Annotated in this window: 53 protein-coding genes and 1 pseudogene (2 of these 54 cut by a window edge); 29 read left to right on the top strand and 25 right to left on the bottom strand. The window is 61.6% G+C overall.

The features are described from left to right. A protein-coding gene (locus AC07VV_RS23405) for a hypothetical protein (RefSeq protein WP_495037600.1) crosses the window boundary here: on the top strand, positions 1–276 show its 3' portion. 2,319 nt of this gene lie to the left of the window's left edge; 276 of the gene's 2,595 nt are visible here — the last part of the coding sequence; its start codon lies off the left edge, out of view; the stop codon is at positions 274–276. A gap of 42 nt (positions 277–318) precedes the next feature. Here the strand turns inward: AC07VV_RS23405 and AC07VV_RS23400 are convergent, their stop codons facing one another. From AC07VV_RS23400 to AC07VV_RS23385, 4 genes are all read right to left on the bottom strand, one after another. Further along, positions 319–603, bottom strand: a complete 285-nt coding sequence (locus AC07VV_RS23400; RefSeq protein WP_495037599.1) for a YceK/YidQ family lipoprotein — start codon at positions 601–603, stop codon at positions 319–321. Further along, positions 596–1,228: a flavin prenyltransferase UbiX gene (gene ubiX / locus AC07VV_RS23395; RefSeq protein WP_495037598.1), complete on the bottom strand. Its 633-nt coding sequence runs from the start codon at positions 1,226–1,228 to the stop codon at positions 596–598. The genes AC07VV_RS23400 and ubiX overlap by 8 nt, the downstream gene beginning before the upstream one ends. Continuing rightward, positions 1,225–2,574: a UDP-N-acetylmuramate:L-alanyl-gamma-D-glutamyl-meso-diaminopimelate ligase gene (mpl, locus tag AC07VV_RS23390; RefSeq protein WP_007958628.1), complete on the bottom strand. Its 1,350-nt coding sequence runs from the start codon at positions 2,572–2,574 to the stop codon at positions 1,225–1,227. The genes ubiX and mpl overlap by 4 nt, the downstream gene beginning before the upstream one ends. 194 nt (positions 2,575–2,768) lie before the next feature. Next, complete coding sequence (locus AC07VV_RS23385; RefSeq protein ID WP_495037597.1) at positions 2,769–4,685, bottom strand: sigma-54-dependent Fis family transcriptional regulator; 1,917 nt, start codon at positions 4,683–4,685, stop codon at positions 2,769–2,771. Positions 4,686–4,984: 299 nt separating this feature from the next. Here AC07VV_RS23385 and exaC point away from each other — a divergent pair, with 299 nt between their 5' ends. The 11 genes and pseudogenes from exaC to AC07VV_RS23330 all read left to right on the top strand — a co-directional run bounded on the left by exaC (position 4,985) and on the right by AC07VV_RS23330 (position 16,435). Continuing rightward, entirely contained in the window at positions 4,985–6,505 is a 1,521-nt protein-coding gene (exaC, locus tag AC07VV_RS23380; protein WP_495037596.1) for an acetaldehyde dehydrogenase ExaC, read from the top strand. 204 nt (positions 6,506–6,709) lie between these two features. Continuing rightward, positions 6,710–8,080 carry an ethanolamine permease gene (eat, locus tag AC07VV_RS23375; protein WP_495037595.1) on the top strand — a complete coding sequence of 457 codons (1,371 nt, stop codon included), beginning with the start codon at positions 6,710–6,712 and terminating at the stop codon, positions 8,078–8,080. A gap of 93 nt (positions 8,081–8,173) precedes the next feature. After that, positions 8,174–9,568, top strand: coding sequence for an ethanolamine ammonia-lyase subunit EutB (locus tag AC07VV_RS23370; protein ID WP_495037594.1), 1,395 nt, complete (start codon positions 8,174–8,176; stop codon positions 9,566–9,568). Beyond that, complete coding sequence (eutC, locus tag AC07VV_RS23365; RefSeq protein WP_495037593.1) at positions 9,565–10,398, top strand: ethanolamine ammonia-lyase subunit EutC; 834 nt, start codon at positions 9,565–9,567, stop codon at positions 10,396–10,398. Before AC07VV_RS23370 ends, eutC begins: the two co-directional genes overlap by 4 nt. Positions 10,399–10,513: 115 nt before the next feature. After that, the gene (locus tag AC07VV_RS23360; RefSeq protein WP_096820770.1) at positions 10,514–10,975 is read left to right on the top strand and encodes a GNAT family N-acetyltransferase; all 462 of its coding nucleotides are present in this window, start codon (positions 10,514–10,516) and stop codon (positions 10,973–10,975) included. A 238-nt stretch (positions 10,976–11,213) separates the two neighbouring features. Continuing rightward, positions 11,214–11,864, top strand: coding sequence for a DedA family protein (locus AC07VV_RS23355; protein WP_495037592.1), 651 nt, complete (start codon positions 11,214–11,216; stop codon positions 11,862–11,864). A gap of 4 nt (positions 11,865–11,868) precedes the next feature. Continuing rightward, complete coding sequence (locus tag AC07VV_RS23350; protein ID WP_495037591.1) at positions 11,869–12,681, top strand: M90 family metallopeptidase; 813 nt, start codon at positions 11,869–11,871, stop codon at positions 12,679–12,681. A gap of 112 nt (positions 12,682–12,793) precedes the next feature. Further along, entirely contained in the window at positions 12,794–13,321 is a 528-nt protein-coding gene (ppa, locus tag AC07VV_RS23345) for an inorganic diphosphatase (RefSeq protein WP_007990564.1), read from the top strand. 221 nt (positions 13,322–13,542) lie between these two features. Continuing rightward, positions 13,543–14,280, top strand: a complete 738-nt coding sequence (locus AC07VV_RS23340; RefSeq protein WP_495037590.1) for a S24 family peptidase — start codon at positions 13,543–13,545, stop codon at positions 14,278–14,280. Positions 14,281–14,808: 528 nt separating this feature from the next. Then, positions 14,809–15,870, top strand: a pseudogene (locus tag AC07VV_RS23335) (PDDEXK nuclease domain-containing protein). Positions 15,871–15,979: 109 nt separating this feature from the next. Continuing rightward, positions 15,980–16,435, top strand: a complete 456-nt coding sequence (locus AC07VV_RS23330; RefSeq protein WP_495037589.1) for a hypothetical protein — start codon at positions 15,980–15,982, stop codon at positions 16,433–16,435. Positions 16,436–16,444: 9 nt separating this feature from the next. Here AC07VV_RS23330 and AC07VV_RS23325 read toward each other — a convergent pair whose 3' ends face one another. Genes AC07VV_RS23325 through AC07VV_RS23300 form a run of 6 tightly spaced genes read right to left on the bottom strand, consistent with a single transcriptional unit; the run spans position 16,445 to position 26,618 of the window. Continuing rightward, entirely contained in the window at positions 16,445–17,257 is an 813-nt protein-coding gene (locus AC07VV_RS23325; RefSeq protein WP_495037588.1) for a YfaP family protein, read from the bottom strand. Between the two features lie 3 nt (positions 17,258–17,260). Beyond that, complete coding sequence (locus tag AC07VV_RS23320; RefSeq protein WP_495037587.1) at positions 17,261–18,880, bottom strand: DUF2300 domain-containing protein; 1,620 nt, start codon at positions 18,878–18,880, stop codon at positions 17,261–17,263. A 1-nt stretch (position 18,881) separates the two neighbouring features. Beyond that, entirely contained in the window at positions 18,882–23,447 is a 4,566-nt protein-coding gene (locus tag AC07VV_RS23315) for an alpha-2-macroglobulin family protein (RefSeq protein ID WP_495037586.1), read from the bottom strand. After that, on the bottom strand, positions 23,444–24,109 hold the full coding sequence (locus AC07VV_RS23310; RefSeq protein WP_170931650.1) for a DUF1175 domain-containing protein: 666 nt from the start codon (positions 24,107–24,109) through the stop codon (positions 23,444–23,446). The genes AC07VV_RS23315 and AC07VV_RS23310 overlap by 4 nt, the downstream gene beginning before the upstream one ends. Beyond that, on the bottom strand, positions 24,079–25,791 hold the full coding sequence (locus AC07VV_RS23305) for a DUF2138 domain-containing protein (protein ID WP_495037585.1): 1,713 nt from the start codon (positions 25,789–25,791) through the stop codon (positions 24,079–24,081). Before AC07VV_RS23305 ends, AC07VV_RS23310 begins: the two co-directional genes overlap by 31 nt. A 35-nt stretch (positions 25,792–25,826) precedes the next feature. Continuing rightward, positions 25,827–26,618 carry a YfaP family protein gene (locus tag AC07VV_RS23300; protein ID WP_096820761.1) on the bottom strand — a complete coding sequence of 264 codons (792 nt, stop codon included), beginning with the start codon at positions 26,616–26,618 and terminating at the stop codon, positions 25,827–25,829. Between the two features lie 364 nt (positions 26,619–26,982). Between AC07VV_RS23300 and AC07VV_RS23295 the strand changes: the two genes are divergently transcribed. The 4 genes from AC07VV_RS23295 (at position 26,983) to AC07VV_RS23280 (ending at position 32,122) form a co-directional block, all read left to right on the top strand. Beyond that, positions 26,983–27,225 carry an exodeoxyribonuclease VII small subunit gene (locus AC07VV_RS23295; protein ID WP_007894317.1) on the top strand — a complete coding sequence of 81 codons (243 nt, stop codon included), beginning with the start codon at positions 26,983–26,985 and terminating at the stop codon, positions 27,223–27,225. Next, positions 27,222–28,109 carry a (2E,6E)-farnesyl diphosphate synthase gene (ispA, locus tag AC07VV_RS23290; RefSeq protein WP_096820759.1) on the top strand — a complete coding sequence of 296 codons (888 nt, stop codon included), beginning with the start codon at positions 27,222–27,224 and terminating at the stop codon, positions 28,107–28,109. The genes AC07VV_RS23295 and ispA overlap by 4 nt, the downstream gene beginning before the upstream one ends. A 91-nt stretch (positions 28,110–28,200) precedes the next feature. Beyond that, entirely contained in the window at positions 28,201–30,099 is a 1,899-nt protein-coding gene (gene dxs, locus AC07VV_RS23285; protein WP_495037584.1) for a 1-deoxy-D-xylulose-5-phosphate synthase, read from the top strand. A 139-nt stretch (positions 30,100–30,238) separates the two neighbouring features. Continuing rightward, positions 30,239–32,122: a TonB-dependent receptor domain-containing protein gene (locus tag AC07VV_RS23280; RefSeq protein ID WP_495037583.1), complete on the top strand. Its 1,884-nt coding sequence runs from the start codon at positions 30,239–30,241 to the stop codon at positions 32,120–32,122. Between the two features lie 3 nt (positions 32,123–32,125). Here AC07VV_RS23280 and AC07VV_RS23275 read toward each other — a convergent pair whose 3' ends face one another. From AC07VV_RS23275 to nrdR, 12 genes are all read right to left on the bottom strand, one after another. Next, positions 32,126–32,926 (bottom strand): cobalamin-binding protein, encoded by an 801-nt coding sequence (locus AC07VV_RS23275; protein ID WP_495037582.1) that lies wholly within the window; start codon positions 32,924–32,926, stop codon positions 32,126–32,128. Further along, the gene (locus AC07VV_RS23270; RefSeq protein ID WP_495037581.1) at positions 32,926–33,345 is read right to left on the bottom strand and encodes an MFS transporter; all 420 of its coding nucleotides are present in this window, start codon (positions 33,343–33,345) and stop codon (positions 32,926–32,928) included. Before AC07VV_RS23270 ends, AC07VV_RS23275 begins: the two co-directional genes overlap by 1 nt. Then, on the bottom strand, positions 33,342–33,959 hold the full coding sequence (gene ribA, locus AC07VV_RS23265; RefSeq protein ID WP_065259552.1) for a GTP cyclohydrolase II: 618 nt from the start codon (positions 33,957–33,959) through the stop codon (positions 33,342–33,344). Before ribA ends, AC07VV_RS23270 begins: the two co-directional genes overlap by 4 nt. Before the next feature lie 133 nt (positions 33,960–34,092). Next, positions 34,093–34,830 carry a substrate-binding periplasmic protein gene (locus tag AC07VV_RS23260; RefSeq protein ID WP_102620870.1) on the bottom strand — a complete coding sequence of 246 codons (738 nt, stop codon included), beginning with the start codon at positions 34,828–34,830 and terminating at the stop codon, positions 34,093–34,095. Between the two features lie 28 nt (positions 34,831–34,858). Next, a complete protein-coding gene (locus AC07VV_RS23255) occupies positions 34,859–35,362 on the bottom strand; it encodes a phosphatidylglycerophosphatase A family protein (RefSeq protein ID WP_096820753.1) in 504 nt (167 codons plus the stop codon). Next, positions 35,359–36,324, bottom strand: a complete 966-nt coding sequence (thiL, locus tag AC07VV_RS23250; protein ID WP_493072940.1) for a thiamine-phosphate kinase — start codon at positions 36,322–36,324, stop codon at positions 35,359–35,361. Before thiL ends, AC07VV_RS23255 begins: the two co-directional genes overlap by 4 nt. 18 nt (positions 36,325–36,342) lie before the next feature. Next, positions 36,343–36,843, bottom strand: coding sequence for a transcription antitermination factor NusB (gene nusB / locus AC07VV_RS23245; RefSeq protein WP_096820751.1), 501 nt, complete (start codon positions 36,841–36,843; stop codon positions 36,343–36,345). Beyond that, the gene (gene ribH, locus AC07VV_RS23240) at positions 36,840–37,316 is read right to left on the bottom strand and encodes a 6,7-dimethyl-8-ribityllumazine synthase (RefSeq protein ID WP_003228649.1); all 477 of its coding nucleotides are present in this window, start codon (positions 37,314–37,316) and stop codon (positions 36,840–36,842) included. Before ribH ends, nusB begins: the two co-directional genes overlap by 4 nt. A 91-nt stretch (positions 37,317–37,407) precedes the next feature. After that, a complete protein-coding gene (gene ribBA, locus AC07VV_RS23235) occupies positions 37,408–38,499 on the bottom strand; it encodes a bifunctional 3,4-dihydroxy-2-butanone-4-phosphate synthase/GTP cyclohydrolase II (RefSeq protein ID WP_065259547.1) in 1,092 nt (363 codons plus the stop codon). Between the two features lie 16 nt (positions 38,500–38,515). Next, entirely contained in the window at positions 38,516–39,178 is a 663-nt protein-coding gene (locus tag AC07VV_RS23230) for a riboflavin synthase (RefSeq protein WP_085712322.1), read from the bottom strand. Between the two features lie 47 nt (positions 39,179–39,225). Next, entirely contained in the window at positions 39,226–40,359 is a 1,134-nt protein-coding gene (gene ribD / locus AC07VV_RS23225) for a bifunctional diaminohydroxyphosphoribosylaminopyrimidine deaminase/5-amino-6-(5-phosphoribosylamino)uracil reductase RibD (protein WP_495037580.1), read from the bottom strand. Continuing rightward, positions 40,356–40,820, bottom strand: coding sequence for a transcriptional regulator NrdR (nrdR, locus tag AC07VV_RS23220; RefSeq protein ID WP_003228656.1), 465 nt, complete (start codon positions 40,818–40,820; stop codon positions 40,356–40,358). The genes ribD and nrdR overlap by 4 nt, the downstream gene beginning before the upstream one ends. 128 nt (positions 40,821–40,948) lie before the next feature. Between nrdR and AC07VV_RS23215 the strand changes: the two genes are divergently transcribed. The 3 genes from AC07VV_RS23215 to trxA are packed head-to-tail and all read left to right on the top strand — an operon-like array spanning position 40,949 to position 42,978. After that, positions 40,949–41,413, top strand: coding sequence for a hypothetical protein (locus AC07VV_RS23215; RefSeq protein ID WP_495037579.1), 465 nt, complete (start codon positions 40,949–40,951; stop codon positions 41,411–41,413). After that, complete coding sequence (locus AC07VV_RS23210; protein ID WP_495037578.1) at positions 41,410–42,066, top strand: class I SAM-dependent methyltransferase; 657 nt, start codon at positions 41,410–41,412, stop codon at positions 42,064–42,066. Before AC07VV_RS23215 ends, AC07VV_RS23210 begins: the two co-directional genes overlap by 4 nt. A gap of 39 nt (positions 42,067–42,105) precedes the next feature. Beyond that, positions 42,106–42,978 (top strand): thioredoxin, encoded by an 873-nt coding sequence (gene trxA, locus AC07VV_RS23205; RefSeq protein WP_495037577.1) that lies wholly within the window; start codon positions 42,106–42,108, stop codon positions 42,976–42,978. Between the two features lie 4 nt (positions 42,979–42,982). Here the strand turns inward: trxA and AC07VV_RS23200 are convergent, their stop codons facing one another. Then, complete coding sequence (locus AC07VV_RS23200; protein ID WP_495037576.1) at positions 42,983–43,339, bottom strand: hypothetical protein; 357 nt, start codon at positions 43,337–43,339, stop codon at positions 42,983–42,985. A gap of 125 nt (positions 43,340–43,464) precedes the next feature. Here AC07VV_RS23200 and AC07VV_RS23195 point away from each other — a divergent pair, with 125 nt between their 5' ends. The 8 genes from AC07VV_RS23195 (at position 43,465) to AC07VV_RS23160 (ending at position 49,693) form a co-directional block, all read left to right on the top strand. Continuing rightward, positions 43,465–44,046, top strand: a complete 582-nt coding sequence (locus AC07VV_RS23195; protein ID WP_495037575.1) for a PAAR domain-containing protein — start codon at positions 43,465–43,467, stop codon at positions 44,044–44,046. After that, on the top strand, positions 44,043–44,993 hold the full coding sequence (locus tag AC07VV_RS23190; protein ID WP_495037574.1) for a CHAP domain-containing protein: 951 nt from the start codon (positions 44,043–44,045) through the stop codon (positions 44,991–44,993). Before AC07VV_RS23195 ends, AC07VV_RS23190 begins: the two co-directional genes overlap by 4 nt. Continuing rightward, the gene (locus AC07VV_RS23185; RefSeq protein WP_457381318.1) at positions 44,990–45,553 is read left to right on the top strand and encodes a hypothetical protein; all 564 of its coding nucleotides are present in this window, start codon (positions 44,990–44,992) and stop codon (positions 45,551–45,553) included. Before AC07VV_RS23190 ends, AC07VV_RS23185 begins: the two co-directional genes overlap by 4 nt. 157 nt (positions 45,554–45,710) lie before the next feature. Beyond that, complete coding sequence (locus AC07VV_RS23180; protein WP_495037573.1) at positions 45,711–46,313, top strand: DUF2796 domain-containing protein; 603 nt, start codon at positions 45,711–45,713, stop codon at positions 46,311–46,313. A gap of 15 nt (positions 46,314–46,328) precedes the next feature. Next, a complete protein-coding gene (locus AC07VV_RS23175; RefSeq protein WP_495037572.1) occupies positions 46,329–47,039 on the top strand; it encodes an ABC transporter ATP-binding protein in 711 nt (236 codons plus the stop codon). 1 nt (position 47,040) lies between these two features. After that, on the top strand, positions 47,041–48,306 hold the full coding sequence (locus AC07VV_RS23170; protein WP_443578939.1) for an ABC transporter permease: 1,266 nt from the start codon (positions 47,041–47,043) through the stop codon (positions 48,304–48,306). Positions 48,307–48,317: 11 nt separating this feature from the next. After that, positions 48,318–48,836 carry a DUF3299 domain-containing protein gene (locus AC07VV_RS23165; RefSeq protein ID WP_249483914.1) on the top strand — a complete coding sequence of 173 codons (519 nt, stop codon included), beginning with the start codon at positions 48,318–48,320 and terminating at the stop codon, positions 48,834–48,836. 158 nt (positions 48,837–48,994) lie between these two features. Next, the gene (locus tag AC07VV_RS23160) at positions 48,995–49,693 is read left to right on the top strand and encodes an OmpW/AlkL family protein (RefSeq protein WP_085712330.1); all 699 of its coding nucleotides are present in this window, start codon (positions 48,995–48,997) and stop codon (positions 49,691–49,693) included. A gap of 190 nt (positions 49,694–49,883) precedes the next feature. On the opposite strand, the gene AC07VV_RS23155 is transcribed toward AC07VV_RS23160, so the two are convergent. Both AC07VV_RS23155 and AC07VV_RS23150 read right to left on the bottom strand, forming a co-directional pair. Beyond that, positions 49,884–50,813 (bottom strand): NAD-dependent epimerase/dehydratase family protein, encoded by a 930-nt coding sequence (locus AC07VV_RS23155; RefSeq protein WP_102620875.1) that lies wholly within the window; start codon positions 50,811–50,813, stop codon positions 49,884–49,886. Continuing rightward, positions 50,806–51,690, bottom strand: coding sequence for a sugar nucleotide-binding protein (locus AC07VV_RS23150; protein ID WP_085712332.1), 885 nt, complete (start codon positions 51,688–51,690; stop codon positions 50,806–50,808). Before AC07VV_RS23150 ends, AC07VV_RS23155 begins: the two co-directional genes overlap by 8 nt. 178 nt (positions 51,691–51,868) lie before the next feature. Between AC07VV_RS23150 and AC07VV_RS23145 the strand changes: the two genes are divergently transcribed. Both AC07VV_RS23145 and AC07VV_RS23140 read left to right on the top strand, forming a co-directional pair. Beyond that, positions 51,869–56,164, top strand: a complete 4,296-nt coding sequence (locus tag AC07VV_RS23145; protein WP_495037571.1) for an Lhr family helicase — start codon at positions 51,869–51,871, stop codon at positions 56,162–56,164. A 132-nt stretch (positions 56,165–56,296) separates the two neighbouring features. Continuing rightward, positions 56,297–56,912 carry the 5' portion of an MFS transporter gene (locus AC07VV_RS23140; protein ID WP_096820739.1) on the top strand. Its footprint extends 596 nt past the window's final position, so 616 of the gene's 1,212 nt are visible here — the first part of the coding sequence; the start codon lies at positions 56,297–56,299; its stop codon lies beyond the right edge, outside the window.

Below are 56,912 nucleotides of genomic sequence, written 5' to 3'. Positions count from 1 at the left end.
ACGTCGAGGCGCGTCTGGCTGGTCAACTCAGGGATGACCCGTGCGGCGACAGTGGAAGATATCCATTTACAGGCGCTGACACACGCCACCGGATCACAGCAGAACCCTGCCGACGCCATCGAGGCCCGCACTCGGGCAGGAGAGTTGAACCGGGACGAATATGACGCGTTGATCGATGAAGTGGCGACAGCCGGCAAACGCATTATCGAGTTGCCGGCAGGACAGGACATTTTCTCCGACGACATCGTCTTTCCGCCCGAAACGATCACGCTGTAGGGCGTTTCAAAGGCTCGACCCAGTGGGTCGAGCCTTTGATTTTCATAGTCCGCCAGTCGCCTGAAACCCTACGCCGATCACCGTCAGCAACGACAACGGCAACAACAGCGTATCGAGCAACGCACTGGCCGGCAGATCCACTCCGGGATAGCTCGGCGCCTCGGCTCCGAATCGGTCCATCGCGCAACAGCCACCGTTCATGGCGTACAAGTCCAGCCGAGTGCCGGAATACACCACCGGCGCGCCGGGCTTGGCGGCATCGAGCGTGCGCGCCGTGGCGCAGCCGGTCAGTTGCAGCGCCAGCGCTATCGCCAGCAATTTATTCATCGCTGCTCAGATGGTGCTCGCCCCAGCGTGGCAGCATGTCCTGGGGAATGCCCAGCAGATTGAGAATCCGTGCCACCACAAAATCGATCAGGTCGTCGATGGTCTGTGGTTGGTGATAAAAGCCCGGCGAGGCTGGCAGGATAGTCACGCCCATGTTCGACAACTTGAGCATGTGCTCCAGGTGAATGCTCGAATACGGCGCTTCGCGCGGCACCAGAATCAACTGACGACGCTCCTTCAACGTCACGTCTGCCGCGCGTTCGATCAGATTGTTGCAGGCGCCGGTAGCGATAGCCGACAAGGTGCCGGTCGAACACGGAACCACCACCATGGCGGCCGGGGCACCGGAACCCGAGGCGACTGGCGACATCCAGTCTTCCTTGCCATACACGCGGATCTGCCCGGCGGCGGCGCCGGTGTATTCGGTGAGGAACGCTTGCATCAATTGCGGCTTGGCCGGCAGCGACACGTCCGTCTCGGTGGCCATCACCAGTTGCGCGGCCTTGGAGATCAGGAAATGCACTTCGCGATCCTCGCGCACCAGGCAATCCAGCAGGCGCAAGCCGTACTGGGCGCCGGACGCACCGGTCATGGCCAGCGTGATGCGTTCCGGGCCGTTGCTCATTTCAGCGCCTCGGCGAGTTTGCCGTGCAGGCCGCCAAAGCCGCCGTTGCTCATGATCACCACGTGAGTGCCGGGCTGGGCCTGGCTCTTCACGCGCTCGATGATGCCTTCCAGCGAATCGCTGACAATCGACGGCACGGTGCACAACGCGGCAGTGCCAGCCAGGTCCCAGCCGAGGTTGGCCGGGGCGTACCAGATCACCTGATCGGCATCGACCACGCTGTCCGGCAAGCCGTCACGGTGGGCGCCGAGCTTCATCGAGTTGGAGCGCGGCTCGATGATCGCGATCAACGGTGCGTCGCCAATGCGTTTGCGCAGGCCGTCGAGGGTGGTCGCAATGGCGGTCGGGTGGTGGGCGAAGTCGTCGTAGATGGTGATGCCGCGCACTTCCGCGACTTTTTCCATCCGGCGTTTGACGCTCTTGAACGCGCTCAACCCGGCGATACCCATCGACGGTACAACACCGACGTGACGCGCGGCGGCCAGAGTCGCCAAGGCGTTGGCCACGTTGTGCTGACCTGTCAATTCCCACTCGACCACACCTTGGGACACGCCTTCGAACATCACTTCGAACGCCGAGCCGTCGTCTTTCAGCAACTTGACCTGCCACTGACCGCCGGCACCGGTGGTTTGCACCGGGGTCCAGCAGCCCATCTCGATCACGCGCTGCAAGGCCGGTTCGGTGGTCGGGTGAATCACCAGGCCTTCGCTCGGGATGGTCCGCACCAAGTGATGGAACTGCCGCTCGATGGCTGGCAGATCAGGGAAGATGTCAGCGTGATCGAACTCAAGGTTGTTGAGGATCGCGGTGCGCGGACGGTAATGGACGAACTTCGAGCGCTTGTCGAAGAACGCGCTGTCGTACTCGTCGGCCTCGATCACGAAGAACGGCGTGCCGCCCAGACGCGCCGACACCGAGAAGTTCTGCGGAACGCCGCCGATCAGGAAGCCCGGACTCATGCCGGCATGTTCCAGCACCCAGGCGAGCATGCTGCTGGTGGTGGTCTTGCCGTGAGTACCGGCAACCGCCAGCACCCAGCGACCTTGCAGCACATGGTCGGCCAGCCACTGCGGGCCGGAGACGTACGGCAGGCCTTTGTTCAGCACATATTCCACCGCCGGATTGCCGCGGGACATGGCGTTGCCGATCACCACCAGATCCGGTGCCGGATCAAGCTGCGCCGGGTCGTAGCCCTGAGTCAGCTGAATGCCTTGGGCTTCAAGCTGGGTGCTCATCGGCGGATAGACGTTGGCATCGGAGCCGGTCACGTGATGGCCCAGCTCTTTGGCCAGAACCGCCATCGAGCCCATGAAAGTCCCGCAGATACCCAGAATATGAATGTGCATAGTCGACCTCGTAAAACATGGCCGCAGGTTAGCGCAGGGAGGGGGAAATGGCACTCTTTAGCTGAACACCCGACCTTGATCGTTCCCATGCTCTGCGTGGGAATGCGGTGCAGGACGCTCTGCGTCCAAAAGCAGACGCGGAGCGTCCGGGGAGGCATTCCCACGCGGAGCGTGGGAACGATCAGGAGGGGGATTCAGGCGGTTCGGGCGATCCCGTGCTTGCGCAACTTTCTATAGAGCGTATTGCGGCTGACGCCCAGTTGCTGCGCCGTGTGGGTCATGTGCCAGCGTGTGTGCTCCAGCGCATTGAGCAATGCCAGCCGCTCGGCATCTTCCAGCGGCTGTCCGGATGACGCTTCATCGACTTTGACCAGCAGCGGCTGCACCTGCCGGAACATCGCCGGCAAGTCCTCCAGCCCGATCCGCCCTTCATCGCACAACGCCGCCAACGTGCGCAGCACATTGCGCAACTGCCGCACATTGCCCGGCCAGTTGAAGCCCAGCAACGCCTGGCGCGCCGGTTCTTCGATCAGGATCGTTTCACCGCCCGCCTCTTCGGCCAGCAGGAAATCGAGCAACTGCGACTTGTCACTGCGCTCGCGCAACGGCGGCAGCGCCACTTCCAGCCCATTGAGCCGGTAATAAAGGTCTTCACGGAAACTGCCGTCGCCCACCCGCTCCAGCAAATTGCGGTGAGTGGCACTGATGATCCGCACGTTGACCGCTTCCGGCTCGCCGCCGATCGGCACCACTTGCCGGTCCTCAAGCACTCGCAACAGGCGGGTCTGCAGGGCCAGCGGCATGTCACCGATTTCATCGAGGAACAGCGTGCCGCCATCGGCCTGCTGCAACTTGCCGCGCATGCCGTCCTTGCGCGCGCCGGTGAAGCTGCCACCGCGATAGCCGAACAGTTCGCTCTCGATCAGGCTTTCGGGAATTGCCGCGCAGTTGAGGGCAACGAAGGCTTTGCCGGCGCGTTGACTGGCGCTGTGCACAGCCTTGGCGAACGCTTCCTTGCCGGAGCCGGTTTCGCCATTGATCAGCAGTGGAACGTCACGCTCGAACACCCGCAAGGCCTTGCGGAAATCCGCTTGCAGTCCGGCGTCGCCCAGACAAATGCCAGCCAGGCGTGGCGCCTCGGGAGCCTGAGATTTCGGCAAGACGATGGATGGCTTGCGCGCCTCGCCGCGCAGCACCGCGAACAGATGCCGTCCGTCGCGGGTGCGCAACGGCCAACTGGCGCTGGCATTGGCACTCGCACGCCCGAGCAATTCATCCAGCGAACAATCGAAAAACGCCTCCACCGGTTTGCCGAGCAAGCCGCCACGAATATGTCCGAGCAGGTTCAATGCGCTCTGATTGACCGCACTGATCCGCCCTTCCCCGTCAAACGCCAGCAGCCCCTCGCTGAACAGCCCGACAGACTCGGCCTGGAGATGGAATCGCAACAACCATTGGTTATCGAAACAGCGCAGGAAGTAGCAGCTCTCGATCATCTTCGCCGACAGATTGACCAGCGCCATGGTGTGGAACTGGCTCTGGCGCGAGACGTCATGCCGCGCAGAGGAAACATCGAGCACCGCCAGCAGTTCGCCGTGCGGGTCGAACACCGGGCTGGCCGAGCAGGTCAGGCCGGTGTGACGGCCGCGAAAGTGTTCGTCCTGGTGGATGGTCAGGGCCTGACGTTCCACCAGGCAGGTGCCGATGCCGTTGGTGCCTTCACAGGCCTCGCTCCAGTCGGAACCGAGCCAGAGGCCGGCGCGTTCGAAGATCTTGCGTTCGGCGGGGGCGGTGACGCAGTTGAGGATTACCCCTCGCGCGTCGGTCAGCAGTACCGCGTGGCCGGCGCCGGAGAGTTGCTGATGCAGGCTGCTCATTTCATTACCGGCGATCTGCAACACCTGTTGCAGCCGTTCGCGGCTTTCGAGGACGCGACCGTGTTCGAGCACGGTCGGTGCCATGGTCAGGGCCGGGTCGAGGTGATAGTCCTCAAGACAACGCAGCCACGAGCGGGCAATCGACGGGTCGGCACCGGGGCCGTGCAGATGCGGTTTGCCCTGGGTGACGGTGAGAACCTGTTGGGCATGGCGACTCAAATGGTTGTCGTGCATTTCTTATTATTCTCCCCGGGGCTCATCGGCCCAAGCGTGAAGTGGTGCCCAGCATCCTCCAGCCAACCGGTCTTTGCAATGCTGGCAAGACCGCTCGGTCACAGGTTGTGCCAGAAGCGGTACAAACTGTCACCCGAGCTGTACCGATACCGTCACAGGCGCTTGCCATTTGTCCGACAGGAATCACGCAAGGCCTTGATTTACCTGACCTGTACGGCGGTGGCCCGACCTTTGCTCTACGCTTATAGCAAGCGCTCATGCGCGTCTCTCTGATAAGTACAACAGCCAAGGAGAACATCATGCGTTACGCTCACCCCGGTACTGAAGGCGCCAAAGTCTCGTTCAAGAGCAAGTACGGTAACTACATCGGCGGCGAGTTCGTCGCGCCTGTCAAAGGTCAGTACTTCACCAATACCTCGCCTGTAAATGGCCAGCCGATTGCCGAATTCCCGCGCTCCACTGCCGAAGACATCGACAAGGCACTGGACGCCGCTCACGCCGCTGCCGATGCCTGGGGCTCGACTTCCGCCCAGGCCCGCTCGCTGATCCTGCTGAAAATCGCCGACCGCATCGAACAGAACCTCGAACTGCTGGCGATCACCGAAACCTGGGACAACGGCAAAGCCATCCGCGAAACCCTCAACGCCGACATCCCGCTGGCCGCCGACCACTTCCGCTATTTCGCCGGGTGCCTGCGCGCCCAGGAAGGCAGCGCCGCCGAAATCGATGGCAACACCGTTGCCTATCACATCCATGAACCGCTGGGCGTGGTCGGCCAGATCATCCCGTGGAACTTCCCGATCCTGATGGCCGCGTGGAAACTCGCCCCGGCCCTGGCCGCCGGCAACTGCGTGGTACTCAAGCCTGCCGAGCAAACCCCGCTGGGCATCAGCGTGCTGCTGGAGCTGATCGGCGACCTGCTGCCACCGGGCGTGCTCAACGTGGTGCAAGGGTTCGGCAAAGAAGCCGGCGAAGCCCTGGCCACCAGCAAGCGCATCGCCAAGATTGCCTTCACCGGCTCGACCCCGGTCGGCTCGCACATCATGAAATGCGCCGCCGAAAACATCATTCCGTCCACCGTGGAACTGGGCGGCAAATCGCCGAACATCTTCTTCGAAGACATCATGCAGGCCGAGCCGAGCTTCATCGAAAAAGCCGCTGAAGGTCTGGTGCTGGCGTTCTTCAACCAGGGCGAAGTCTGCACCTGCCCGTCCCGTGCACTGGTGCAGGAATCGATCTACGACGAATTCATGGCCGTCGTCATGAAGAAAGTCCTGCAGATCAAACGCGGCGACCCGCTGGACACCGACACCATGGTCGGCGCCCAGGCGTCCGAGCAGCAATTCGACAAGATTCTTTCGTACCTGGAAATCGCCAAGGGCGAAGGTGCCGAACTGCTGACCGGCGGCAAGGTGGAAAAACTCGAGGGCAATCTATCGACCGGCTATTACATCCAGCCGACCCTGCTCAAGGGCACCAACAAGATGCGTGTGTTCCAGGAAGAAATCTTCGGCCCGGTGGTGAGCATCACCACCTTCAAGGACGAAGCCGAAGCCCTGGCGATTGCCAACGACACCGAGTTCGGCCTGGGCGCCGGCCTCTGGACCCGCGACATCAACCGCGCCTACCGCATGGGCCGCGCCATCAAGGCCGGTCGTGTGTGGACCAACTGCTACCACCTGTACCCGGCGCACGCCGCGTTCGGCGGGTACAAGAAGTCCGGCGTCGGCCGTGAAACCCACAAGATGATGCTCGACCACTACCAACAGACCAAAAACCTGCTGGTGAGCTACGACATCAACCCGCTGGGCTTCTTCTAAAAAACCGAGGGCGGTGCCGAGATTTCGGTACCGCCCTTTTCATCCCGATGACAACTCCCTGGCCTGGCCGCTCTGGCACGGGCCTTGCGTACCCGTCATTCAGGATTTGCGTGAACACTGCCGCTGCGTGAACAGCATCCACCCACTCAACCGCTGCACCCGAAAGTCCAACAGATCGAACAATAAAAAAGACAGAGAGGACTTATGACTTCCACCACACAGCTCAAACCCACACTCGGCACCCTGCATCTCTGGGGTATTGCCGTCGGCCTGGTGATTTCCGGCGAATACTTCGGCTGGAGTTACGGCTGGGGTACGGCGGGAACCCTGGGTTTCCTGGTCACGGCCCTGATGGTCGCGACCATGTACACCTGCTTCATCTTCAGTTTCACCGAACTGACCACCGCGATTCCCCACGCGGGCGGGCCGTTTGCCTACAGCCGTCGAGCGTTCGGCGAGAAAGGCGGATTGATCGCCGGGATCGCCACGCTGATCGAGTTCGTGTTCGCCCCGCCGGCCATCGCCATGGCCATCGGCGCCTATCTCAATGTGCAATATCCGGAACTTGACCCGAAAGTCGCGGCGGTCGGCGCGTATTTCGTGTTCATGACCCTGAACATCCTCGGCGTCAGCATCGCCGCGACCTTCGAACTGGTGGTCACCGTGCTCGCCGTCGCCGAACTGCTGGTGTTCATGGGCGTGGTCGCACCGGGTTTCAGCTTCAGCAACTTCGTGCTGAACGGCTGGTCGGGCGCCAATGAATTCACGATGGGCTCGATTCCCGGCATTTTCGCCGCCATTCCCTTCGCAATCTGGTTCTTTCTCGCCATCGAAGGCGCGGCCATGGCGGCCGAGGAAGCCAAGGACCCGAAACGCACGATTCCCAAGGCTTACGTCAGCGGCATCCTGACCCTGGTGTTTCTGGCCATTGGTGTAATGGTGATGGCGGGCGGCGTCGGCGACTGGCGTCAACTGTCGAACATCAACGACCCGCTGCCACAGGCGATGAAAGCGGTGGTTGGCAACAACTCGAGCTGGATGCACATGCTGGTGTGGATCGGCCTGTTCGGGCTGGTGGCGAGCTTCCACGGGATCATCCTCGGCTATTCGCGTCAGTTTTTCGCACTGGCCCGGGCCGGTTATCTGCCGAAAAGCCTGGCCAAACTGTCGCGTTTCCAGACGCCGCACCGGGCGATTCTGGCCGGCGGCGTGATCGGCATCGCGGCGATCTACAGCGACGGACTGGTCAACCTGCAAGGCATGACCCTGACGGCGGCGATGATCACCATGTCGGTGTTCGGCGCCATCGTGATGTACATCATCAGCATGCTCAGCCTGTTCAAACTGCGCAAAACCGAGCCGAACCTGGAACGCACCTTCCGCGCGCCGGGCTATCCGGTGGTGCCGGCCATCGCGCTGTTTCTGGCGGTGGTGTGCCTGGTGGCGATGGCCTGGTTCAACACGCTGATCGGTTGTGTGTTCCTCGGGTTCATGGCCGCCGGTTACCTGTACTTCCAGCTGACCGCCAAGCAACGCTCCGAAGCCCCGGCAGACGCTATGCTCGAAGGTATCTAAAAAGCTATCTAGAAAGTTATCCGAGTTGCACCGGCACCGGGCCCAGGGCTCGGTGCCTGCACTAAAAGCATTCATTCAGGAGGAACGCGCCAAATGGCCGCATTTGCCCATACCGTCGGCGCCCAGACCTATCGCTTCGACAGCCTGAAAGACGTGATGGCCAAGGCCAGCCCGGCGCGTTCCGGGGATTTCCTGGCCGGCGTCGCTGCGCTCAACGATGGCGAGCGAGTCGCCGCGCAAATGGCGCTGGCCGACATCCCGCTGACACATTTCCTGCAGGAAGCACTGATTCCTTACGAATCCGATGAAGTCACCCGACTGATCATCGACAGCCACGACAAGCAGGCCTTCGCGGTCGTCAGCCATCTCACCGTTGGCGGCTTCCGCGACTGGCTGCTGAGCGAAGCGGCCGACGAGTCCAGCCTGCGTGCCCTGGCCCCTGGCCTGACGCCGGAAATGGTCGCCGCTGTGTCGAAGATCATGCGCGTGCAGGATCTGGTGCTGGTGGCGCAGAAAATCCGCGTCGTCACGAAATTCCGAGGCACCCTCGGCCTGCGCGGGCGGTTATCCACAAGGCTGCAACCCAATCACCCGACCGACGAACCGTCCGGCATCGCCGCGAGCATTCTCGACGGCCTGCTGTACGGCAACGGCGACGCCATGATCGGCATCAACCCGGCCACCGACAGCATCGCCTCGATCTGCGCGATGCTGGAAATGCTCGACGCGATCATCCAGCGCTACGACATTCCGACCCAGGCCTGCGTGCTGACCCATGTCACCACGTCTATAGAGGCGATCAACCGTGGTGTACCGCTGGATCTGGTGTTCCAGTCGATTGCCGGCACCGAAGCGGCCAATGCCAGTTTCGGCATCAACCTGAATATCTTGCAGGAAGGCTATGACGCCGGGCTGAGCCTCAATCGGGGCACGCTTGGGCAGAATCTGATGTATTTCGAGACCGGCCAGGGCAGCGCGCTGTCGGCCAACGCCCACCACGGCGTCGATCAACAGACCTGCGAAACCCGGGCCTACGCCGTGGCGCGCCATTTCAAACCGTTTCTGGTGAACACCGTCGTAGGATTCATCGGCCCGGAATACCTCTACAACGGCAAACAGATCATCCGCGCCGGCCTCGAAGACCACTTCTGCGGCAAGCTGCTCGGCGTGCCGATGGGCTGCGACATCTGCTACACCAACCACGCCGAAGCCGACCAGGACGACATGGACACCCTGCTGACCCTGCTGGGCGTGGCGGGGATCAATTTCATCATGGGCATCCCCGGCTCCGACGACATCATGCTCAACTACCAGACCACTTCGTTCCACGACGCCCTCTACGCGCGTCAGACCCTGGGCCTGAAACCGGCCCCTGAGTTCGAACAGTGGCTGGCGAACATGGGCATCTTCACCCAGGCGGACGGCAAGGTCCGCTTTGGCAACAACCTGCCGCCGGCCTTCCGCCAGGCGTTGGCGCAACTGGGATGAGTCAGATGGAAAAACCGCCCGTCGATCCACAGAACCCCTGGCTTGAGCTGCGCCGCCTGACCCCGGCGCGGATCGCCCTCGGCCGCACCGGCACCAGCCTGCCGACCCGCGCACAGCTGGATTTCCAGTTCGCCCACGCTCAGGCCCGTGATGCGGTGCATTTACCCTTCGACCACGCCGGACTCAGTACCCAACTGGGCGAACGCCAGCGTGACAGCCTGCTGCTGCACAGCGCGGCTGCGGATCGCAACAGTTACCTGCAACGTCCGGATCTGGGGCGCAAATTGAGCGATCAATCGGCGCATACCCTGCGTGAATACGCCTTGGCGCATCCGGGCGGCGTGGATCTGGTGATCGTCGTGGCCGACGGCCTCTCGGCACTGGCGGTGCATCGGCATACCCTGCCGTTTCTCACCCGTCTGGAAGAACAAATGGTCGCCGACGAATGGTCGACCGCGCCGGTAGTGCTGGTAGAGCAGGGCCGAGTGGCGGTTGGCGATGAAATCGGCCAGTTGCTGGGCGCCAAAATGGTCGTGATGCTGATCGGAGAGCGCCCCGGCCTCAGCTCGCCGGACAGCCTCGGTTTATATTTCACCTACAATCCTAAGGTCGGCCTCACGGATGCCTACCGCAATTGCATCTCCAATGTGCGGCTGGAGGGCCTCAGCTATGGCATGGCGGCCCATCGCTTGCTGTATCTGATGCGTGAAGCCTGTCGGCGACAGCTGTCGGGCGTCAATCTGAAGGACGAAGCGCAGGTTCAGACGCTGGAATCGGAAGCCGGTGCAGATATGAAGAGTAATTTCCTACTCGATCCGCCCCCAGCCTGAACCGTTTCCGCATTGCGTTTCTGCGCCGGTTTCAGGCAGGATCGATGCACGGCCGCACGGGTTTCCCATCGCCGTCAGAGCAGTTGAAGACAGCCACTTGAAGACGAGACCTATCATGCGGATTATTCAAGCGACCCTCGAACACCTGGACCTGCTGGCCCCGCTGTTCGTCAAATATCGCGAGTTCTACGGTTCCCTGCCCTATCCGGACTCGTCCCGGGCATTCCTTGAAAAACGCCTGCGGCGCAAGGAATCGGTCATTTACCTGGCCCTGGCCGATGACGACGACAAGAAGCTGATGGGGTTCTGTCAGCTCTACCCGAGCTTTTCCTCGCTGTCGCTCAAGCGTGTGTGGATCCTCAACGACATCTACGTCGCCGAAGACGCCCGCCGCCAGCTGGTCGCCGACAACCTGATCCGCACCGCGAAGAGAATGGCCAAGGAAACCCAGGCCGTGCGTATGCGCGTATCCACCAGCAGCAACAACGAAGTGGCGCAGAAAACCTACGAATCCATCGGGTTCAAGGAAGACACCGAGTTCAAGAACTACGTGCTGCCGATCAGCGACGAACTCTGATTTTTTCTAACAATGCGCAAGCCGGCCATCGTGGCGAAGGAGCAAACCTCCTCGCCACCAAGGCTGGCGCCTCGTTCCCCCCTCGAAACGCCCCGCTACAAAACCAACGCGCTTTTCACCTATCAGCTCGTATAATCCTGAGCTTTCCGGCTTGTAAGAAAAACTACACCCGCTTGTAGGCTTACACCGAATCATCCGCACAGGCCTGCCGAGTCGGGCCGTCACCACAGGTGCCCACATGGATTTCAACCCGATCGACCTCATCCTGCATCTCGATGTCTATCTCGACATGCTGGTGAACAACTATGGGACCTGGATCTACGCCATCCTGTTTCTGGTGATCTTTTGCGAGACTGGCCTGGTGGTCATGCCATTCCTGCCGGGTGATTCGCTGCTGTTCATCGCCGGCGCTGTTGCCGCAGGTGGCGGCATGGACCCGGTGCTGCTGGGCGGCCTGCTGATGCTGGCGGCGATCCTCGGTGACAGCACCAACTACGTGATCGGACGAACGGCCGGCGAAAAACTGTTCAGCAATCCGAACTCGAAGATCTTCCGCCGCGACTATCTGCAACAGACCCACAATTTCTACGACAAGCACGGCGGCAAAACCGTAACCCTGGCGCGCTTCCTGCCGATCATCCGCACCTTTGCGCCGTTCGTCGCCGGTGTCGCAAAAATGCCTTACGCGCGTTTCTTCGGTTTCAGCGTGTTCGGCACCGTCCTGTGGGTCGGAGGTCTGGTGACGTTGGGCTACTTCTTCGGCAACGTACCGTTCATCAAGAAAAACCTGTCGCTGCTGGTCGTCGGCATCATCCTGCTGTCGCTGGTACCAATGATCATTGGCGTGGTTCGCAGTCGTTTCGGCGGCGCCAAAGCCCAATCGAACTAAGTCGATGTGGTCGCTGAGCGCCTGGCGACGCCGGCGCGTCCTGGCAAAGCACCCGATTGCCGATGATATGTGGCAGCGGGTGCGCCACCACCTGACCTTTCTCGACGGCATCAGCGCCGAGGAGGATCAGTGGCTGCGCGAAGCCAGCGTTCTGTTCCTTGAAGACAAACACCTGACCGCCCTGCCCGGCGTCGAGTTGCATCAGGAACAACGCCTGCTGCTCGCGGCCCAGGCGCAATTGCCACTTTTGCATCTGGGCGATCTGAACTGGTATCAGGGTTTCCACGAAATCGTCCTCTACCCCGACGACTTCCTCAGCCCCCAGCGCCATCGCGATGCCAGTGGCGTCGAGCACGAATGGGACGGCGAGCACAGTGGTGAAGCCTGGCAGCAGGGGCCGATCATCCTCGCCTGGCCCGGGGTGATGGCCAGTGGTGGCTGGGAAGGCTACAACCTGGTGATCCACGAACTCGCGCACAAACTCGACATGCTCAATGGCGACGCCAACGGCCTGCCGCCGCTGCATGCCGACATGCGAGTCAGCGACTGGGCCCAGGTGATGCAAGCGGCCTACGACGATCTCAACCGCCAGCTCGACCGCCATCCCGACGCCGAAACCGCCATCGACCCGTATGCCGCCGAGAACCCGGCCGAATTCTTCGCCGTCACCAGCGAGTACTTTTTCAGCGCCCCGGATCTGCTGCACGAGGCTTATCCACAGGTGTATGCGCAGCTGCAGCTTTTCTACCGACAGGATCCACTGGCACGACTGAAGCAACTTCAGGCCACGGACCCGGTCTATCAGGCACACGAGTAAGGCCTGGACGACCTTCGGTGCATGGCATCGCGGGTGGAATATGCCTATAATCGCCGCCACTTTTTGGTCAATCCGGCCAAGTGTTTTGGTCTACTAACGGGGGCAACGCCCAATGAGCTACAGCAAGATTCCGGCTGGCAAAGACCTGCCGAACGACATCTACGTCGCGATCGAGATCCCGGCCAACCACGCGCCGATCAAATACGAAATCGACAAAGACAGCGATTGCCTGTTCGTTGACCGTTTCATGGCCACCCCGATGTTCTACCCGGCCAACTACGGTTACATCCCGAACACCCTGGCTGACGACGGTGATCCCCTGGACGTGCTGGTCGTAACCCCTTACCCGGTTGCCCCAGGTTCGGTGATCCGCGCTCGTCCAGTCGGCATCCTGAACATGACCGACGACGGCGGCGGCGATGCCAAAGTCATCGCAGTCCCACACGACAAGCTGTCCCAGCTGTACGTGGACGTGAAGGAATACACCGACCTGCCAGCCCTGCTGATCCAGCAGATCGAGCACTTCTTCGCAAACTACAAAGATCTCGAAAAAGGCAAATGGGTGAAAATCGAAGGCTGGGCCGGTGCAGACGCCGCCCGCGAAGCGATCACCAAGTCGGTTGCTGCCTACAAAGGCTAAGCTTCGCGACCTGCGACACGCTTGAAGAAAACCCCGGTTGATCCGGGGTTTTTTGTGCCTGGTCGATAGGTGCTTAAACAGCTTGTTTATGGCGACCTACAGAAAAGTTTTAGTGTGTGTAATTTCCCACAAGTACGTCTTACATCCCGTCGCAAAATTTGCCGCGATTTTGAACGCCAGGTTTATTCAAACCGCTCTAGGCCGGCCGTAGACTCGTGTTTATGAGAAAGAACACTAGCGGTCCAAGATTCAAGGCACTCCTGGAAGCTGCGAATATCACCACCACGGGATTCGCAAAGTTCTGGGGCACGGAAGCCCAAAACGTTCATAACTGGTACACCCGGGGCGTACCCGCGTACCGCATGGAAGAAGTCGCGCGCCTGCTGTCCGTCAACAGCCAATGGCTGAAAACCGGTGAAGGCCCGAAAGAAGCGCCGCACCTGTACACCGCCGGCGACACACTGGATGCCCATGCGATTCAGGGCGTCTATACGGTGCTCGAATCCACCGACATCGAACTGCCGCTCTACAAGGAAGCCCCGACTGCCCCTGGCTCCGACAAGACCCATGTCATCAAGGACCCGGAGCAAACCATCCGCCTGCCCCGCAGCCACCTCGAAACCCTGGAAATCCGCCACACCGACGCCATCTGTACCCACATGATCGGCAACAGCATGGCCGAGAAGATCGAAGACGGCTCCACCCTCGCCATCGACCGCGGCCTCACCCAGGTGGTGGACGGCGAAATCTACGCCATCGAACACGACGGCATGCTGCGCATCAAATACCTGCACCGCATGCCCGGCAACGCCCTGCGCCTGCGCAGCCACAACAGCGCCGAATACCCGGACGAGATCTTCCGGGCAGCGCAGATCGAGGAGCAGAGGATTCATGTATTGGGGTGGGTGTTCTGGTGGTCGACGCTGGGCAAACGGCGGCCGGTGGTGCCGTTTCTCTGAGGTCGCTGCTGTTGTGGGAACCCGCCGGCTGGCGATGAGGCCCGGAAAATCAGTACAAATCCCGAATTTGTTCTGCTGCGGTCGCTCTAAACCGCACTTCAGGCTGGGAATCCCCGGCAAAACTCAGTATCCTGCGCCCCACATTCGCGCATCGACCGCCCTGCGGCCCAGATGACGCCTGACGCGGCAGACCACTGTCTGACCAAGTCCCACAGCCGGACGCAAGATCCGGGTGTACGTTTTGAAGGCTGGCGCGGTTTACCAAAAATAAACCAAGCCAGTCCCCGAGAAGCCGGCCACAAGCCGGCTTTTTAATGCCATCAGAAAAGCTGTTGATCTCGCATGGACAGTGCCGCGACTGCTCTCCTGCAACGCATCGACTCCTGAAAAAGTAAGCCGCCTCCCTTTCTGCCGAAGGAAATGTCCTAGAGCAGTCCGTCCCGCTTGCGCCTGGGGAATACGCTGGCTAACCTTCGGCCCTGCCTGCAAATCTGCAAGGCCGCACCGATGAAACCAAGCGGAAAAAGCATGCGCCACACCCCTGTTAGTCTAAGTGCACAACCCGAGGGTTACAGCGTCTGGCTGACCGAGTTGAAGAGCCGTATCCATGATGCTCAACAACGCGCAACGTTGGCGGTCAATCGGGAGCTTGTGCTTCTTTACTGGGAGATCGGCCACGATATTTTGTCGCGGCAAGCACAACAAGGCTGGGGTACAAAGGTAATCGACCGCTTGGCTCAGGATTAGCTCGCAACCTTTCCAGATATGAAAGGGTTTTCCCCCCGTAATCTGAAATATATGCGCGCTTTTGCTGAAGCGTGGCCGGATAGAGAATTTGTGCAACAAGCTGCTGCACAATTACCTTGGGGCCACAATCTGGTGCTGTTGGACAAGCTGTCCTCCCGTGAACCTCGTTGCTGGTACGCCTCTCAGGCCATCGAGCACAACTGGTCACGCAGCATTCTGGTAATGCAAATCGAGACCCGCTTGCTGGAGCGAAGCGGCAAGGCAATCAGTAACTTCGACAGCAACCTGCCAAAACCTCATTCCGACTTGGCCCGCGAATCGCTGAAAGACCCGTACCGTTTCGATTTCCTCGGACTGACCGTAGATGCCCAAGAAAGAGAAATTGAAAACGCTCTAATCAAACATGTCACTGATTTCCTCTTAGAACTGGGTGCAGGCTTTGCATTCGTCGGTCAGCAAGTACTGCTAGATGTGGGTGGTGACGAGTTCTTTATCGATCTGCTGTTTTATCACCTCAAGCTCCGTTGCTACGTGGTGATAGAACTCAAGGCTGGCAAATTCAAGCCCGAGCATTTGGGGCAACTGAGTTTTTATCTGACCGCAGTCGATGCACAGCTCAAACACCCCCAGGACAGCCCGACCATTGGTCTACTGCTGTGCAAAAGCAAGAATAAGGTGGTGGCTGAATATGCCCTACGTGACAACGCCCGCCCTATCGGAGTGGCGGAATACCAATTGGTAGAGTCTCTGCCGGTAGAACTTCAAACCAGCCTGCCCAGCATCGAACAAATCGAGCGTGAGTTGGCGAGTGATGACATATCGAGGAACGGTGACGAGTACTGATCCCACTAACCTTTGGGGTTAAGACAGCGGTCATTATTTAGTCCCGAGAAACATCGACCACGCGGAGAGTTTCACCGTTACCCGGCACGGAAAAGCAAAGAACAATATATTGCACAAGGACGTTTCAAAATTGATAACCCACCTCATGAATTCACGCCTGACATCTGCTGCCCTGGCAACGACTGCATGCCTCAGCCTGACAGCATGCGTGGGAGTAGGCGTTTCTTTCCCTGAAAAAACCACACTCCAAACCGACGCCTACAGAGCACAAAGCTACCGCTCGACTCCCCCACAGATCACCAGAACAGCAAAATCGACACCCGTCCGAGAATGGTGCGGAATTACTGTCTGGGCGCTGGTAGTACCGGTGCCATTGAAGCTGCCGGTGTGCACGTCGTACTCCGAGCAATCCTTCGGCAAAGACGAATTCGGAAACGAAGCCGTTCTGCTCAACACCGAGCAAGAAGTGCCATCTCCGCTATACGCTTGTGGCCCATTCATGGTGCTGGGACCAATCGTTCACGGATATGAAGGCAATGCACTGTGCGGGGTTTTTCCTAAATGATTCGGTAGTTCAGGGATAGCTGAACGACTTCACCAACGTCAACTCCCCCACCGCCCGCATCGGCACCAGGAACGTCTCCATCTTCTCGCTCGGCGTCCCTTCCTCGGTAATCACGGTCACCTGCGCGGTGGTCAACGGCTGCACCGCCTCTTCCCCACCTTCGTCATCCCCGCGATACCCACCGCCGAAGTAGTTCACATACACCAGATACTGCCCCTTGATCGGCGCCGGCATGGCGAAGATTTCCGGGCCGTAACCGGTGGTCACGTCAACATCCAAAGCCGCGCCATTGGGGGCGACGCGGTTGCCATACCAGATGTGGGCGCCGTCCGGTGTGACCAGGTGCAGGTCAAGGTCGGTACCGTCGCTGTCCCAGGACAGCAACACGCGCAGCTTGGCCGGGGTGGCGCCGCCGCTGACGTTGAGGAATTGCGTGCGGTGGCGTTGCTGGCCGTCGGGGCTGCGGACTTCGACGCTGTTGCTACCGTTGGGGAACGAGAACGGGCGGTCGAAACGACCACTGTCATCGATTTTCAGCGGCATGCTCACACCGTTGACGATCAGCCGACCGGGCTCTTTGCTTTTCGGCGTGGCTTTGATTTCGCCGCTGATGCGCGCGGTGTTGGCCTGGCCGACCGGGGTGTTCACCGAGGAGGCCGGGTAGTTGACGGTCTGCCGGAAGTTTTCGCCTTCGCCCTCAGGCGCGCCGCTGCGCCAGCCGCCGATCGGGGTGTCGAGTTTGACGCTGTCGGCGGCCATCGCCATCGGCAATGCATTGAACGCGCAGAGCAACAGCAAGACCTGTGGATAACGGAGTGTCATGGTCTATTCCAGCAAAAGGTGACGGGCGAGCCCTTCGATATAGGTTTCATCCTGGCCGTTGGGGTGTGCTTCAAAGGCCAGGTGCAGGTATTCGTGAGTCAGGTCGAGGCGGTCCTGCAAAGTCAGCACGCCACGCACGTAGATGCGCTGGCGTTCGCGGTCGACGAAGGGTCGTCCGAAGGCGAGTTTGCAGACGGCGAAAGTGCTGACTTCGTTGTAGCCGGTTTCGCTTTCCAGCCTCGGACGCCAGCCGCGCCGTTGTTTTTGCAGCCAGTCTTGCGCAGCGGGCAACGCTTCGCAGGACGCCACCGGGTTGTCCCAACGGCTAAGGCTGGCGCGGGGATAGGCGTGGAGCAGAATCGCGTCGTAGCGCTGGCCGGCATTGGCTTGCTCGATGGCTTGTTGCCAGGCGAGTTTGTCGGGGCCGGGTTGATCGGAGTGATAGGTGACGGTGCTGCCGGCCAACACCAGATCCGCCGTCCATGCGGCGATGTTGCGGGATTCGGCGGAAGCAGGGCGCGGGGCGACGCGTTGGCGTGTACTGCTGTCGTCGATGCTCAAACATTCGCCGTTACGCGTGGCGTTCTGCAGCAGATACGTGCGGATTGCCACAGCCAAGGCTTTGGCGGCTTCGGCGGGTTCGGGTCTGGCTTCACGCTCCAGCACACGGGCGACGTACTCTTCGCGATCCAGCCGAGCAACCAGTTTGTCGTTGAGCAGAAAAAGCTCGCCGTCGCTGTGGATATCCAGCGCATTGCCGTTGGCGAATTCGACGCGGTAATCACCCTGCAACGGGCCGGAGGTCACCGCTCGATTTCCGGCCAGAACCCGCGAAACCGGATATCGCGAGAACAGTCCGACCTCAACGCATCGCCCCGCCTCCGCCGGCCAGGAAGAAGGCAACACCGTCGCCAACGCCGGGCCGTAATGCCGCAGAACCATCTGACTGGTACCACGGCCACCGGCCCAGATCGGCGAACCATCCGCCGTCCAGCCGGCGAATCCACCCTGGCGTGACTTAGAGTCCTGATCGCCGAGCCAGCTCCAGGTTTTCACCCGCAAGCGTCCGCCGAGTTCACCGACGACATTACCGTCCGCCGCATTCAAGACGACATCAAGCAGCACCCGGCGCATCTGATCCTGAGCCGGCAGCAAAGCCAGAACGCCCAGCAGTTCAGCCACAGAAACCCGAGTGGCCGGTTGTACCGAAGGCAGATCCAGCAACCATGAAGGCGCCTTCCGTGCCTGCCAATAAGTCCGCCAATCAGCAGAAGAAATGCCCAACCGCGCCGGCTCGAAGTACAGCCCGCAGGATTTTACCAGCGCCTGATCACGCCCGATCTTCCCGCCCGCTGTGCAGCAATAAACTTCTTCCTTCGACTGCCCGCGACATTCATACGCCGATTCCCGCGCACCGGTATCCACCAGCCACGCGTAAACAAACACCTTCCACAGACTGCCCAGAGGCGTATCCAGAGACGACGGCAGCGGCTCGCGAGCGGTCAGTTGCGTGGTGTTCAGCGACAGCAATTCGCCCTTGTACGCCACGCGCAACGGTTCATCCTGCGCCGTCGCCAGCGCAGGAATCACACACATCAGTAGCCACAGCAGCGGCCGGGTCATGTCAGTTGACCGTGACCTGACCGAGGGCCGCTTTCGCTTCCTGGGCCTGGTGCTGCGGTGCGTAGACCTGAGTGAAACGCACCGGCGGCAGGTTGAACTGGCCCTTCTGCGAGAAGCGCACCAGATGGCGCAGACGCAATTCACCGCTCAGCGCATCCACCGGCACCGCGTAGGCCAGTTGGCCCGGTTCGAAACGTGCCTTCTCCAGCGCGGTCGGCTCAGTGCCGTCCTTGCCCTGCAACTTGATGCCCCATGTGGTGCGCTCGACATCCGCGCCCGGCGGCAGCGGCACTTCAAGCATGCCGTAGCGCAGCGGTTTCGGTGCCTTGCTGGTGAGGATCACCTCGTCCAGGTACAGGCTGTCGCTGGACAGCGGCTTGGTGCCGACCGGCTCCAGTTTGAAAGTGAAGGCTTCGTCACCCGGCACCAGACGCGACAGACGACGAGTGATGGTCACCGCCATCGGATCAACCGCCGGTTGCTGGGTCCGGAAGCTCAGCGCGGCACGCAACGGACGCTCCTGAGTACCCGACACCGACAACACGCTCGGCACCGGCGCAGCACCTTGCCACGTCCAGAACATCTCGCCGGTCGCGCCGTAGTTTTTCTTCCAGCCTTCGCCCGGTGCCAGCGCGATGGTCGGCGACGCCTGAGCGATGCTGCGTTGCAGCCAGGTCAGCGCCAGCGCGCGTTCGAGGGTTGATTGCTGCGGCAACAGGCGTTGCAGCAGCGCGTTCGCACGAGCCTGATCGAACGGTTGCAGCGACAGGTTCAGCGCTTCGATAAACGGCTGCGAACTGACCGACAAGCGCTGTTGCGCAGCGCCCAACTGACGATTGAACGCATCCGGCAAAGCGACTTTCGACTGGGTCGCCAGCGATGCGGTCAGGATCCGCGCCGCCGCCAGACCAAGCGCCGAATCCGGATCGCTCATCACCAGACTGTCTTCACCGTCGTCCATCAGGTTCGCGGCATTGCCTTCACCGGCCTTGGCCAGATCGTCCATCAAGCCGCTGAGCAGCGTGTTGACCGGCAGATGCATCTGCTTGGCGAACGACAGGATCAGCGCCCGTTGCAGCAACGGCGTGTTCGGCGCCTGCTTGGCGTAGACCTCCAGTACCCGCTGCCAGTGCTCCGGCGGCAAGGTCAGTTCCAGTACCTGACTGGCGTTCCAGTCGGCGTAATAGGCGTAAGCGGTGAGGAACGCATCCGGCTCGCCGTCGAAGCCCCACCAGGTGAAGCTCGCCGACGGCCCGGCCATTTGCACCAGACGCAGACGGCTGTTCTGCATGATCAGACGCAAGCGATCGCGGATCTGCGGGCTCGACGCCAGCGACGGATAGGCGATGCTCAGCGGCAGCAAGCGACTGGCGGTCTGCTCGACGCCGCCGTACGGATAGTTGAGAAGATCGTCGAGGGCCGAACGGAACAGCGCTTGCGGACTGTCATCCAGACGCAGGCGAATGTCGGTGGCGTCCGCCGGCAAAGTCAACGGCGTGTCGCCGCTGGCCACGTCGAGGCTCTGGGTCTGCGTCACTTGCCAGCCTTCACCGGTCGCGGTCAGGCGCACAGCAAGGGCGTCGGCGGTCTTGCCATCCTGCACCAGCTCGGCTGTCCACTCGCCGGTAGCCAATGCAAACGCCGGCAACGGCAGGTAGTTGATGCCGTTGTTGAGGGTCACCGGCAGGCGCTGTTCGGCGCCGGCGTAGTGCGTCACCAGCTCAGCCTTGACCGGTTTCTCGGCCTGACTGAACGCGAACACGCCGAGTTGCGGCTGATCGCCCTTGCGGAATTTACTCGGCCCGCTCCACTTCAGGTACAGCGGTTTTTCCGAGCGGACGAACTGCTTCTTCTGCCCGACCTGACCGTCGTCGGCGATCGCCCGCGCGGTGATGCGCCAGCGGGTCAGCGAGTCCGGCATCTTGAAGGTGAAACGGGTCTTGCCGTCGGCATCGGTCAGCAACTCTGGCTGCCACGCGGCGGTGTCGACGTCTTCGCGACGCGGCCGCTCCAGCACTTTCACCCCGCGTTCGCTGCGGTTGGCCTTGCCCGGTGCGCCGGGGCTGCCCGGCAATGCCACGTCGTAACTGATGAACGACAGGCTGGCGCTGGTGCGCACGTTGTTGCGGCGCGGGTGATAGAAGAACTGGTCGATAGTCGGCGCGACTTCCGGTTGCAACGCGTAGACCATTTCATCCACGACGCTGACTGTCAGGTGCGCCGGCACTGCCTTGCCGGCGAACTGCGTGGTCAGGTCGACCGTCACGGTATCGCCCGGCTGATAGGTCTCTTTGTCAGTCTTGATTGCCACGTCGATCTGCGGCGCGACGACCTTGATCCCGGCGTTCTGGAAGCTGTACTGACCGCCCTTGGTGTAGAGCACGGAGAACGTCAGGTTCGGTGCGAAGTTGTCCTTCACCGGGATGCGTGCGCGGTATTGGGTTTCGCTGAGTTTTTCCAGCTTCAGCCAGTCGCCGCCCTTGGCCAGCAGCGCGGTGGCTTCGACCTTGTCGCGCTCCAGCGACAGCAGCGCATCGCTCACCGGCTCCGGGAACGTGATCAGCGCCAGTGCTTCGTCGCCGGCCTTGTACTCGGGTTTGTCGAGGACGATTTCCACGGTGCCCGGCACAGCCTTGACGCCGTCGCCGGTGACCGAATGACCGGTGCCACCGAGCACCCGGCCGAACTGATCCTTCAGCGACAGGTTGTAGGTCCCCGGACGATCAAACGTCACGCTGAAGCCTTTGTCTTTCGCCGCCAGTTTGCCTTCGCCGGTGGTCTGGTCTTCCAGACGCACCCAGCTGTAGCTGCTCGGCACCACGGCCTGAGCCTGCACGCTGCCGCCCTCGTTGGCGTAGCTGAATGCGACCTTGTCGCCCACCGCGCTGAAACGCTGCGGCGCGCTCAGGCGGAAGCTGGCGGCACCACGGTCGATGAGGATTTCCTTGGTGGTCTTGACCCGATACGCCGCACCATCGCTGGCGAACACGGTGAGCATGTAGCGGCTCGGTTTGTCGGCGGCCGGCAGGTCGAGGGTCGCGTTGCCCTTGCTGTCGGTGGTCAGTTCGGTGCTGGTCAGCTCCACCGGGAATTGCCCGAGGTATTGCAGCTCGTTGTCGACCATCGACAGTTGCTGGGCGCGCAGGCTCAGGGTCAGTTTGGCGTCGGCCACTGGTTTACCGTCCGGGTACAGCAGCACCAGGCTGCCCTTCACCGGTTCGCCGGTGCGGTAATCCTGCTTGGCCAGATTCAGCGAGATTTCGAAGTGCGGCTTGATGTACTCCGCCACACGGAACGCGCTGCTGTAGGCCTGATCCTTGTAGTTGAAACGCAGCTCATAACCACCGGCCACCGCGTTGTCCGGCAACTGGAAACGGCCCTGGGTTCCGGCCTTCGAATCGAGTTTCAGGTCGAGCCGCTGCAACTCGGTGCCGGTCGCATCAAGCACACTGACATTGACGTCCGCCGCGCCCGGCAGTACCGAATCACGCGCGTTCTTGAACTCGCGGCCGACGATTTTCAGCGACACCCAATCACCCGGGCGATACAGCGGCCGGTCGGTGAAGGCGTAGAGTTTGGTGTCGTAGATTTCGCTGTCGTAATAGAAGTTTTCCGAGACGAACACGCCGCCCTCTTCGTCCTCGCCAATGACGAACGAACGCTCCGGGCTGACGTGTTTAAGGCGCAGCAAACCATCGGTATCGGTGGCGCCGCTGCTCATCACGCCGAGGCCGTCGGTCCATAGCACATTGACCTTCGGCACCGAACTGCCTTCGTGTTTGCGCGCGGCCCACACCAGCAATTCATCACCGGCAATCTTGCTCACCGCCACGGTGTTGGAAACGAACACCATGGTGGTCGCGCGGTACTTGCCGATCAGCGCTTCAACCAGGTACAGGCCCGGTTTCAGGTTGCCCAGCGGGATGTAGACGTTGCCCGGCGCGACGTTGACGAACTCGCTGGAAGAACCGGCCAGATTCACGCCTTCCGGTGGTTGGATCGGCTTGGCTTGCCACAGCGGATAGCGGAACTGGCTGACCACCGGCAGGCCCGGAATCAAGGCGAACTGCGGCTGCGCGTCATACGGCGTCGGTGCGGCGATGGCGTTGCCCATCTTCAGCTCCGGCACTTCCTCGGTGACTTGCTGACGCGATTCGTAGGAGAACGCACGCTGCATCACCCGACGGGATTTGCGGTACCAGTTGTCCCACAGGTACGCGAGGGTGTTCGACAGGCCTTCGCCCTTGAACTGGCCGTCGCTGACCACGCGGTGCAGGTTCTTCTGGCGCTTGAGGAAGTCCAGCGGCTTGTCGATCTTGTACACGCGAATGTCGGCGCCGCCGTACGGTTCCATGCGGAAACGACGGTAGTCACGGCCCGGCGCTTCGAGACGCACCACCGCCTGTTCGTCGCTGGCGAAACTGCTGTCGGCCAGCAGGAAAAAGCTTTCACCGGACACCGGCGTGTAGCCGCTCGGCTCGACAGTGTCTTCGGCATTCACGGCCGAAAACGGCAGGGCTAACAGCAACAGAAAAGGCAGTAAACGCAGCATGCGGGCACCGGTCATTGGGAGAGAAAGTTCAGTCGATAGACGCCGATGAAGTTGGGGTTGGCTGCGTCGGGTATCCATCGGGTGTCCTTCCATGTCATGAGTTGCTGCAGGCTTGCCGAACGCATGCCGTTGTCAGTGGGGGTGGTCGTGCCGGTGTGATAGGCGATGTAACGGCCCATCCAGATCATCAGGTGCTGGTCGTCGCCCTGATCGAAAAACATCAGATCGCCGGGCCGTGCCTGAGACACGTCGCGGCCGATCAGATGGCTGTTGAACTGAATCAGTTTGATCGCATTGACGTAGGGTCCGACCTTGCCGCCGCCCTGTTGCCATTGCTGGGCAAACTTGCGTTGCTCGTCGCTCAACGCCAGCTCCGGCGGCAGGTAGCGGTTGGACACGCCATTGCTGCGCAGCCATTTGTCGTCATGGACTTTCAGCGCTTCGTTGGCGGCGAAACGCACCAGCCCGGCGCAGTCCTGCTGATACCAGCGCGGGCTCGGGCCTTTGCTCAACTGCTCCTGAGCGATGCGCACGAACCAGGCGCGAAAGACCTGGGACTGCGCAGGATCGAGCGCCGGCGCTTCGACCGCTCGGGCACCCGCGCTCAGTAACAGCGCGAGCAAGCCGAGGCTGCGGATCAGTGCCGTCACAGCGCTTTCCACTCCAGCGGCAGCCATTGCCAGTGACCGTCAGGCTCGCTGCCTTCCGGCAACGTCAGGGCGTATTTGCCGTAGCCGCCGAGGGTGCGCAGTTTCGGGATCAGGTAGGTTTGCGCGGCGTTGTAGAACACCGGCTCCATGTCCTGGGGCAGGCTGTCGAGGGTTTCCTGCTGCATCAGTTGCGCCATCGAGTCCGGACCAAAGTAGATCGGCATCAGCACGTCTTTGGGCAGCACATCGGCCATCGGCGGGAAGCGTTTGTCGAGGGTGCCGAGAGCCTTGTCGACCAGTTTGTCGTCGAGGGAAAACAGCAGCGTCGAACCGTGGCGCGCCAGGCTGACTTTCATGAAAGCCTTGCCGGTGATCGCGTCCGGGTTCTCGGCATCCTTGGCCGCGTAAGGGCCAAAGTTGGAGCTGACCTGACGCTGCCAGAGGTGACTCTGGCCTTCCTGTTTTTCCACCACCGGGAACGCGTGCTCGTCGACGTTACCTTCATAGGCACCGACCATCGAATCGAACAACGTGCCGATATCGCCGTCGAGTTTGCCGCTGTCCTCGTCTTTCAGACTGGCCACCAGCAACGGCGTGTACAGCCGCGAATCGGCGTACCAGCACAGGCCCGCCGCGCCGGCCACGTGTTCGGTGAGTGTCTGCGCCACCGCTTCTTCGGCGCCGAGTTTCACCAGCAACGGTTTCTGCGGCTCGGCGGCCACCGGCAAGGTCACGCAGGCACTGGCGCCCAGCGGCATGGCTTGCCAGACCGGTTTGAAATCGAAGTCCGGCTGATTGTCCAGCTCATCCATGGCCAGGAAGCTGTGCCAGCCCTTGTCGTCCATGTCGAAACGCAGCCCGGCGAAGTTCGGGATGAAGCGCTGGTAACCCATGGCGAGGACGCTGGAATTGACCGACAAACGCTGTTTGATTTCAGGGGCTTTGGTCGGCAGACCGAAGGCTTCAGGGAACAGTTTTTGCCCGGTCAGCAACGCTTCCAGGGATTCAGTCGAGACCATGCCGGGGTCATCGACCGGGCCATGACCGGTTTCGTAGAGCTTCGACGGATTGGACACCACCACCATTTTGTCGCCGTAGGAGGCGAACAGCAGGGATTTGCTGGCGTTGTAGGTCAGTTGATACAGCGGCACTTCATCGCCGCCGACTTTCAGGGTGCTGAAGACGCTCAGTTGCGAATCATCCAGCGCGACTTTCGCCAGTGGCTCCAGCAGCTTGGCCAAACCGCCACGATCCATCACCAGCAGAAAATCCTTCAGGCGACCATCGGCGCCACGCCATAACGCCACGTCCGCCGGTTGATCGAAGAGTTGCTCGATCAGGCTGTCCTGCAACTTCAGATCATGCTCGTAGATGATCCGCCGCAGACTGCCGATCAGCCCGAGGCGGTCGGCGTGGGTTTCGTAATAGAAGACGAAATCCTCGGTGAGCGTGGCCTTGAGGAACGGCACCGTCAGCAAATCCTTGGGCAACTGGCTCAGGGAACGGGTTTCCAGCAGCGCGTCCGGGCGGCTCAGGCCGAGCTTGTCGCTGGCCAGTGCCGCCGCAGGCAGCTTGGGTTTGTGCATCAGCCAGCCGAGCCCGCCCGCCACGCCGGCCACCAGGCACAGCCCGACCACCAGCAACGGCCAGCGCCGGGAAGGTTTGCCGGCAGGCGTTACGGCGGCCGGTGTAGCAGTGTTATCGCTCATCTTTCCAGAACCCGAGTTCATCCGTGGCGGGATGCTTAATAGTTGAAAGTCTTGACCAGCAGCAGATCACCGATGGCCCGCAGGGGCACGATGAACGTTTCGCGTTTTTCGTCGACGGTGTTTTCGTTGAGCACCAGCGTGATCTGCGAGGTGATGACCTCGTTCTGGTTGCTGGTCTCCTCGAAGTTATAGCCGCCGTCGCCGAAGTTGCCCCAATAGTTGACGTAAACCAGATAGGTGCCATGCAGCGGCGCGGTCATGGTGAACATTTCCGGGCCGGGGCCGTCGACGCCGTCCGGGTCCAGACCGCCGCCATTGGTCAACGCCGTGTGGGCGAAAAACGCATGCTGGCCGTCAGGGGTAATGATGTGCAAGTCGAGTTCAGCCTTGGGATCATCCCAGCCGAGCACCACGCGAATCCGTGCTGGTGTGCGCAGGTTGTTCGCTTCGTAGAACTGCACGCGCTTGAGCGACTGACCTTCGGCGCTGCGCACTTCGACGCTGTTGGAGCCTGCGCCGAACGCATAAGGCCGAGCAAAACGCCCATCGTCGTCGGTGTACAGATTCAGCGGATTGCCGTTGACCGCCAGAGTGTGCGGCCCGCGCTGGTTGCCGATGGCCTTGAGCTGGCCCTGGATCATCGTGCGATTGCGCTGGATGCCGCGATCGATCGGCGGCGTGGGATAGGCGACTTGCGGGTTTTCACTGCGGTCGAGCAGACCGTTATAGCGCCAGCCGCCCACTGGTTCCGACAGATCAGCGCTCGGCGCCGCCCATAGAGCGGGGGCGCAGGCCAACCCGACCAGCAGCAAAAGAAATGAACGCATGTGATGCCTCCTGCCATGCCTGAACGAAACCTTGCACCCGATCCTCGGTACTTCACAGCGGTGAAAACTGCGTTTCGTCTGAAAGACCCGTGACTGTCGGGTCGTAGAAGGCGCGAAGGTTAGCGATTCGGCAGTTTTTTAACAATCGGATACATCTTGAAATGCGGTAGGAATCACGCACATTTACGAGGCGTGAGCCGAATAGCGGACTTATTCGGCTCACAAAATGAGCCGAATAACTTTCATCACGTTCAAAACCCGTTTCCCATCCGCCCGCGATGGCCGTGAAACCGCCGCTCATTTGCCCATAAACCCCCTATCTGCTAGTGTCGCGCCGGTTTAACGTCAACCGGAATTAGCCGCCATGGCCCGCAAAAAAGCTGCACTGGATTTCGAACAGTCCCTCGCCGACCTGCAAACGCTGGTCGAGCGTCTGGAGAATGGTGAATTGTCGCTGGAAGACTCGCTGACCGCTTTCGAGCAGGGCATCGGTCTGACCCGTGACTGCCAGGCAGCGCTGGCCCAGGCCGAGCAGAAGGTCCAGGTGTTGCTGGAACGCGATGGCGAGCTCGCCGAGGAACCCTTCGACGCGGATCAGCCAGAATGATCGCGGCGTATTCGGCGACCAGCCAGGCGCGGGTCAATGCGGCACTGGAAACCCTGTTCAACGCACCACTGCCAGAGCTGGCGCGGCTTTACGAAGCAATGCGCTACAGCGTGATGAACGGCGGCAAACGCGTGCGTCCATTGCTGGCCTACGCCGCGTGCGAAGCCCTCGGCGGCAAGGCCGAGCAGGCCAACGGCGCGGCGAGTGCAGTGGAGTTGATCCACGCCTATTCGCTGGTACACGACGATTTGCCGGCGATGGACGACGACGATCTGCGTCGCGGTCAGCCGACCACCCACAAAAAATTCGATGAAGCCTGCGCGATTCTTGCCGGTGACGGCTTGCAGAGCCTGGCGTTCAGCGCCCTGCTCGACCCTCGCCTGAGCGACCTGAGCGCGGATATCCGTCTGCAACAGGTCACGGCGCTGGCGCATGCGGCTGGCCCGGCCGGCATGGTTGGTGGCCAGGCCATCGACCTCGGTTCGGTCGGACTCAAGCTCGATCAGAAAGCCCTCGAACAAATGCACCGACACAAGACCGGTGCGCTGATTGAAGTCAGCGTCAAACTCGGCGCCCTGGCCAGCGGCCGCGCCGAGAAGGATGAACTCAAGGCCCTGCAAAGTTATGCACAGGCCATCGGCCTGGCGTTCCAGGTGCAGGACGACATCCTCGACGTCGAAAGCGATACCGAAACCCTCGGCAAACGCCAGGGCGCCGACATTGCCCGCGACAAGCCGACTTACCCGGCCCTGCTTGGCCTCGATGCAGCCAAGGCCTATGCCCTGGAACTGCGCGATCAGGCCCTGCATGCGCTGCGACCGTTTGACGCGGCCGCCGAGCCATTGCGCGATCTGGCCCGGTATATCGTCGACCGACGCAACTAAAGGCTAATCTGCCAAAAAAGACCAACGCGTGGGCAGGGGACGATGCATCAGGTAAACTGCCGCATCTTTTATACCTATAACGATTCGCCTGATGCCCACGACGTTCCATGAGATTCCCCGCAAGCGCCCGACCACGCCCCTGCTCGACCGCGCGAACACGCCGGACGGCCTGCGCCGGTTAGGCGAAGCCGAGCTGGAAACCCTGGCTGATGAGTTGCGCCTGGAATTGCTCTACACGGTCGGCCAGACCGGTGGGCATTTCGGTGCCGGCCTGGGCGTCATCGAGCTGACCATCGCGTTGCATTACGTCTTCGACACCCCGGACGACCGGCTGGTGTGGGACGTCGGTCATCAGGCCTATCCGCACAAGATCCTCACCGGTCGTCGCGAGCGCATGGAAACCCTGCGCCAGAAGGACGGCATTGCGGCCTTCCCGCGTCGCTCCGAGAGCGAGTACGACACCTTTGGCGTCGGCCACTCCAGCACTTCGATCAGTGCCGCGCTGGGCATGGCCATCGCCGCCCGCCTGCAGAACAGTGATCGCAAGGCGATTGCCGTGATCGGCGACGGCGCATTGACCGCCGGCATGGCCTTCGAGGCGCTGAACCACGCGCCGGAAGTGAACGCCAACATGCTGGTGATCCTCAACGACAACGACATGTCGATCTCGCGCAACGTCGGCGGTCTGTCGAATTATCTGGCGAAGATCCTTTCCAGCCGCACTTACGCGAGCATGCGTGAAGGCAGCAAGAAAGTCCTGTCGCGCCTGCCCGGCGCCTGGGAAATCGCCCGTCGCACCGAAGAATACGCAAAAGGCATGCTGGTCCCCGGCACCCTCTTCGAAGAACTGGGCTGGAACTACATCGGCCCGATCGATGGCCACGACCTGCCGACCCTGATCGCCACCTTGCGCAACATGCGCGATCTGAAAGGCCCGCAGTTCCTGCACATCGTCACCAAGAAAGGCAAAGGCTTTGCCCCGGCGGAAGTCGACCCCATCGGTTATCACGCCATCACCAAGCTCGAACCGCTGGGCGCCCCGGCCGCTGCGCCGAAGAAGGCCGGCGGGCCGAAGTATTCCGGCGTGTTCGGTGAATGGCTGTGCGACATGGCCGCTGCCGACCCTCGTCTGGTGGGCATCACCCCGGCGATGAAGGAAGGTTCGGATCTGGTGGCGTTCAGCGAGCGCTTCCCGCTGCGCTACTTCGACGTGGCAATTGCCGAGCAACACGCCGTGACCCTCGCGGCCGGCATGGCCTGCGAAGGCGCGAAACCGGTGGTGGCGATCTACTCGACGTTCCTGCAGCGCGGCTACGACCAGTTGGTGCATGACGTTGCGGTGCAGAACCTCGACGTGCTGTTCGCCATCGACCGCGCCGGTCTGGTGGGCGAAGACGGCCCGACCCACGCCGGCAGCTTCGATCTGTCGTTCCTGCGCTGCATCCCGGGCATGGTCATCATGACCCCGAGCGATGAAAACGAACTGCGCAAGATGCTCACCACCGGTCACCTGTACAACGGCCCGGCGGCGGTGCGTTACCCGCGCGGCACCGGCCCGAACGCGACCATCGAGAAGAACCTCGAACCGATCGAGATCGGCAAAGGCGTGGTTCGACGTCAGGGCAGCAAGGTCGCCCTGCTGGTCTTCGGCGTGCAACTGACCGAAGCACTGAACGTCGCCGAAACGCTGGATGCGACCGTAGTCGACATGCGTTTCGTCAAACCGATGGACGAAGCGCTGGTGCGTGAAATCGCCGCCAGCCACGACCTGCTGGTGACCATCGAAGAGAACGCGATCATGGGCGGCGCCGGTGGCGCGGTCAGCGAATTCCTCGCCCGTGAAAACATTCTCAAGTCGGTGCTGCACCTGGGCTTGCCGGACGTTTACGTCGAGCATGCCAAGCCGGCGCAGATGCTGGCCGAGTGCGGGCTGGACGAGGCCGGGATCGAAGCGGCGGTGCGTGAGCGCCTGGAGCTGCTTAACAAGTAAAACGCAATGCCCATGTGGGAGCGAGCCCGCTCGCGATAGCGCACCATCAGTCACTTCAATGCCGACTGACACACCGCAATCGCAAGCAGGCTCGCTCCCACATTGATTTGCGCACACCGGAAATACCAACGGAATACCGATGAACCTCTCGCGCCTCGCCCTGCCCCTTCTCCTGCTGCCAACCGCCAACGCCCTCGCCGATACCTTCGAGCGCGATCAGGCCCTGAAGCTGCCAGACATGCTGATCAGCGCCAACCGTCAGGTGGAAGCCCGCAACGACAGCAGCGCCGCCAACACTGTGTTCACCCGCGAAGACATCGAGCGCCTGCAACCGAGCAGCGTTACCGATCTGCTGCAACGGGTACCGGGCGTGCAAGTGGCGCAAACCGGCGGGCGCGGCAGTCTGCCGGGGATCTACATTCGTGGCACGCAATCGGCGCAAAGTCTGGTACTGGTCGATGGCCAGCGCATCGGCAACTCCACCTCCGGCGACAGTAACCTGCAACACCTCAACATCGAGCAGATCGAACGCGTCGAAGTACTGCGCGGTTCACGTTCGGTGATTTACGGCAGTGACGCGATTGGCGGGGTGATTCAGATCTTCACCCGGCGCGGTGGCGAACAAGGCTTGCAGCCGCGGATGCATTTAGGATTCGGCAGTAACCAGACCTGGGAACGCAGTGTCGGTCTGTCCGGAGGCGACGAGAAAACCCGTTTCAACCTCGGTGCCAGCCTCGATGAAACCGCCGGCCTCGACCGCACCCACGAGTCCTATCCCAGCGACAGCGATCACGACGCTTATCGCAACAAGTCCATCAGCCTGAGCCTCAGCCATGCGCTGACCGATGACATCGAAGTCGGCGCCAACCTGCTGGATAACCGTGGCAAAAGCGAGTTCGACAACCCGTTCGGGCGCTTTGACCCGGTGACTTTTGACTCCGTGCAACAGCAGCCCTACAGCGATTTCACCGTCAGCAGTTTGAGCAGCTACATCGATGCACGGATCAACGAGCGCTGGAAATCGCGCCTGGAACTCGGCCACAGCGAAAACCGCGAGAAGACGCTCGACAAGCTCAGCGACGAACGCTCGGTGTTCAACACCTACCGCGACTCGGTGACCTGGCAGAACGACCTGACCCTGGATGCGCGCAACAGCCTGATCCTTGGCGGCGACTGGTACGAGGACCGGGTCAACAGCAGCACCGCGTTCGACGAGGACAGCCGCTGGAACCGAGCCGCGTTCATCCAGCATCGCTTCCAGGCCGACAGCTTCTCCACCGAACTCGGCCTGCGCCGTGACGACAACCAGCAGTTCGGCGGCCAGAACAGCTGGAGCGGCACGCTGACGTTGCCGGTCAACCCGGACAACGATCTGCTGCTCAGTTACAGCGAAGGCTTCCGCGCACCAACCTTCAACGACCTGTACTACCCGGACTTCAGCAACCCGGACCTGAAACCGGAAACCTCGAAAAGCTACGAGCTGCAATGGCGCAGCCAGTTGAGTGACAGCAGCCGACTCGAAGCGTCGCTGTATCGGACCGATCTGGAAGACGCGATCATCTTCGGCAGCAACTCCCGGCCAGAGAACGTCGCGTCGGCGCGGATCAACGGCTTTGAGGCAGCGCTGAAACAGGAACTGCTGGGCTGGCAGAGCAACCTCGGCGTGGCGATCATCGATCCCCGCGACCGCGACACCGGCCACACCTTGGCGCGACGTGCGCGCCGGACGCTGAGCTGGGATCTGGATCGACAGTTCGATCGCCTCGGCCTCGGCGCCAGTTGGCAGGCCGTCAGCAGCAGCTATGACGACCTGAACAATCAGCAACCATTGGGTGGTTATGCGCTGCTCGGACTGCGCAGCAGCTGGGCGCTGAACCGTGAGATCAAGCTGGATTTCAAGGTGGATAATCTGCTGGACAAGGGTTACAGCCGGGCGCTGTACAGCCATGACGGCAGCCAGTTCGGCTATCGCGAGGAAGGTCGGGCGTTCATGTTCGGCGTGACCTGGACGCCGCAGCTCTAGCGGTCAACGGTCTGGCGCAATCAGTTGGCAGAGCTTGGTGGTCGCCTCGATCATCTGCCCGCTCGGACGCTCCAGACCTTTGTCGGTGACCAGCAGCAACTGCCTGTGCTTGACCGCTGCCACCTGCGGCCAGGCGTTCCATGCATTCAGTTGTGACTGGTCGCCGGCCAGAATCACTTCGGGATCACGCTGCAACACCGCTTCGATACTGACCTGCGGCGCCGGCAATGTCAGGTCGGCAAACACATTGCGTGCACCGCACACTTCAAGCGCATCGCTGATGATCTGCCCGCCACCGACGGTGTACAGCGGCTTGTCCCAGACTTGATAGAACACCCGCAGTGGCGTTTCCCGCCGATAGCGTTGGCGTAGCTCATCGAGTGTGCGCCGCAGCTCGGCCGCTCGCTCAACCCCGCGCTCGGGACGACGGAGCTGCATCGCGATGGCTTCAATCTGCGCGGTCAACTGCTCGAAACTGCGGGGTTCGGCAACGAAAGTCGGGATGTTCAGGCGCTTGAGCTGATCACGCTGGGCCGGGCCGACACTGCCCGGCCACAACAGCAGCAAGTCAGGTTTGAGGCTGAGCAACCGCTCCATGTCGAGCTGACCATAACGACCAACCGAAGGCACATCCTTGATCGCAGACGGCCGGTCACCGGCATCCAGCACGCCCACCAACAGGTCGGCCGAATCCAGCTCAACGACGATTTCAGACAGGGATGGCGCGAGACTGACCACTCGCAGGGCAGCCAGGGTTTCGCTGCTGACGGCCAGCAGCAGAACCGCCAGCCAGAGACGGCGCATCAACCGAGTTGGCGCGGGATACGGTAGAGGTAGAACAGCACCGCCGTAGACAGTGCCAGCAACATCAGCGGAACCGCTTCGAGGCCGACGAACACCGCCAGTGCGCCGATCCACGCCGGCAACCCCGCCGCAAGAAACGCCGTGCGACGACGAGCCGCGAGGGCAATCCACGCAGCGGGTTCTTCAGGGGTATCGAGGGCTTTTTGCGTGGCGATCAGCGCATGTTTGTAGCGGCCGAAAAACTTCAGGCTGACAAACATCGAGGCCACGCCAGCGATGAACAACGGCATCGCCAGCACCGGCATGATCGCTTCGCTCTCGCCGAACACGCCGTTGAGAACAAACAGCGGCACCAGTGCCAACGCCAGGTATTTCCACCAGGCGACCGAAAGACGACGCCGCACCTGACCACGGGTCACGCGCGGTCTACCTCGCCCTGATGTTCGTTGCCCATCATATGGTCGAGCTTGCTGGCCTTGGTCGCCAGGTAGAGTTTGTTGTGCGGGTTGTGCCCGGTGTGCAGCGGCACGCGCTCGGCGACGACGATGTTCATGTCGGTCAGGGCTTTGACCTTGCGCGGGTTGTTGGTCATCAGGCGCAGGGATTTCACGCCCAGATGCTCAAGCATCGGCAGGCACATGGCGTAGTCACGCTGGTCGGCGGCAAACCCCAGACGCTCGTTGGCTTCAACGGTGTCGGCGCCGCCGTCCTGCAATTCGTAGGCACGGATCTTGTTCAGCAGGCCAATGCCACGGCCTTCCTGGCGCAGATACAGCAACACGCCACGACCTTCACGGGCGATCGCCTTGAGGGCGGCCTCCAGTTGCGAGCCGCAGTCGCAACGCTGACTGAACAAGGCATCGCCGGTCAGGCATTCAGAGTGCAACCGGCCGAGCACCGGGGCACCGTCGGCAATCTCACCCAGGCTCAGCACAACGTGCTCGCGGCCGGTGGCTTCATCGAGAAAACCGTGCATGGTGAATTGCGCAAAAGGCGTTGGCAGCTTGGAAGCGGCGACAAAAACGACAGGCACCGGTGTGCTCCTGATCTAAAAAGTCTGAAGATTCGCTGAGCGGCATTGTAACAGCAGGTTCCTGCAGACGCTTAGGCTGAATTGTCGGCCATAACGATCAAAAAGTTTGATAACAGGCCCGAGTTCATCGCGTTTACTCGAACGGATACGGCTGTTTCCAGTGCTCGAAGATCGGTTTCAACTCGCCGCTTTTCACCAGTTGCTCCATACGCTGGTCGTAGATCGACATCAGTGCGCGGGCCTGCGGGGTGTCGGCGAAACCGAGGTACAGCGGCAACTCCGCCAGATGCGAGTAATGGTATTGCGAAGGGTCGGCGGCGTTTCTCACCACCGCTTCGATTTCCGTCAGCGCATCGATGTAGTAATCCGCCCGCCCCTGCTTGAGCATCGACAGGATTCCGGTACGGCGTTCGATCTGGTTGAAGCGCTTGACGTTCGGCAGGTAGGTTTCATACCGATAACCCCGCACCCAGGCCAGTCGGTACTTGCCAAGGTTCGCCTGGGTCGGCGACGGATTGCTGGCAAGGCCGAGTGCGTAGATGTGGTCGGAATCGAAGTTCCATTTCGGGTACAGCACCTGCTCGGCTTCACCGCGATAGGAGCCGACCAGTGCGTCGACTTCCTTCAGTTGCACCAGGCCCACCGAACGGGTGTAAGGCACGGAGCGGATGTCCAGGGTCACGCCCGCCGGCTCGAACACTTTGCGCAACACATCCCAGCCCAGGCCGTGGCCGTCGGCAGCGGTGTAGTCTTCCCACTCTTCGCTGGCCAGGTGAATGACTGACGGTGGGGCGTCCTGCGCCTGTGCCACCGCACCGACCAGTACACCCAGCAGGGTAAAAAACAGTATCGCCAAGCCGCGTCGAGCCATCCCTGTGTCCCTCATCCACGCCTTGAAATCAGGCGAAAATCCACACCAGTCCCTGCATCGCCAGCCAGGCGAACACGCCCGCCAGCACATCGTCGAGCATGATGCCGACGCCGCCGTGCACATGCCGGTCGATCCAGCGGATCGGCCATGGCTTGAGGATGTCGAAGAAGCGGAACATCAAGAACCCGGCGAGCAACCAGTACCAGCCTTCCGGCACCAGCCACAGGGTGATCCACATCCCGACCATTTCGTCCCAGACGATGCCTTCGTGGTCGTGTACCCGCAGATCGTCGGCGACCTTGCCGCACAGCCAGAAGCCGAACAGCATGGTGATCCCGAGCATCAGCCAGTAACCCCAGTCGGGCAACATCTGCCACAACGGAATAAAGGGTAGCGCAACTAACGAACCCCACGTGCCCGGTGCTTTCGGCAAGGTGCCGGAACCGAAGCCGAACGCGAGGAAGTGCCAGGGGTTGCGCCAGACCGACGGCGGAACGAACTCGCCGGGAACCTGTTTCGGGTGATCTGTCACGGTGACTCCTGAAAATGTTGATAACCCCGGATTTGCGGGGTGATGTCATGCCCTTCGCGATCCAGCAGCACCACGCCCTGCCCCTCGGCCACGCGGCCGATCACATGGATCGGCCAGCCATCGGCCAATAGCGCCGGCAATTCGACGGACGGCAGGGTAAAGGCCAGCACGTAATCATCACCACCGCTCAACGCCGCACGTTCGGCGCCGCGCTGACCGAGAAACGCCACCAGCGCCTCCGACAGCGGCACGCGCTCACGCTCGACTTCGAGGCGAACCTTCGAGGCCAGTGCAATGTGGCCGCAATCGGCGAGCAAGCCATCGGAGATATCCAGCGCCGACGTAGCCTTGCCACGCAAGGCCTGACCGAGGGCGAGTTGCGGTTGCGGCGACCAGTAATGATCGAGCAGCGGCTGGGCGATGTCCGGCTCGGCTTCGCGCTGGCCGAGCACCAGCGGCAAGGCCCCTGCGGCATTGCCCAGTTCGCCGCCGACGCACAGCAGATCGCCCGGCTGCGCGCCGCTGCGGGTCAGGGCCTGTCCGGCCGGGACACGACCGAACACGGTGACGGTCAGGCTCAACGGCCCGCGAGTGGTATCACCGCCGACTAGCGCCACGCTGCAGCTTTGCGCCATACGGTTCAAACCACGGGCATAGGCTTGCAGCCAATCGGCGGTCACCGTCGGCAAGGTCAGGGCAAGGGTAAAGGCAACGGGCGTGGCGCCCATGGCAGCCAGATCGCTGACCGCCACGGCTAGCGAGCGCTGACCGAGCAGAAACGGATCGCAGGGATCGGCGAAATGCACGCCGGCCACCAGCGTATCGGTGGAAATCGCCAGCTGTTCCCCGGAAGGAACCGCCAGCAAGGCGCAGTCGTCGCCGATCCCCAGTGCAACGCCTTCGCCACCCTGCGCACAAGGCGCGGCGGCGAAGAAATTGCGGATCAGCTCAAACTCGCCCATTGCGATATCAAGCGCTGATCAGCGCTTGAACGCCTTGACTTCAGCTTCACGCAGGCGCGGAGCCAGCTTGTCGAGAACGCCGTTGACGAACTTGTGGCCATCGGTCGAACCGAAGACTTTGGCAAGCTCGATACCTTCGTTGATCACAACGCGGTACGGCACGTCGACGCGCTTGAGCAGTTCCCAGGTGGAGAGGCGCAGAACCGCCAGTTCAACCGGGTCCAGCTCTTCGATCGCCAGGTCCAGGCAAGGCGTGAGCGCGTTGTCGATTTCGGTGCGGCTGGCCGGAACCCCGTGCAGGATTTCGCGGAAATACGCGCCATCGACATCGGTAAAATCGTTATCGACCCGGAATTGCGCTTCGATCTCGTTCAGCGAAGCCTTGGCCATGTGCCATTGATACAGAGCCTGAGTCGCGAGCTGACGGGCTTCGCGGCGCTTGACGCTCTTCGATGGCTTGCCGGCATCCGCAGGTTTCGGATCGCGCGGGTTGAAACGATCGCTTTCGTCGCTAATCACTTGGCCTCCAACTGCGCCAGCAGGCTGACCATTTCCAGAGCGGACAGGGCAGCTTCAGCACCTTTGTTGCCGGCTTTGGTGCCGGAACGTTCGATGGCTTGCTCGATGGAATCAACGGTCAGGACGCCGAAAGCGACCGGTACGCCGAATTCCATGGACACCTGGGCCAGGCCCTTGGTGCACTCGCCAGCCACGTATTCGAAGTGCGGAGTGCCGCCACGAATGACCGCGCCCAGGGCGATGATTGCTGCGAACTCGCCTTTCTGGGCGACTTTTTGCGCAACCAGCGGGATTTCGAAGGCGCCAGGTGCGCGGATGATGGTGATGTCACTTTCGCTCACGCCGTGGCGAACCAGGGCATCAACTGCACCGCTGACCAGGCTTTCAACCACGAAACTGTTGAAACGGCCCACTACCAAAGCGTAGCGGCCTTTAGGGGCGATGAAGGTACCTTCGATGGTCTTCAGGGTCATTCGTCAGATCTCTTAAAGAGCCGGGACGCGTCTGTTTCGCGTCCCTCAGTGATTTATTTGCCGCGAATTCGGGTCCGGAAACAACCGGTCATTATTCGGAGGGCACGTATTCTACAACTTCCAGATCGAAACCGGATATCGCATTAAATTTCATCGGTGCGCTCATCAAACGCATTTTGCGCACGCCGAGGTCACGCAGGATCTGCGAACCGGCACCGACGATGCTGTAGGTGGTCGGTTTTTTCACCGCCGCCTGATCGCCGGTTTCGCGGATATGCGCCAGCAACACGTCGCCATCGAGCGGGTGACCGAGCAGCAGCACCACACCGCTGCCGGCCTCGGCAACCGCAGCCATGGCGGCGCGCAGGCTCCAGCGGCCCGGTTGCTTGACCATCAGCAGGTCGCGCAGCGGGTCCATGTTGTGCACGCGAACCAGGGTCGGCTCTTCGGCGCAAACGGTGCCCAGGGTCAGTGCCATGTGCACGTCGCCTTCCACGGAATCACGATAGGTCACCAGGTTGAATTGGCCCAGTTCGCTGTCCAGTGGCTGCTCGGCAATCCGCTGAACGGTACGTTCGTGGATCATCCGGTAGTGAATCAGGTCGGCGATGGTGCCGATCTTGATGTTGTGCTCAGCCGCGAAAGCTTCCAGTTCGGCGCGACGGGACATGGTGCCGTCGTCGTTCATCACTTCGCAGATCACACCGCTCGGCTCGAAACCGGCCATGCGCGCCAGGTCGCAAGCCGCTTCGGTGTGACCGGCGCGCGCCAGGGTGCCGCCGGCCTGGGCCATCAGCGGGAAGATGTGGCCGGGGCTGACGATGTCTTCGGCTTTCGCGTCTTTCGCGGCAGCCGCTTGCACGGTGCGCGCGCGGTCAGCGGCGGAGATGCCGGTGGTCACGCCTTCGGCAGCTTCGATCGAGACGGTGAACTTGGTGCCGAAACCGGAACCGTTGCGCGGCGCCATCAGCGGCAGCTTCAGGGTTTCGCAGCGCTCGCGGCTCATCGGCATGCAGATCAGGCCACGGGCGTGCTTGGCCATGAAGTTGATGTGCTCGGCCTTGCAGCATTCGGCGGCCATGATCAGGTCGCCTTCGTTCTCGCGGTCTTCGTCATCCATGAGGATGACCATCTTGCCTTGGCGGATGTCTTCAACCAGTTCTTCGATGCTATTGAGCGCCACAAGGCACCCCCTTCAGTCAGGATTTGAGGTAGCCGTTGGCGGCCAGAAAGCTTTCAGTGATGCCACCGGACGTTGGCTCTGCAGCCTTGTCGCCCAACAGCAGACGCTCCAGATAACGCGCCAGCAAGTCGACTTCCAGGTTCACCCGGCGACCTGGCTTGTAGGACGCCATGATGGTTTCGCTCAAGGTGTGCGGAATGATCGTCAGCAGGAATTCGGCGCCATCGACCGCGTTCACGGTCAGGCTGGTGCCGTCGACGGTGATCGAACCTTTGTGGGCGATGTACTTGGCCAGCTCTTTCGGCGCGCGGATGCGAAATTCCACGGCGCGGGCATTGTCGCTGCGCGAGACCACTTCGCCGACACCGTCGACGTGACCGCTGACCAGATGCCCGCCGAGACGGGTGGTCGGCGTCAGGGCTTTTTCCAGATTGACCGGGCTGCCGCTTTTCAGGTCATTCATGGCGGTGCAGTCGAGGGTTTCGCGACTGACGTCGGCGGCAAAGCCGTCGCCCGGCAGTTCCACAGCGGTCAGGCACACGCCGTTGACCGCGATGCTGTCGCCGAGTTTGACATCGCTCAGGTCGAGCTTGCCGGTTTCGACATGCACCCGCACATCACCGCCCTTTGGGGTCAGTGCGCGGATACTGCCGATGGATTCGATGATGCCGGTAAACATGGGGTTCTCCTTGAGAACGAAGCCAGCGCTAACGCGATGGCCGGGAATTATACGCTCGCCGATGAGACAGGGATTGCAGTGACTCGCCAGTCATCGCCAACCGCGCGAATTTCAGTGATTTTCAGCTCCGGCGCATCCTTCATATAGGCTAGCGGCCAGTCCAGCAACGGGCGCGCCGTGGAGCCGAGAAACTTGCCGGCGATGAAGATCACGAACTCATCGACCAGGCCGAGCTGGGCAAACGCACCGGCCAGTCGCGGACCGGCCTCGACCAGCACCTCGTTGACGCCACGGCTGGCCAGTTCAATCAGCAATTGGCGCAGATCGACCTGACCGTCATCACCCGGCACGATCAGGCATTCCGGGCCGTGGGCATATTGCTCTTCGATGGCCACGCAAGTGGCGACCAGTGCCGGGCCGGCCTTGAAGAACGGCGCATCCAGCGGCACCCGCAGACGCCCGTCGATCAGCACGCGCAGCGGCGGACGGCTCAGGGCCAGCGCGGTTTGCTCGGCATCCAGCCCCAGTTCATCGGCGCGAACGGTCAGTCGTGCACCATCGGCCAGCACTGTGTCGGCGCCTGTCAGCACCACGCTGGCCTGGGCGCGCAAACGCTGCACCGCCGAACGCGCGGCAGGGCCGGTGATCCATTGGCTCTCGCCGCTTTCCATCGCTGTGCGGCCGTCGAGGCTCATGGCCAACTTGACCCGCACGAACGGCAAGCCGTGTTCCATGCGTTTCAGAAAACCTTGATTGAGCTTGCGTGCTTCGCTTTCCAGCACACCGCTTTCAGTGGCGATACCGGCATCGGCCAGACGCTGCAAACCGCGTCCGGCGACTTGTGGATTGGGATCGCGCATCGCCGCGACCACCCGGCCGACACCGGCATTCACCAGCGCATCGGCGCAGGGCGGCGTGCGGCCGTGATGGCTGCAAGGTTCGAGGGTGACGTAAGCGGTCGCGCCCCGGGCCAGCTCACCGGCGGCGCGCAGGGCGTGGACTTCAGCGTGGGGTTCGCCGGCACGCTCATGCCAGCCTTCGCCGACAACCTGCCCGTCGCGCACGATCACGCAGCCTACCCGTGGATTGGGATGGGTCGTGTAATGCCCTTTGCGCGCCAATTCCAGGGCCCGGGCCATGAAGTGGGCGTCGAGGATGGCCTGTTCGGCGGCGCTGGTCATTCTTTCACCGGTTCACGGGCGAGGCGGTCGATCTCTTCGCGGAACTCGTTGAGGTCCTGGAAGCGGCGATACACGGAAGCGAAACGGATGTAGGCGACTTCATCGAGCTTTTGCAGCTCGGCCATCACCAGTTCGCCGACCACGAGGGATTTGACCTCGCGTTCGCCGGTGGCGCGCAGCTTGTGTTTGATGTGCACCAGCGAGGACTCGAGACGCTCGACGCTCACCGGACGTTTCTCCAGGGCGCGTTGCATGCCGGCGCGGAGTTTTTCTTCGTCGAACGGCTGGCGGCTGCCGTCGGTTTTGATCAGGCGCGGCAACACCAGTTCGGCCGTCTCGAACGTCGTGAAACGTTCGCCGCAGGCCAGGCATTCACGCCGGCGGCGCACCTGTTCGCCCTCGGCGACCAGACGCGAGTCGATGACCTTGGTGTCGTTGGCACCGCAGAAGGGACAGTGCATGGTGGCTGGCAACAAAAAAAGGGAGGGCCATGGTAGCGCATCCCGGTGGCAAGACAAGCCATAGGCTTTGCGGTATACAGACTGCCATGATCGTTTGATCCATGGATTTCATTTTGCTGGAGCCGCCAATGTCGTTACGACCGCTCATTTTGCTCAGTGTTTTCAGCCTGCTGGTGGCTTGTGGCAGCGACGCGCCCAAGCCGCAGCCGCCTACACCGGGCCCGGCGCCGCAACAGGCGCAGAAAAAGGCCAGGGAAGCTGCCGACCTCGGCCCGCTGCCCGCGTATCAACGGGAACTGAGCGGCACCTTGCAAGGCGTGCCGGCTGGCGCCGAAGTCGAACTGGCGCTGCTGGTGATCGACGAGAAAGGTCGCCCACAGCAGTTACTCGCCAGTTCCAGCCTGATCGGCAACAACCAGGCTCTGCCGTTTCGCCTGCGTTTCAACCCTGACGCCTTCCCGGCCGGCGCGCGGGTCGAACTGCGGGGCCGCGCCACTCAATCCGGCCAGTTGATCCTGCACTTGCCGTCGCAGACCATCAGCCAGCCGACCACCCAGGCGCTGGGCCAACTGCAATTTGTCAAAGCCCCATGAATGCACCGTTAGACCTGCAACAGGCCCTGGGCGAGTTGCTCGGTGATGCCCGGCTGGTGGCCTGCCCGCTGCCGGACACTGATCTGAAACTGTGGCTGATCGACGGCGACAACATGGCCCGGGAATTCAGCCCGGACGAAACCCGGCGAATCCTGCACGAACCGCCGTACTGGAGTTTCTGCTGGGCCAGCGGCCTGGCGGTGGCGCGCTATCTGGCGGAATTTCCCGAGTGGGTGCGTGGTAAACGCGTACTGGATTTCGGCGCCGGTTCCGGGATCGCCGGGATTGCTGCCGTGAAGGCCGGCGCGCTGGAAGTGGTGGCCTGCGACCTCGACCCGCTGGCCATTACCGCCTGCCGGGCCAACGCCGAACTCAATGACGTGCAAATGAGCTATTCCACGGACTTCTTCGCCGAGGCGGATCGCTTCGATCTGATCCTGGTGGCCGACGTTCTGTACGACCGCGAAAACCTGCCATTGCTCGACGCGTTTCTCAGTCGCGGCCGCGAAGCGCTGGTGGCGGATTCGCGGGTCAGGGATTTCCGTCATCCGCTGTACCGGCGGATCGAAATGCTCGAAGCCATGACCCTGCCGGATCTGGCCGAGCCCGAAGAGTTTCGCCATGTCAGCCTCTACCACGCGGCCCGCGCCTGACCGTATAGTTGCCCCATTCACGCTTTTACGAGATACCCCATGAGTCAGCAAACGCCGTACATTTTCGACGCCACGACGGCCGACTTCGACCAGTCGGTGATCGAGGCTTCCTTCCAGAAACCGGTGCTGGTGGATTTCTGGGCCGAATGGTGTGCGCCGTGCAAGGCGCTGATGCCGATGCTGCAAGGGATCGCCGAGAGCTACCAGGGCGAGTTGCTGCTGGCCAAGGTCGACTGCGACGTCGAGCAGGACATCGTCGCCCGCTTCGGTATCCGCAGCCTGCCGACCGTGGTGCTGTTCAAGGACGGTCAACCGGTGGACGGTTTCGCCGGGGCCCAGCCGGAGTCCGCTGTGCGTGCCCTGCTCGAACCGCATGTGAAGATGCCGCCACCGGCCGCCGCCGATCCATTCGAACAGGCTCAGGCGCTGTTCGACGAAGGCCGTTACGCCGATGCCGAAGCCACGCTGGTGGTGATGCTCAATGAAGACAACACCAACGCCAAGGCGCTGATTCTCTACGCTCGTTGCCTGACTGAACGCGGTGAACTGGGCGAAGCGCAAACCGTGCTCGACGCGATCAAGAGCGAAGAGCACAAAGCCGCGCTGGCCGGTGCCAAGGCGCAGATCAAGTTCCTCGGCCTGGCCCGCGACCTGCCGGACGCTGCCGATCTGAAAAGCCGTCTGGCGCAGAACTCGCAGGACGATGAAGCGGTGTATCAACTGGCGATCCAGCAACTGGCCCGTCAGCAATACGAAGCGGCGCTGGATGCCTTGCTCAAACTGTTCATCCGCAACCGCAGCTACGGCGAAGGCCTGCCGCACAAGACCTTGCTGCAAGTGTTCGAACTGCTGGGCAACGATCACCCGCTGGTGACCGCTTACCGGCGCAAGGTGTTTGCAGCGCTGTACTAAGCGCTTACTCGATCCAGCTGTAGAGCGGCGTATCCCCGCCGCTCATGACTTTCACGTCGGATGAATGGCGCAGGCGCACCAGCAAGCGCTTGCCCGCCGCCGCGCTGCCGGTCAGCCCTTCGAGCTGATCCAGCAGCTCCGGCCCGCTGAGTTGCCCGGCCTTGCGCAACAGATCCCTGGCGACCTGCCACAACGCGTCATCCTGATTGACCGGTTTCGCCACAGGCGCTGCAGCAGCTTGCGGCTGGGCCGCCTGCACCTGCACGCCCAACTGCGAACCGAGCCGCGCCCAGTCGCTTTCATCCAGTTCCAGGGTCAAATCCACCGGCAACTCGCCGACAGTTCCGCGTATCCGCAACATAACTTCGCTCCCGCACATTTCTGACCTGCATGCTCCCATGGGACTTGTGTAACGCCAAGTGTCCGGAGCTGGCGACGCTTGCCTTATCGGCTACATTTCTTCTTTTTTTCATGGGAAGGAACCCCATGTCTTCAGGAAGAAAACTGGCGTCGAAGGGAGGCCCCACCTCTACAGGTGGTGTGATTCTCGAAGGAAACGAAAACCTGCGTATCGAAGGAAAAATCATCGCCTCGATCGGGCAACTTGCCAGTTGCCCTGCGTGCAGTGCTGGCCAAGGACCGATTGTCGCCGTTGGCGAAAGAACTCTGATCCTGCCCGCCGGCCCGGCTGCACTGGAGGGTGACTATGTCGCCTGCGGCTGCCCGCCCATGGCCAACAAACTGCTCACTCAGCAACACAGCGGCTTCGCCGGCATTGGCCGTCCAGCTCCCATCGATATGGGCCCTCCGATTACCGCCCCGATTTCACGTCGCTATCTGCAAGTCATCATCGAACGCCTGGACGACACTCAGAAACCAGGACTTGCCTACAGACTCAAAGACAAGAAAAAAACAGCCGTCCTGCAAGACATCACCTGTAATGCAACAGGCGAAGGCTGCGAACACCCTGTGGAAAGCCATTCGGATTACGACACTCTGTTGGTCGGTGAAGAGTCCGAGTGGACGTTTTACGCTTATGAAGAACCCCTGAATCAGGACTTGCCATGAAGTCGGAAATCAAACTCGTCTTTAAAGACTTTCTGATGCAGCCGCCAAAAGGCGTGAAGTTTCAGTTGCTGATCGACGGACTTGTCATTGATGACAACATCGTTCAAAACGATGACAAACCCCGCATCTACTCGCTCGTTTCGGACAAGACTCAAACCGCTATTACTCGCTCGGACGCTCAGAAATTACCTTCGATAAAAAGCCGCGACAGCTACGAAGTCACCGTTCAAATTGTTGGTAACTCCGGCGCAAAAAAGGCAATGCACACAGCCACGCTGAATTCAGGTAAATCGCTGTCGATAGTTGCAGTATCACCTTGGGTAAAAGTGCCCCTATCCACCGGTGGCAAAGTCTCTAACGATACATTCTACGAGGTCGAGTATGGCGTCAAACGGAGGGATGAAACCCGCACCGTAAAGGTGGTCATCCAGGACATGCCGCGCCGCATACTGATGGAGGCGCTATCACACCGAGGCTCGACTGAATGGGCCGGCAACAAAGTCAAACATTCTTTACCGCATCCAACGCTTAAGAAAAGCGTGGAGTTCAGGGCGGAATCAAACAAGTGCAATGTGTTCGTCTATGACGTATTGACTGCTATCGGTGTCAACGTGGCAATGATCGAACATGGCTCTTCAAAATACATCCCGGGCTATTCCAAAGTGAGCCCGCCAACCGCAGGGGAATGGGCAGATGAGACCCGGCTGCTCAATAGCTGGAACGCAGAGAAATCACCCCTACCCGGAGACGTTGGTGCGTATGCTGTCAATTACTCTGATGCCAGCGGTCACGTCGGATTTGTTCTGACTCAGGGTGTCTGCATTTCAGCAGGCTGGGACAAAATCGAAGTCAACGACGCAGGTTTTCGAATCGCATCGGGTAATGCTGCTAGCAGTGACCACGACTTCACCATCTTCCGACGTTACAAGTACAGCAAACCACAATGAAACGACTCTGGATAATCCTGGCTGCTTCACTCCTGCTCGTTGTGGCATGGCGCTTTTGGTCGCCTGCCGACCTTTCAGCCTGCACCTCCGAAGGCGCAGCACCAGGGCCGTTGACCGCCATCGTTCACAATTACTTTGAAAGTAATAGGCGTATCGGATGGCGGGATATGGATGACCGCTTCGACATACTTTCTACTCCCGAAGGCCAAAAAGTTGCCGGCCAACCAATGCCGTACGCCTGTGAAGCGTTACAGATACTGCAGAATCCCGCGTTCAGTGAAAGTGAAAAAATCTTCACTACGGCGTTGATGTTTCAGTTGCCGATCAGTCAGTACATGGGCTTCATGGATCGCAGCCATCAACTCTACTCAGAGCACAGAATAGATCCGGAGGTCATGAAGGTGGTGGTACTTCCGCGCGGCACGGCGATCAACTACTGGTGGCTTCCAGCCTGGCGCCAGCGCTTCACTCGCGATGCTCCGAACCTGCTCGACGAAAGTCTGATCCGCCATGTGCTAACGGGAGGCTACTGGTTCGACTATCCCGGCGCCGGATTCTGATTCAAAAATCGTGACATTCAATCTACGTACCGCTCCGGGAACATCCCGGACGGTGCTCAGTGATGCCTTGCGCAAAGCGTGCGGGGCGGGCAAACTCTGCGCACTTTCGTTATAAGATTACATAACAAACTCTTCACTTTACTTCCCGGAGTTCGCCATGCGTCGTCTGCTGCTCGCTTTGCCGTTTGCCCTGTTGCCACTGGCCATCGCCCAGGCTGCGGATGAGCATGACCACGATCATGAACACGGCAGCCTCGGTGCCCACGAACATGGCGTCGGTCGCCTGAACGCTGCGCTCGACGGCCAGACCCTGGAACTGGAGCTGGAAAGCCCGGCGATGAACCTGGTCGGCTTCGAACACGTCGCCACCAGCGATGCCGACAAGGCCAAGGTCGCTGCCGCCCGCGCGCAACTCGAAAAACCGCTGGCACTGTTCAGCCTGCCGGCCGCCGCCGGTTGCAAGGTCACCAGTCAGGAACTGTCGAGCCCGCTGTTCGGTGACAAGCCGGATGCCGACGATCACGACGATGATGACCACGACGAAGACGCCAAGGGCGGCGAAGCGCATCACCACGATCACAGCGAAATCCACGCTCACTACCAGTTCACCTGCGCAGCGCCCGGTGCTTTGAGCACTCTGGAACTGGCGAACATTTTCAATACCTTCCCGGCGACCCAGAAAATTCAGGTACAACTGATCAGCCCGAACGGCCAGCAAGGCACGGAAGTCACGGCCAAGTCCGCCGCCCTGAAATTCTGATCACGAACCGGCACCATGACCCAAGCACTTATCGAACTGTCCGACCTGGGATTCAACTGGCCCGGTCACCCGCCGCTGCTGGACATCCCGGCGTTTCGTCTGGAACCGGGTGAAACCCTGTTCCTCAAGGGCCCCAGCGGCAGTGGCAAGACCACCCTGCTCGGCCTGCTTGGCGGGGTACAGAAACCCGGTCGCGGCAGCATTCGCTTGCTCGGCCACGAACTGACCGAGTTGGGTGCCGGCGCTCGCGACCGCTTTCGCGTCGATCACACCGGCTACATTTTTCAGCAGTTCAACCTGCTGCCGTTTCTCTCCGTGCGCGAGAACGTCGAGCTGCCGTGCCACTTTTCGAAGCTGCGTGCAGAACGTGCGAAACAGCGTCATGGCAGTGTCGATCAGGCAGCCGCCACCCTGCTCGCCCACCTGGGTTTGAAGGACGAAGGCATTCTCGGACGCCGCGCCGACTCGCTGTCGATCGGTCAACAGCAACGGGTTGCCGCTGCACGTGCACTGATCGGTCAGCCGGAACTGGTGATCGCCGACGAGCCGACCTCGGCATTGGATTACGACGCCCGGGAAAACTTCATTCGCCTGTTGTTCGCCGAGTGCCGTGAGGCCGGTTCGAGCCTGTTGTTCGTCAGCCACGACCAGAGCCTGGCGCCGCTGTTCGACCGTCACCTGTCCCTGGCCGAACTCAATCGCGCCGCCACGTCTGCCGAGGTCTGAGATGTATCTGTTCCGTCTGGCCATGGCCAGCCTCGCCAACCGCCGCTTCACCGCCCTGCTCACCGCTTTCGCCATCGCCCTCTCCGTCTGCCTGCTGCTGGCCGTGGAACGGGTGCGCACCGAAGCCAAGGCCAGTTTCGCCAGCACCATCAGCGGCACCGACCTGATCGTCGGCGCCCGTTCCGGTTCGGTGAACCTGTTGCTGTATTCGGTGTTCCGCATCGGCAACGCCACCAACAATATCCGTTGGGACAGCTTCGAACACTTCGCCAGCAACCCGAAGGTGAAGTGGGCGATCCCGATGTCCCTCGGCGATTCCCATCGCGGTTACCGCGTGATGGGCACCACCGAAGCCTATTTCGAGCATTACCAGTACGGTCGCCAGCAGCATCTGGAACTGGCCGACGGCCGCGCCTTCGCTACCGATCCGTTTGAAGTGGTGCTCGGTGCCGAAGTGGCCGAGGCGCTGCATTACAAACTCGGCGACCAACTGGTACTGGCCCACGGCGTGGCGGCGATCAGTCTGGTCAAGCACGATGACAAACCGTTCACCGTGGTCGGCATTCTCAAGCGCACCGGCACGCCGGTGGACCGCACGTTGCACATCAGCCTCGGTGGCATGGAGGCAATCCACATCGACTGGCACAATGGTGTGCCGGCCCGTGGCAACGGGCGGATCAGTGCCGATCAGGCCCGCAACATGGACCTGACGCCACAAGCGATCACCGCGTTCATGCTCGGACTCAACAGCAAGATTTCCACCTTCGCGCTGCAACGGGAGATCAACGAGTTCCGTGGCGAACCGATGCTGGCGATCCTGCCGGGCGTGGCCTTGCAGGAACTGTGGAGCCTGATGAGCACTGCCGAAAAAGCGCTGTTCGTGGTGTCGCTGTTCGTGGTGCTGACCGGGTTGATCGGCATGCTCACGGCGATTCTCACCAGCCTCAACGAACGTCGCCGCGAGATGGCGATCCTGCGTTCGGTGGGTGCGCGGCCGTGGCACATCGCGAGCCTGCTGGTGCTGGAAGCGTTTGCTCTGGCGCTGACCGGGGTGATCGCCGGGCTGGCGTTGCTGTACCTCGGCATCGCCGCGGCACAGGGTTATGTGCAGGCCAATTACGGCTTGTATCTGCCGCTGGCATGGCCAAGCGAGTATGAATGGACGCTGCTCGGTGGCATTCTGGCTGCCGCGCTGCTGATGGGTAGCGTGCCGGCCTGGCGCGCGTATCGCCAATCCTTGGCCGATGGCCTGTCGATCCGTTTATGAGGATGTTCACCATGCCCCGCGCTGTCCTTGCGCTGCTGTTGCTGGTCGCCCTGCCCGTCTGGGCAGCGGCGCCGAAAGACCTGACCTGGTCGGAGATGATCCCGCCGGACGCGGCGCCCGAAGTGCCGAACATGACGCCGCTGCATGACCTGTCGAAGATGAGCGACGCGCTGTCCGCCGAATCGGCACCAGCGGCGAAACAGGACATGCCCAACGCCCCGGTGGTGCAAAGCCTCGACGGCCAGAACATTCGCCTGCCGGGCTACATCGTACCGCTGGAAGTCAGCGAGGAAGGCCGTACCACGGACTTCCTGCTGGTGCCGTACTTCGGTGCCTGCATCCACGTGCCGCCACCGCCGTCGAACCAGATCGTGCATGTGAAAAGCGAAGTCGGCGTGAAACTCGACGAGCTGTATCAGCCGTACTGGGTCGAAGGGCCGTTGCAGGTCAAGGCGTCCACCAGCGAACTGGCCGATGCCGGGTATCAGATGGACGCGGACAAGATTTACGTCTACGAGCTGCCGGAGTAAATCCGGCAATCAGTTATAGCCCGCTCCATCGGCTTCGCGAGAAAAGGTTCCACAAAAAAACCGCCCATCACTGTTTCATTGAGCTGAGTCAAAAGACCGTATCAGACGGATTCGTACCATAGGACATCAAACATTTTTAACGTCCTTTGGGAGCTTCCATGAACAAGTCCTTGCTCAGCGCTTCGCTGTTTGCCCTCGCGCTCGCAGCCCCGCTCGCCCACGCCCACGAAGCTGGCGACATCATCGTTCGTGCCGGTGCGATCACCGTCAACCCGAAGGCCGACAGCTCCAGCGTCAAGGTCGATCAGGGTCCGCTGAGCGGCACCAACCTGGGCGGCAAGGCGACCATGAGCAGCGACACCCAACTGGGCCTGAACTTCGCCTACATGCTGACCAACAACATCGGTATCGAGCTGTTGGCCGCGTCGCCGTTCGAGCATGACGTGAAAATCAAGGGCACTGCCCTGCCAGCCGCCAACGGCAAGCTCGGCACCCTGAAACACCTGCCGCCAACCCTGAGCGTCGTCTACTACCCGCTGGACGCGAAGTCGGCCTTCCAGCCGTACATCGGCGGCGGTATCAACTACACCTGGATCTACGACGAGCACGTCGGCAGCGAAGCCCAGTCCAACGGCTTCAGCAACTTCAAGGCGAAAAACTCCTGGGGCCTGGCCTGGCAGGTTGGTGCCGACTACATGCTGACCGACAACATCATGCTCAACGCCCAGGTGCGCTACATCGACATCGACACCCGCGCCACCGTCGAGAACAACGCCGTTGCACCAGGCACTCGCGCAAAAGTGAATGTTGATGTCGATCCATTTGTGTACATGGTCGGTCTGGGCTACAAGTTCTAAGCGAGCAATCAAAGAACGTTCACGTGGTGGTGAATGAGGCTTGGTGGCGGGCAGACTCAGAACTGACGGCGATGTTACGCAATCGACCGGGGAGCAAGCTCCCTCGCTACAGGAAATGTGTTTGAAATCCGATTTCCGGCCGTGAAAAAGGCGCCTGTCAAAAGGCGCCTTTTTCATGTCTGCGAGAAGCTCAGCGGCCGAGCAAACGTGCCAGGCCGACGCTCATCGGCGTTGGCGTCGGGCACTTGAATCGCTCGAGCAACCGAGCGTTGTTCGCCCGCGAATGACGGATGTCACCGGAGCGCGCCGGGCCATAGCTGACCGGCGGCAACTCGCCGACCACTGCTTCCAGCGCGGCCAGCATCTGCTTCAGATTGGTCGCCTGATTCCAGCCGACGTTCACCGCGCCGACTTGCGCTTCAGGCTTTTCCAGGGCCTGCACCAGCACGTCGACCAGATCTTCGACGTACATGAAATCCCGGGTCTGCTCGCCATCGCCGAACACGGTGATCGGCAAGCCTTTCTGCGCGCGTTCGCTGAAGATGCTGATCACGCCGGAGTACGGCGAGGACGGATCCTGACGCGGGCCGAAAATATTGAAGAAGCGGAAGATCACCGGCTCCAGACCGTGCTGGCGGCGGTAGAAATCGAAGTAGTGCTCACCGGCCAGTTTGTCCGATGCATACGGCGTCAATGGCGCTTTCGGCGTGTCTTCGTTGATCGACTCGCCCTCGCCATTGTTGCCGTAGACCGCGGCGCTGGAGGCGAACAGCACGCGCTTCACGCCGGCCTCGCGCATCGCTTCGCAGACGTTGAGCGTGCCGATGAAATTGCTCTGGTGAGTCTTCACCGGATCATCCACCGACGCCTGCACCGACGCCACGGCGGCCAGGTGCGCGACCGCGCTGCAACCCAGCATTGCCTGGGCGACCAGAGCGGCATCGGCGACGTCACCGACGATCAGCTCTACCTTGGGATTGTCCAGCGGCAGGTTGCTGCGTTTGCCGGTCGACAAGTCATCGAGGATCCGTACCGAGTGGCCGTTGGCGAGCAACGCGTCAGTCAGGTGCGAACCGATGAAACCGGCGCCGCCGGTGATTAAAACAGGGCCGTCAGCCATGGCGATAAAACCTATCCAGTAAGCCCGGGAGTGCGGCACGCCAGGCGCGCGGCTTGATCCCGAAAGTGTGCAGAATTTTCTTGCAGGCCAGCACCGCATGTTGCGGCTCTTCAGCGGCATCCTCACGCGCGGCGTGGGCCTGGGCGGTCGGTTCTTCGATCGCCAGCGGATGCAGGCTGCGGGCCTCGGTGAGAATCGCCTGACCCAGCGCCAGCGGTGTGGTCGCCTCATGGCCAGCGTAGTGGTAAGTGCCCCACAGCGGCGCGGCGCAATCGAGTTGCTTGAGCACCGAAATGATCACCCGGGCTGCATCGTCGACCGGGGTCGGATTGCCGCGCCGGTCGTCGGCCAGCAGCAATTCGTCCGGCTTTTCAGCGCGAGCGAGGAAACGTCCGAGGGTGCCTTCCGGGCTATCGTCGAGCAACCAGCCGAAGCGCAGCAGCACGTGCTGTGGGCAAGTGGCCCGCACGCTCTGCTCGATCCGCCACAAGGCCTGACCGCGCAGGCCCAACGGCACAGGTTCGTCCTTTTCGCTGTAGGCGGTGGCACGGGAACCGTCGAATACCCGGTAGCTGGACGGTTGCACCAGCACGATGTTGTGGTGCTGGCACAGTTCGGCCAGACGCTCGATGGCGCGCTCCTGGCCCGACAGACGGCTTTCGCTGACGGTCTCGGCCTGGAACCAGTCGAAATAGTAGGCGAGGTTGATCAACGCATCGGGACGGGTGTCGTCGAGCAGTTGTGTCAGGCTCGCGGCATCCCAGCCGTCTTCGGGCGGGCGGGGGGCGAGGAAACCGATGTCTTCCTCCGCACCGAGGCGAATCAGCGCCTGCCCAAGGGCATTTCCGCCGCCCAGTAACATAAGGCGCATTCGCATAGAGTCAGCAGGCCCAGTCTGATTGGAACGATGGCTTTAGCGACGATGCGTGTGGCACCGTCGTCGATAATTGCCGGAATCGTTGCATTTTGCGGGTTTAGTGCGCAACCGTCACCCGTAAAGTGTAGATCCCCAGCGGTACTTGCAACTTCGCCCGCTCACCCGCATAACTGAAGCCATGAATCTGCCCCTCCCCAAGGACGCGGCCCTGGCAGGCTTCCACCCCGCTGTCAGCGCCTGGTTCAGCCGCACATTCGCGACGGTCACCGCCGCCCAGGCCCGCGCATGGCCGTTGATCCGCCAGCGCCACTCGACGCTGATCGCCGCGCCCACTGGCTCCGGCAAGACCCTCACCGCATTCCTCGCGGTGCTCGACGATCTGGTCCACCGTGGCCTGGAAACCCCTGACGGTCTGCCGGACGAGACGCTGGTGGTCTACGTCTCGCCGCTCAAGGCGCTGTCCAACGACATCCGCATCAACCTGCAAAATCCGCTGGCCGGAATAACCGACCAGTTACGCCAAATGGACCTGCCGGCGCTGGAAATCACCACCGCCGTACGCACCGGTGACACACCGCAAAAAGACCGCGCGGCCATGCGCAAGATTGCGCCGCACATTCTGGTGACTACCCCGGAATCGCTCTACGTACTGCTCGGTTCGGAGTCCGGGCGCAAAATGCTCGGCACCACGCGCACGGTGATCGTCGATGAAATCCACGCCATTGCCGCTGGCAAACGTGGCAGCCACCTGGCCCTGAGCCTCGAACGCTTGCAGGCACTGTGTGCCGAACCGCTGACCCGCATCGGCCTGTCGGCCACACAAAAACCGATCGATGCGGTCGCGCGGTTTCTGGTCGGCCATGATCGCCCCTGCGAAATCATCGACATCGGCCACGCCCGTCCACGGGATCTGGGCATCGAAGTACCGCCGGTGCCGTTGTCAGCGGTCATGGCCAATGATGTCTGGGAACTGGTCTACGACCGCCTCGCCACGCTGGCCCGGGAACATCGCACCACGCTGATTTTCGTCAACACCCGACGTCTGGCCGAACGCTTGAGCCGACACCTGAGCGAACGCCTTGGCAAGCACGCGGTGGCGGCGCACCACGGCAGTCTGGCCAAGGAGTTTCGCCTCGACGCCGAACAGCGACTCAAGCGTGGCGAGTTGCAAGTGCTGATCGCCACCGCGTCGCTGGAACTGGGGATCGACATCGGCGAGGTCGACCTTGTGTGCCAGATCGCTTCGCCGCGCTCGATTGCCGGTTTTCTGCAACGGGTCGGCCGCTCCGGACACCAGGTCGGTGGCACGCCCAAAGGCCGATTGTTCGCCACCACCCGCGACGACCTGATCGAATGCGCCGCGCTGCTCGACTGCGTGCGCCGGGGCGAACTCGATACCCTGCACATTCCCGAAGCGCCGCTGGATGTGCTGGCGCAGCAGATCATCGCCGAGGTCAGCTGTCAGGAATGGACCGAAGTTGATTTGCTCGCGCTGTTCCGCCGAGCCGAGCCTTATGCCCGCCTCGACGAAAAACATTATCAGGCGCTGCTGACCATGCTCGCCGAGGGCTACAACGGCCGTCAGGGCATCCGCAGCGCCTACCTGCATCGCGACGCTGTAAGCCGAACCTTGCGCGGGCGACGTGGCGCACGACTGACGGCCGTGACCAGCGGTGGCACCATCCCCGACAATGCCGACTACAGCGTATTGCTGGAACCCCAGAGCCTGAACATCGGCAGCGTCAACGAAGACTTCGCCGTGGAAAGCATTGCCGGCGACGTGTTCCAGCTCGGCAACACCTCCTACCGAATCCTGCGGGTGGAAACCGGCAAGGTGCGGGTCGAGGATGCCCAAGGCCAGCCGCCGACCATTCCGTTCTGGCTCGGCGAGGCACCCGGTCGCAGCGCCGAATTGTCGATGGCGGTGGCACGCCTGCAAGCACAGCTCGACGAATTGCTGAGCGCCAGCCCCGGTAACCTGCAACCGGCCCTCGACTGGCTGACTACAACCCTCGGCCTGGTCCCGGCCAGCGCCGAACAGCTTGTGGATTATCTGGCCCGTGCCCGACTCACCCTCGGCGCCTTGCCGTCCCAGGACACGCTGCTGATGGAGCGGTTTTTCGACGAGTCCGGCGGCACCCAACTGATCATCCATTCGCCGTTCGGCAGCCGTATCAACCGCGCCTGGGGCCTGGCCTTGCGCAAGCGTTTCTGCCGCACCTTCAACTTCGAATTGCAGGCTGCCGCCAGCGAAGACGCCATCGTCCTGTCGCTGTCCACCAGCCACAGTTTCGAACTCGACGAGGTCTGGCGTTATCTGCACAGCAACAGCGCCGAGCACATTCTGATTCAAGCGGTGCTGGATGCGCCGCTGTTCGGTGTGCGCTGGCGCTGGAACGCCGGGGTGGCGCTGGCCCTGCCGCGCTACACGGGCGGACGCAAAGTCGCGCCGCAATTGCAGCGGATGAAAAGTGAAGACCTGATCGCCAGCGTGTTTCCCGATCAGATCGCCTGCCTGGAAAACCTCGCCGGCGAACGGGAAATTCCCGAGCATCCGCTGGTGGAGCAGACCCTCGACGATTGCCTGCATGAAGCGATGGACAGTGAAGGCTGGCTGCAATTGCTACGGCGCATGGAGCGCGGCGAAGTGCGCCTGATCGCCCGTGACCTTCCGGCGCCCTCGCCGCTGGCGGCGGAAATCCTCAGCGCCCGCCCCTACACCTTTCTCGACGACGCACCGCTGGAAGAACGCCGCACCCAGGCCGTGCTCAACCGCCGCTGGAGCGATCCGCAATCCACCGATGACCTTGGTGCACTGGACGCCGACGCAATCAACGCCGTACGCGAAGAAGCCTGGCCGACACCGAACAACGCCGATGAAATGCACGAAGCGCTGATGAGTCTGGCCTGTATCAGCGACCGCGAAGTCGAGGCCAACCTGAATTGGCGCGATTGGCTGAATGCGTTGGCCGACACTGGTCGAGCCTGCCAACTGCAAATCGATCCCGAACATTCGCTTTGGCTGGCGCGGGAACGCCTGACCTGTCTGCAAGCGCTTTATCCACAAGCATCTTCGGCACTGCCAGCGCTACCCGGTTTCGATGAGGTCTGGACCGCCGACGATGCCTTGGTGGAAGTCATCCGCGCACGACTGAGTGCATTCGGCCCGCTGCCACTGGAGGCCATCGCACAACCGCTGTCATTACCGCCCGCACACGTCCATCAAGCCCTCGCCCGACTGGAACGCGAAGGCTATGTGCTGCGCGGTCAATTCACGCTGGGGCTGACCATTGAAGAATGGTGCGAACGGCATCTGCTGGCGCGTATTCACCGCTACACCGTCAAGCGTCTGCGCCGGGAAATCGAACCGGTGGCGTTGCAGGACTTCATGCGGTTCCTGTTCGACTGGCAGCGTGTCTCCCCGTCCACCCGTGGTCAGGGGAGTGCCGTGTTGCCGGCGATTGTCGGTCAGTTCGAAGGCTACCCGGCAGCAGCGTCGGCGTGGGACAGCGACATTCTTCCGGCCAGGCTCAAGGACTATTCACCGAGTTGGCTGGATGATCTGTGCCGCAGCGGAAAACTGGTGTGGACTCGCCTCAGCGCCCGGCAGAAAACCAGCGGCACAGCGCTGCGCAGTACGCCCGTGGTGCTGTTGCCGCGCAGTCAGGTCGGGTTGTGGAGTGCATTGGCCGAACAGACGCCGATCAGTGAGCTGTCGCCTAAAACGCAGAAAGTCTTCGAGGCCCTCAGTCAGCACGGGGCGCTGTTTTTCGATGAGCTGATTCATGAAGCGCACCTGCTGCGCACGGAACTGGAAATCGCCTTGCAGGAGCTGGTCGGCGCTGGCCTGGTGAACGCCGACAGTTTTGCCGGCCTGCGAGCACTGATCACCCCGGCGAGCAAGCGCCAGCAACGCAGCAGTCGGCGCGGGCGCGGAGCCTTTGTCGGTGGCATGGACGATGCCGGGCGCTGGGCGTTGTTGCGTCGTGGGCCGGTTGTGGAAAACGGCCAGACAGCGTCGCCCGAAACCCTCGAACACATCGCCATGACCTTGTTGCGCCGTTACGGCGTAGTGTTCTGGCGCTTGTTGGAACGCGAAGCCGATTGGCTGCCGAGCTGGCGCGAACTCCTGCGCACCTTTCACCGACTGGAGGCCCGGGGCGAGCTTCGCGGCGGGCGGTTTGTCAGTGGCCTGGCCGGTGAACAATTCGCCCTGCCCGAGGCGATTCCGCTGTTGCGCGAAGTGCGCCGCCGCCCTCATGACGGCAGCCTGATTGCTGTGTGCGGGGTCGATCCGCTGAACCTCGCCGGCACTTTGTTGCCGGGCGCGAAAGTGCCGGCGCTGACGAGCAATCGGCTGGTGTATCGCGACGGGTTGCCAGTGGCAGCCGAGATTGCCGGCAAGCAGCAGTTCTGGCCGGAGCTGGATCAGGTCTCCATGGAGCAGGTGCGCAACAAACTGATTCGGCATTGAGCTCAAGAACGCCTTGAGGGCAGCGTTTGATCTTTGCTCCCAGGTCAAATATCAAATGCCCATCCCTGTATTTTTCCCCTCCCGGCAAACCCCGACACTGCGCTCCATTCAATCCTCAACCGGAGTGCTGTCATGCCCATTGCCTTGCTCGCGCTGACGCTCAGCGCATTTGCCATCGGGACGACCGAGTTCGTCATCGTTGGCCTGCTTCCTACCATCGGCGCCGATCTTGGCGTCAGTCTGCCGTCCGCCGGTCTGCTGGTCAGTCTCTACGCCCTCGGCGTGGCCATCGGTGCGCCGGTGCTGACCGCCCTCACCGGCAAAGTCCCGCGCAAACTGTTGCTGCTGTCGCTGATGGTGCTGTTTACCCTCGGCAACCTGCTGGCCTGGCTGGCGCCGAGTTATGAATCGCTGGTTCTGGCGCGGATCGTCACAGGGCTGGCCCATGGCGTGTTCTTCTCCATCGGCTCGACCATTGCCACCAGCCTGGTGCCCAAGGAAAAAGCTGCGAGTGCGATTGCGATCATGTTCACCGGCTTGACCGTGGCGCTGGTCACCGGCGTGCCGCTGGGCACTTTCATCGGTCAGCATTTCGGCTGGCGTGAAACCTTCCTCGCCGTGTCGGCGCTGGGCGTCATCGCGTTCATCGGCAGCTTGCTGTACGTGCCGAAAAACATCGCCCACAGCAAACCGGCTTCGTTGCTGCAACAGTTGCAGGTGCTCAAGCAACCGCGCCTGCTGTTGGTCT

This window comes from Pseudomonas sp. GW821-FHT02C04, from assembly GCF_059421845.1.
The sequence above is the reverse complement of the archived record's forward strand: the minus strand, read 5'-3'. Positions and strand labels throughout refer to the sequence as shown.

Excerpts from the sequence above, each read along its gene's own strand:
- AC07VV_RS23400 (WP_495037599.1), bottom strand. The coding sequence starts at position 603 with ATGAATAAATTGCTGGCGATAGCGCTGGCGCTGCAACTGACCGGCTGC.
- ubiX (WP_495037598.1), bottom strand. The coding sequence starts at position 1,228 with ATGAGCAACGGCCCGGAACGCATCACGCTGGCCATGACCGGTGCGTCC.
- mpl (WP_007958628.1), bottom strand. The coding sequence starts at position 2,574 with ATGCACATTCATATTCTGGGTATCTGCGGGACTTTCATGGGCTCGATG.
- AC07VV_RS23385 (WP_495037597.1), bottom strand. The coding sequence starts at position 4,685 with ATGCACGACAACCATTTGAGTCGCCATGCCCAACAGGTTCTCACCGTC.
- exaC (WP_495037596.1), top strand. The coding sequence starts at position 4,985 with ATGCGTTACGCTCACCCCGGTACTGAAGGCGCCAAAGTCTCGTTCAAG.
- eat (WP_495037595.1), top strand. The coding sequence starts at position 6,710 with ATGACTTCCACCACACAGCTCAAACCCACACTCGGCACCCTGCATCTC.
- AC07VV_RS23370 (WP_495037594.1), top strand. The coding sequence starts at position 8,174 with ATGGCCGCATTTGCCCATACCGTCGGCGCCCAGACCTATCGCTTCGAC.
- eutC (WP_495037593.1), top strand. The coding sequence starts at position 9,565 with ATGAGTCAGATGGAAAAACCGCCCGTCGATCCACAGAACCCCTGGCTT.
- AC07VV_RS23360 (WP_096820770.1), top strand. The coding sequence starts at position 10,514 with ATGCGGATTATTCAAGCGACCCTCGAACACCTGGACCTGCTGGCCCCG.
- AC07VV_RS23355 (WP_495037592.1), top strand. The coding sequence starts at position 11,214 with ATGGATTTCAACCCGATCGACCTCATCCTGCATCTCGATGTCTATCTC.
- AC07VV_RS23350 (WP_495037591.1), top strand. The coding sequence starts at position 11,869 with ATGTGGTCGCTGAGCGCCTGGCGACGCCGGCGCGTCCTGGCAAAGCAC.
- ppa (WP_007990564.1), top strand. The coding sequence starts at position 12,794 with ATGAGCTACAGCAAGATTCCGGCTGGCAAAGACCTGCCGAACGACATC.
- AC07VV_RS23340 (WP_495037590.1), top strand. The coding sequence starts at position 13,543 with ATGAGAAAGAACACTAGCGGTCCAAGATTCAAGGCACTCCTGGAAGCT.
- AC07VV_RS23325 (WP_495037588.1), bottom strand. The coding sequence starts at position 17,257 with ATGACACTCCGTTATCCACAGGTCTTGCTGTTGCTCTGCGCGTTCAAT.
- AC07VV_RS23320 (WP_495037587.1), bottom strand. The coding sequence starts at position 18,880 with ATGACCCGGCCGCTGCTGTGGCTACTGATGTGTGTGATTCCTGCGCTG.
- AC07VV_RS23315 (WP_495037586.1), bottom strand. The coding sequence starts at position 23,447 with ATGACCGGTGCCCGCATGCTGCGTTTACTGCCTTTTCTGTTGCTGTTA.
- AC07VV_RS23310 (WP_170931650.1), bottom strand. The coding sequence starts at position 24,109 with ATGGCTGCCGCTGGAGTGGAAAGCGCTGTGACGGCACTGATCCGCAGC.
- AC07VV_RS23305 (WP_495037585.1), bottom strand. The coding sequence starts at position 25,791 with ATGAGCGATAACACTGCTACACCGGCCGCCGTAACGCCTGCCGGCAAA.
- AC07VV_RS23300 (WP_096820761.1), bottom strand. The coding sequence starts at position 26,618 with ATGCGTTCATTTCTTTTGCTGCTGGTCGGGTTGGCCTGCGCCCCCGCT.
- AC07VV_RS23295 (WP_007894317.1), top strand. The coding sequence starts at position 26,983 with ATGGCCCGCAAAAAAGCTGCACTGGATTTCGAACAGTCCCTCGCCGAC.
- ispA (WP_096820759.1), top strand. The coding sequence starts at position 27,222 with ATGATCGCGGCGTATTCGGCGACCAGCCAGGCGCGGGTCAATGCGGCA.
- dxs (WP_495037584.1), top strand. The coding sequence starts at position 28,201 with ATGCCCACGACGTTCCATGAGATTCCCCGCAAGCGCCCGACCACGCCC.
- AC07VV_RS23280 (WP_495037583.1), top strand. The coding sequence starts at position 30,239 with ATGAACCTCTCGCGCCTCGCCCTGCCCCTTCTCCTGCTGCCAACCGCC.
- AC07VV_RS23275 (WP_495037582.1), bottom strand. The coding sequence starts at position 32,926 with ATGCGCCGTCTCTGGCTGGCGGTTCTGCTGCTGGCCGTCAGCAGCGAA.
- AC07VV_RS23260 (WP_102620870.1), bottom strand. The coding sequence starts at position 34,830 with ATGGCTCGACGCGGCTTGGCGATACTGTTTTTTACCCTGCTGGGTGTA.
- thiL (WP_493072940.1), bottom strand. The coding sequence starts at position 36,324 with ATGGGCGAGTTTGAGCTGATCCGCAATTTCTTCGCCGCCGCGCCTTGT.
- ribH (WP_003228649.1), bottom strand. The coding sequence starts at position 37,316 with ATGACCCTGAAGACCATCGAAGGTACCTTCATCGCCCCTAAAGGCCGC.
- AC07VV_RS23230 (WP_085712322.1), bottom strand. The coding sequence starts at position 39,178 with ATGTTTACCGGCATCATCGAATCCATCGGCAGTATCCGCGCACTGACC.
- ribD (WP_495037580.1), bottom strand. The coding sequence starts at position 40,359 with ATGACCAGCGCCGCCGAACAGGCCATCCTCGACGCCCACTTCATGGCC.
- nrdR (WP_003228656.1), bottom strand. The coding sequence starts at position 40,820 with ATGCACTGTCCCTTCTGCGGTGCCAACGACACCAAGGTCATCGACTCG.
- AC07VV_RS23215 (WP_495037579.1), top strand. The coding sequence starts at position 40,949 with ATGTCGTTACGACCGCTCATTTTGCTCAGTGTTTTCAGCCTGCTGGTG.
- AC07VV_RS23210 (WP_495037578.1), top strand. The coding sequence starts at position 41,410 with ATGAATGCACCGTTAGACCTGCAACAGGCCCTGGGCGAGTTGCTCGGT.
- trxA (WP_495037577.1), top strand. The coding sequence starts at position 42,106 with ATGAGTCAGCAAACGCCGTACATTTTCGACGCCACGACGGCCGACTTC.
- AC07VV_RS23200 (WP_495037576.1), bottom strand. The coding sequence starts at position 43,339 with ATGTTGCGGATACGCGGAACTGTCGGCGAGTTGCCGGTGGATTTGACC.
- AC07VV_RS23195 (WP_495037575.1), top strand. The coding sequence starts at position 43,465 with ATGTCTTCAGGAAGAAAACTGGCGTCGAAGGGAGGCCCCACCTCTACA.
- AC07VV_RS23190 (WP_495037574.1), top strand. The coding sequence starts at position 44,043 with ATGAAGTCGGAAATCAAACTCGTCTTTAAAGACTTTCTGATGCAGCCG.
- AC07VV_RS23185 (WP_457381318.1), top strand. The coding sequence starts at position 44,990 with ATGAAACGACTCTGGATAATCCTGGCTGCTTCACTCCTGCTCGTTGTG.
- AC07VV_RS23180 (WP_495037573.1), top strand. The coding sequence starts at position 45,711 with ATGCGTCGTCTGCTGCTCGCTTTGCCGTTTGCCCTGTTGCCACTGGCC.
- AC07VV_RS23175 (WP_495037572.1), top strand. The coding sequence starts at position 46,329 with ATGACCCAAGCACTTATCGAACTGTCCGACCTGGGATTCAACTGGCCC.
- AC07VV_RS23170 (WP_443578939.1), top strand. The coding sequence starts at position 47,041 with ATGTATCTGTTCCGTCTGGCCATGGCCAGCCTCGCCAACCGCCGCTTC.
- AC07VV_RS23165 (WP_249483914.1), top strand. The coding sequence starts at position 48,318 with ATGCCCCGCGCTGTCCTTGCGCTGCTGTTGCTGGTCGCCCTGCCCGTC.
- AC07VV_RS23160 (WP_085712330.1), top strand. The coding sequence starts at position 48,995 with ATGAACAAGTCCTTGCTCAGCGCTTCGCTGTTTGCCCTCGCGCTCGCA.
- AC07VV_RS23155 (WP_102620875.1), bottom strand. The coding sequence starts at position 50,813 with ATGGCTGACGGCCCTGTTTTAATCACCGGCGGCGCCGGTTTCATCGGT.
- AC07VV_RS23150 (WP_085712332.1), bottom strand. The coding sequence starts at position 51,690 with ATGCGAATGCGCCTTATGTTACTGGGCGGCGGAAATGCCCTTGGGCAG.
- AC07VV_RS23145 (WP_495037571.1), top strand. The coding sequence starts at position 51,869 with ATGAATCTGCCCCTCCCCAAGGACGCGGCCCTGGCAGGCTTCCACCCC.